The 51883-nt window shown below is 73.9% G+C and carries 47 protein-coding genes and 3 pseudogenes; 19 read left to right on the forward strand and 31 right to left on the reverse strand.

Annotated features, from left to right (window positions below; translation table 11 throughout):
* Positions 1 to 263 precede the first annotated feature (263 nt).
* The 3 genes from CNO22_RS03820 to CNO22_RS03830 all read right to left on the reverse strand — a co-directional run bounded on the left by CNO22_RS03820 (position 264) and on the right by CNO22_RS03830 (position 2263).
* Positions 264 to 1061, reverse strand: coding sequence for a CHRD domain-containing protein (locus CNO22_RS03820; RefSeq protein WP_100498031.1), 798 nt, complete (start codon positions 1059 to 1061; stop codon positions 264 to 266).
* Positions 1062 to 1364: 303 nt separating this feature from the next.
* Complete coding sequence (locus tag CNO22_RS03825) at positions 1365 to 1775, reverse strand: hypothetical protein (protein WP_100498032.1); 411 nt, start codon at positions 1773 to 1775, stop codon at positions 1365 to 1367.
* Positions 1775 to 2263 carry a cupredoxin domain-containing protein gene (locus CNO22_RS03830; RefSeq protein WP_157936786.1) on the reverse strand — a complete coding sequence of 163 codons (489 nt, stop codon included), beginning with the start codon at positions 2261 to 2263 and terminating at the stop codon, positions 1775 to 1777. The genes CNO22_RS03825 and CNO22_RS03830 overlap by 1 nt, the downstream gene beginning before the upstream one ends.
* Before the next feature lie 279 nt (positions 2264 to 2542).
* Here CNO22_RS03830 and CNO22_RS30035 point away from each other — a divergent pair.
* From CNO22_RS30035 to CNO22_RS03845, 3 genes and pseudogenes are all read left to right on the forward strand, one after another.
* Positions 2543 to 2608 (forward strand): annotated as a pseudogene (locus tag CNO22_RS30035) (hypothetical protein); the annotation flags it as partial.
* A 272-nt stretch (positions 2609 to 2880) separates the two neighbouring features.
* Positions 2881 to 3075 (forward strand): annotated as a pseudogene (locus CNO22_RS03840) (helix-turn-helix domain-containing protein); the annotation flags it as partial.
* Positions 3076 to 3232: 157 nt separating this feature from the next.
* On the forward strand, positions 3233 to 3538 hold the full coding sequence (locus tag CNO22_RS03845) for a CDGSH iron-sulfur domain-containing protein (RefSeq protein WP_100498067.1): 306 nt from the start codon (positions 3233 to 3235) through the stop codon (positions 3536 to 3538).
* Between the two features lie 106 nt (positions 3539 to 3644).
* On the opposite strand, the gene CNO22_RS03850 is transcribed toward CNO22_RS03845, so the two are convergent.
* Positions 3645 to 4655 (reverse strand): iron-containing redox enzyme family protein, encoded by a 1011-nt coding sequence (locus tag CNO22_RS03850; protein ID WP_100498068.1) that lies wholly within the window; start codon positions 4653 to 4655, stop codon positions 3645 to 3647.
* A gap of 77 nt (positions 4656 to 4732) precedes the next feature.
* Here CNO22_RS03850 and CNO22_RS03855 point away from each other — a divergent pair, with 77 nt between their 5' ends.
* Complete coding sequence (locus tag CNO22_RS03855; protein ID WP_100498035.1) at positions 4733 to 5581, forward strand: SDR family oxidoreductase; 849 nt, start codon at positions 4733 to 4735, stop codon at positions 5579 to 5581.
* Between the two features lie 144 nt (positions 5582 to 5725).
* Positions 5726 to 7471, forward strand: a complete 1746-nt coding sequence (locus CNO22_RS03860; protein ID WP_100498036.1) for a bifunctional metallophosphatase/5'-nucleotidase — start codon at positions 5726 to 5728, stop codon at positions 7469 to 7471.
* A 243-nt stretch (positions 7472 to 7714) separates the two neighbouring features.
* Here CNO22_RS03860 and CNO22_RS03865 read toward each other — a convergent pair whose 3' ends face one another.
* From CNO22_RS03865 to bioB, 9 genes are all read right to left on the reverse strand, one after another.
* Positions 7715 to 8530: an SDR family oxidoreductase gene (locus CNO22_RS03865; RefSeq protein WP_100498069.1), complete on the reverse strand. Its 816-nt coding sequence runs from the start codon at positions 8528 to 8530 to the stop codon at positions 7715 to 7717.
* Complete coding sequence (locus tag CNO22_RS03870) at positions 8527 to 10059, reverse strand: acyl-CoA reductase (protein ID WP_100498037.1); 1533 nt, start codon at positions 10057 to 10059, stop codon at positions 8527 to 8529. Before CNO22_RS03870 ends, CNO22_RS03865 begins: the two co-directional genes overlap by 4 nt.
* Positions 10056 to 11270 carry a LuxE/PaaK family acyltransferase gene (locus tag CNO22_RS03875; RefSeq protein WP_100498038.1) on the reverse strand — a complete coding sequence of 405 codons (1215 nt, stop codon included), beginning with the start codon at positions 11268 to 11270 and terminating at the stop codon, positions 10056 to 10058. Before CNO22_RS03875 ends, CNO22_RS03870 begins: the two co-directional genes overlap by 4 nt.
* Entirely contained in the window at positions 11267 to 12706 is a 1440-nt protein-coding gene (locus CNO22_RS03880; RefSeq protein WP_198588082.1) for a sodium:solute symporter family transporter, read from the reverse strand. Before CNO22_RS03880 ends, CNO22_RS03875 begins: the two co-directional genes overlap by 4 nt.
* A 311-nt stretch (positions 12707 to 13017) precedes the next feature.
* On the reverse strand, positions 13018 to 13713 hold the full coding sequence (bioD, locus tag CNO22_RS03885) for a dethiobiotin synthase (RefSeq protein ID WP_198588083.1): 696 nt from the start codon (positions 13711 to 13713) through the stop codon (positions 13018 to 13020).
* Positions 13714 to 13715: 2 nt separating this feature from the next.
* Positions 13716 to 14861, reverse strand: a complete 1146-nt coding sequence (locus CNO22_RS03890) for an 8-amino-7-oxononanoate synthase (RefSeq protein ID WP_100498040.1) — start codon at positions 14859 to 14861, stop codon at positions 13716 to 13718.
* Positions 14858 to 16195: an adenosylmethionine--8-amino-7-oxononanoate transaminase gene (locus tag CNO22_RS03895; RefSeq protein ID WP_232806769.1), complete on the reverse strand. Its 1338-nt coding sequence runs from the start codon at positions 16193 to 16195 to the stop codon at positions 14858 to 14860. The genes CNO22_RS03890 and CNO22_RS03895 overlap by 4 nt, the downstream gene beginning before the upstream one ends.
* Positions 16192 to 16389 (reverse strand): biotin synthase auxiliary protein BsaP, encoded by a 198-nt coding sequence (gene bsaP, locus CNO22_RS30345; protein ID WP_456298002.1) that lies wholly within the window; start codon positions 16387 to 16389, stop codon positions 16192 to 16194. Before bsaP ends, CNO22_RS03895 begins: the two co-directional genes overlap by 4 nt.
* Positions 16390 to 16391: 2 nt before the next feature.
* A complete protein-coding gene (bioB, locus tag CNO22_RS03905; protein ID WP_100498042.1) occupies positions 16392 to 17390 on the reverse strand; it encodes a biotin synthase BioB in 999 nt (332 codons plus the stop codon).
* Between the two features lie 167 nt (positions 17391 to 17557).
* On the opposite strand from bioB, the gene CNO22_RS27445 reads away from it, so the two are divergent.
* From CNO22_RS27445 to pucD, 5 genes are all read left to right on the forward strand, one after another.
* Positions 17558 to 17734: a hypothetical protein gene (locus CNO22_RS27445; protein WP_157936787.1), complete on the forward strand. Its 177-nt coding sequence runs from the start codon at positions 17558 to 17560 to the stop codon at positions 17732 to 17734.
* Between the two features lie 175 nt (positions 17735 to 17909).
* Positions 17910 to 18488 (forward strand): hypothetical protein, encoded by a 579-nt coding sequence (locus CNO22_RS03910; RefSeq protein ID WP_100498043.1) that lies wholly within the window; start codon positions 17910 to 17912, stop codon positions 18486 to 18488.
* A 102-nt stretch (positions 18489 to 18590) separates the two neighbouring features.
* Positions 18591 to 19451, forward strand: coding sequence for an FAD binding domain-containing protein (locus tag CNO22_RS03915; protein WP_100498044.1), 861 nt, complete (start codon positions 18591 to 18593; stop codon positions 19449 to 19451).
* On the forward strand, positions 19451 to 19921 hold the full coding sequence (locus CNO22_RS03920) for a (2Fe-2S)-binding protein (protein ID WP_100498045.1): 471 nt from the start codon (positions 19451 to 19453) through the stop codon (positions 19919 to 19921). The genes CNO22_RS03915 and CNO22_RS03920 overlap by 1 nt, the downstream gene beginning before the upstream one ends.
* Positions 19918 to 22203, forward strand: coding sequence for a xanthine dehydrogenase subunit D (gene pucD, locus CNO22_RS03925; RefSeq protein WP_100498046.1), 2286 nt, complete (start codon positions 19918 to 19920; stop codon positions 22201 to 22203). Before CNO22_RS03920 ends, pucD begins: the two co-directional genes overlap by 4 nt.
* 126 nt (positions 22204 to 22329) lie before the next feature.
* Here pucD and CNO22_RS03930 read toward each other — a convergent pair.
* From CNO22_RS03930 to CNO22_RS03955, 6 genes and pseudogenes are all read right to left on the reverse strand, one after another.
* Positions 22330 to 22698: pseudogene (locus tag CNO22_RS03930) on the reverse strand (Hsp20/alpha crystallin family protein); the annotation flags it as partial.
* A 97-nt stretch (positions 22699 to 22795) separates the two neighbouring features.
* A complete protein-coding gene (locus CNO22_RS03935; RefSeq protein WP_198588084.1) occupies positions 22796 to 23806 on the reverse strand; it encodes a CobW family GTP-binding protein in 1011 nt (336 codons plus the stop codon).
* On the reverse strand, positions 23803 to 24081 hold the full coding sequence (locus tag CNO22_RS03940; protein ID WP_100498047.1) for a P-II family nitrogen regulator: 279 nt from the start codon (positions 24079 to 24081) through the stop codon (positions 23803 to 23805). The genes CNO22_RS03935 and CNO22_RS03940 overlap by 4 nt, the downstream gene beginning before the upstream one ends.
* Positions 24082 to 24164: 83 nt before the next feature.
* Positions 24165 to 25667, reverse strand: coding sequence for an NCS1 family transporter (locus CNO22_RS03945; protein WP_100498048.1), 1503 nt, complete (start codon positions 25665 to 25667; stop codon positions 24165 to 24167).
* A 36-nt stretch (positions 25668 to 25703) separates the two neighbouring features.
* On the reverse strand, positions 25704 to 26585 hold the full coding sequence (locus CNO22_RS03950) for a polysaccharide deacetylase family protein (RefSeq protein ID WP_100498049.1): 882 nt from the start codon (positions 26583 to 26585) through the stop codon (positions 25704 to 25706).
* Between the two features lie 40 nt (positions 26586 to 26625).
* A complete protein-coding gene (locus tag CNO22_RS03955; RefSeq protein ID WP_232806770.1) occupies positions 26626 to 27645 on the reverse strand; it encodes an asparaginase in 1020 nt (339 codons plus the stop codon).
* A gap of 71 nt (positions 27646 to 27716) precedes the next feature.
* On the opposite strand from CNO22_RS03955, the gene CNO22_RS03960 reads away from it, so the two are divergent.
* From CNO22_RS03960 to CNO22_RS03980, 5 genes are all read left to right on the forward strand, one after another.
* Positions 27717 to 28766 carry a LacI family DNA-binding transcriptional regulator gene (locus tag CNO22_RS03960; RefSeq protein ID WP_100498073.1) on the forward strand — a complete coding sequence of 350 codons (1050 nt, stop codon included), beginning with the start codon at positions 27717 to 27719 and terminating at the stop codon, positions 28764 to 28766.
* A gap of 72 nt (positions 28767 to 28838) precedes the next feature.
* A complete protein-coding gene (locus CNO22_RS03965) occupies positions 28839 to 29969 on the forward strand; it encodes a 5-methyltetrahydropteroyltriglutamate--homocysteine S-methyltransferase (RefSeq protein WP_100498074.1) in 1131 nt (376 codons plus the stop codon).
* A gap of 120 nt (positions 29970 to 30089) precedes the next feature.
* The gene (locus CNO22_RS03970) at positions 30090 to 32327 is read left to right on the forward strand and encodes a carbon starvation CstA family protein (protein WP_100498051.1); all 2238 of its coding nucleotides are present in this window, start codon (positions 30090 to 30092) and stop codon (positions 32325 to 32327) included.
* An 8-nt stretch (positions 32328 to 32335) separates the two neighbouring features.
* Positions 32336 to 32536, forward strand: coding sequence for a YbdD/YjiX family protein (locus CNO22_RS03975; RefSeq protein ID WP_100498052.1), 201 nt, complete (start codon positions 32336 to 32338; stop codon positions 32534 to 32536).
* Between the two features lie 193 nt (positions 32537 to 32729).
* Positions 32730 to 33071, forward strand: a complete 342-nt coding sequence (locus CNO22_RS03980) for a hypothetical protein (RefSeq protein WP_100498053.1) — start codon at positions 32730 to 32732, stop codon at positions 33069 to 33071.
* 102 nt (positions 33072 to 33173) lie between these two features.
* Here the strand turns inward: CNO22_RS03980 and CNO22_RS03985 are convergent, their stop codons facing one another.
* The 3 genes from CNO22_RS03985 to glnA form a co-directional block, all read right to left on the reverse strand.
* Positions 33174 to 34697: a phospholipid carrier-dependent glycosyltransferase gene (locus CNO22_RS03985; protein ID WP_100498054.1), complete on the reverse strand. Its 1524-nt coding sequence runs from the start codon at positions 34695 to 34697 to the stop codon at positions 33174 to 33176.
* Positions 34694 to 36232, reverse strand: coding sequence for an NAD(P)/FAD-dependent oxidoreductase (locus CNO22_RS03990; RefSeq protein ID WP_100498055.1), 1539 nt, complete (start codon positions 36230 to 36232; stop codon positions 34694 to 34696). The genes CNO22_RS03985 and CNO22_RS03990 overlap by 4 nt, the downstream gene beginning before the upstream one ends.
* 207 nt (positions 36233 to 36439) lie before the next feature.
* Positions 36440 to 37873, reverse strand: coding sequence for a type I glutamate--ammonia ligase (gene glnA / locus CNO22_RS03995; protein WP_100498056.1), 1434 nt, complete (start codon positions 37871 to 37873; stop codon positions 36440 to 36442).
* Between the two features lie 164 nt (positions 37874 to 38037).
* Here glnA and CNO22_RS04000 point away from each other — a divergent pair, with 164 nt between their 5' ends.
* Positions 38038 to 38460 carry an RDD family protein gene (locus CNO22_RS04000; protein ID WP_100498057.1) on the forward strand — a complete coding sequence of 141 codons (423 nt, stop codon included), beginning with the start codon at positions 38038 to 38040 and terminating at the stop codon, positions 38458 to 38460.
* Positions 38461 to 38565: 105 nt separating this feature from the next.
* Here the strand turns inward: CNO22_RS04000 and CNO22_RS04005 are convergent, their stop codons facing one another.
* The 4 genes from CNO22_RS04005 to CNO22_RS04025 form a co-directional block, all read right to left on the reverse strand.
* A complete protein-coding gene (locus CNO22_RS04005; RefSeq protein ID WP_100498058.1) occupies positions 38566 to 39375 on the reverse strand; it encodes a DUF4191 domain-containing protein in 810 nt (269 codons plus the stop codon).
* A 54-nt stretch (positions 39376 to 39429) separates the two neighbouring features.
* Positions 39430 to 40404: a lipoyl synthase gene (gene lipA, locus CNO22_RS04010; RefSeq protein WP_100498059.1), complete on the reverse strand. Its 975-nt coding sequence runs from the start codon at positions 40402 to 40404 to the stop codon at positions 39430 to 39432.
* Positions 40405 to 40482: 78 nt separating this feature from the next.
* Positions 40483 to 41661 carry a hypothetical protein gene (locus CNO22_RS27450; protein ID WP_157936788.1) on the reverse strand — a complete coding sequence of 393 codons (1179 nt, stop codon included), beginning with the start codon at positions 41659 to 41661 and terminating at the stop codon, positions 40483 to 40485.
* 294 nt (positions 41662 to 41955) lie between these two features.
* The gene (locus tag CNO22_RS04025) at positions 41956 to 42237 is read right to left on the reverse strand and encodes an EAL domain-containing protein (protein WP_100498061.1); all 282 of its coding nucleotides are present in this window, start codon (positions 42235 to 42237) and stop codon (positions 41956 to 41958) included.
* A 218-nt stretch (positions 42238 to 42455) separates the two neighbouring features.
* On the opposite strand from CNO22_RS04025, the gene leuS reads away from it, so the two are divergent.
* Entirely contained in the window at positions 42456 to 45344 is a 2889-nt protein-coding gene (gene leuS / locus CNO22_RS04030; protein ID WP_100498062.1) for a leucine--tRNA ligase, read from the forward strand.
* 64 nt (positions 45345 to 45408) lie between these two features.
* Here the strand turns inward: leuS and lipB are convergent, their stop codons facing one another.
* From lipB to CNO22_RS04045, 3 genes are all read right to left on the reverse strand, one after another.
* A complete protein-coding gene (gene lipB / locus CNO22_RS04035; protein ID WP_100498063.1) occupies positions 45409 to 46050 on the reverse strand; it encodes a lipoyl(octanoyl) transferase LipB in 642 nt (213 codons plus the stop codon).
* A gap of 94 nt (positions 46051 to 46144) precedes the next feature.
* Positions 46145 to 46879: a Type 1 glutamine amidotransferase-like domain-containing protein gene (locus CNO22_RS04040; protein WP_100498064.1), complete on the reverse strand. Its 735-nt coding sequence runs from the start codon at positions 46877 to 46879 to the stop codon at positions 46145 to 46147.
* Between the two features lie 14 nt (positions 46880 to 46893).
* Positions 46894 to 48126: an FAD-dependent oxidoreductase gene (locus tag CNO22_RS04045; RefSeq protein WP_100498065.1), complete on the reverse strand. Its 1233-nt coding sequence runs from the start codon at positions 48124 to 48126 to the stop codon at positions 46894 to 46896.
* A 119-nt stretch (positions 48127 to 48245) separates the two neighbouring features.
* Between CNO22_RS04045 and CNO22_RS04050 the strand changes: the two genes are divergently transcribed.
* The gene (locus tag CNO22_RS04050; protein WP_100498075.1) at positions 48246 to 49904 is read left to right on the forward strand and encodes a serine/threonine-protein kinase; all 1659 of its coding nucleotides are present in this window, start codon (positions 48246 to 48248) and stop codon (positions 49902 to 49904) included.
* Between the two features lie 6 nt (positions 49905 to 49910).
* Here the strand turns inward: CNO22_RS04050 and CNO22_RS04055 are convergent, their stop codons facing one another.
* Positions 49911 to 50819, reverse strand: coding sequence for a TIGR01777 family oxidoreductase (locus CNO22_RS04055; RefSeq protein ID WP_100498066.1), 909 nt, complete (start codon positions 50817 to 50819; stop codon positions 49911 to 49913).
* A 164-nt stretch (positions 50820 to 50983) separates the two neighbouring features.
* Positions 50984 to 51655, reverse strand: coding sequence for a 2-oxo acid dehydrogenase subunit E2 (locus CNO22_RS04060; protein WP_232806771.1), 672 nt, complete (start codon positions 51653 to 51655; stop codon positions 50984 to 50986).
* 10 nt (positions 51656 to 51665) lie between these two features.
* Here CNO22_RS04060 and CNO22_RS28810 point away from each other — a divergent pair.
* A partial coding sequence (locus tag CNO22_RS28810; RefSeq protein WP_232806772.1) for a leucyl aminopeptidase family protein occupies positions 51666 to 51883 on the forward strand: 218 nt, incomplete at its 3' end.

Here is a 51883-nt window from a genome sequence, read left to right on the forward strand (position 1 = left end):
CGTGCAGTGCAGATAGGCTAGTGAAAAGAGGATGACCAGAAAATGCGCCGACTAAAATGAAGATACGTCGAGCGACGCGGTAGTAGACACCAAAAATAGCAGTATTTTTCTTTCCGGCAGGAAGAGGAATACGAAGTCGAAGACAGTCTCGTAGGCTCGGGGATGTGTATAAGCGTAAGGCAGCAGCACCGCGATGACCAGCGAGACCACACGGCCAGGACGCCGGGCCCGGGAGTCCTCCCGGGGCCCGGCGTCCCCGCGCATCAGTTGTCGGTGGTGGACCGACGGCGGGCCAGCAGGACGCCGCCGCCGGCGACGGCGATCGCGCCGACGCCGATCAGGCCGGCGTTCTCGATGCCGCTGGTGGAACCGGCGCCGGTCTCGACGCCGCCCTGCGGCATGGCACCCATCTGCGAGGCGTTCAGGACGCCGCACAGGGCCGGGTCGGTGGCCTCACCGGGCAGCGACGGGTCCAGGTCGGACACGCCGCGCTCACCCGGGCTGTAGGTGCCGTCGCCGTCGTGGTCCACACCGTGGACGACGACGACCGCCTTGCCGTCGAGGATCGCCGAGGCGACGTCCTCGCTGACCTGCACGTCACCGCGCGAGTACTCGAACTCCGCGCCGACGGCGAAGCGGTCCACGGCCAGGGTCGAGTCGGGCGAGGTGTCCCCGGTCTTGGTCAGCGACACGACGACCGGGCCGTAGGCGGGAGCGCCCTCCACGGTGGTGAAGTGCTGGTCGGGGTTGGTCTCGCCCTGCAGCGCCTCGGCGTTGTTGTCCGACTCGCTCGGGCACTCGTTGCGGGCGTCCGCGCCGAAGTGGATGTGCGCCGCGTGCGGTGCGTCCTGGAGCAGGCCCTGGGCGGCGAGGGTGAACGACAGGGTCGTGCCCGAGATCTCCACCATCGCGTGGCCGCTGCCGTCGACGTTGTTGACCGGGCTGGGCGCGAGGTCGGCCTGCGTCGAACCCTCCGCGGCGGCCGCCGGGCCGGCCATGGCCACGAGGGCCGCGAGGCCGAGTGCGGGAGCGGCGACGGCCGCACGTGTGAAGGTTCGCATGGTGGTTCTCCTTTCGACGGACCTGCGGGCCCGGGTTGGGCCCCGTCAGGGTGGTGCGTGCCCACGGGAGGGGCGGGTTGTACTGGGTGTTCGGATCACGGCCGCCGATCGGATTGCCTCTCGGCTGGAGGGACGGTGGCCGTCCGCTCGGTGCAGCGGCGGATCGACCCTGACGGGGAATGACCTGATTGCGGGCAATAACACGTGGCAACGCCGGTCCTCACCCGGGCGGGTGACGTGGGCCACTCGGCAGGACGTCTGGCCGACGGCTGACGTCGGCCGGTCACCGTCCCGCGGGGGGAGTCACCGGCGGCCGGAGACGAGGGTCAGCGCGACCAGGACGACGGTCCCGGCCACGTCGACCCAGAACGACTCCCACCACAGGGACGCCGCGGTCGACTCGACGAAGCCGAACAGCCCGACGGTCGTCGACAGCAGCAGTCCCATCAGCGTGCCCGCGGACAGTGCCGCACCGGCCGCAGCCGCCCATGGCAGCCACGTGCCGGGCGCGACCAGGAGCAGCAGGGCACCGAGCAGGCCCAGGACCGTGTTGGCCAGGAAGGCCGGCCCGACGACGTCGATGCCGGCGTAGCCCTGCTGCCAGAGGTGGCCGTGGATGACCGCTGTCCCCAGCAGCAGCGCGGCGCCGCTCAGGCGCAGCGTCCGGACGAGCGCGCCGGAGCGCGCTCGTCCGGGCGCGGTCGGGCCGGCCATCAGACGACCGTGACGGCGAGCTCCATGCCCATGCCGCGGTGGTTGGCGATGGAGCAGTAGACGACGTACTCGCCGGGCTGGAGGTCGACCTCGACGGTGCCCGACCCGCCGGGCGGGATCACCTCGCTCGCGGCCACGTCCTCCCCGTCGGCGTTCTCGACGACCAGGTCGTGGGTCGCACCGCCCTCGTTGACCACCTCGATGGTGTGGGTGCCGGCTGCCAGCTCGGTCTTCGACAGCTCGATGGCGAAGTCGGTCTCGGTGGCCTGCAGGACCGAGGAGGACGGCGCCTCCGGTGAGGCTTCCGTGGAGCCCGGTGCACCGGCGGAGGCGGACGGTGACGGTGCGTCGGTGGAGGCCGACGTGCCGGGAGCCGACGACGGATCGGCGCCTCCCGAGCAGGCGACGAGCACCGCCGCCGACAGGGACAGGGTCAGCGCGGCTCCGGGCCGGGCGATCCGGCGGTGGGAGAGACGGGTCGTGGGCACGGGGACTCCTCGGGCGTCGGGCCTCGCTGCCGGGCGGCGAACGAGTGGACCGGGCGGTACTGCGCCGCAACGGCGCTCACCAGGTCTTCGTCCGAGGGAGGCGCAGTGGTTCACCGGCCGGCACAGGCGTGCGGGGGATCGCGGACCGGGCGGGTGGGGCAGGCAGGGGATGTGCCCCTACACATCCCCGCCGACCCGGGCCGACCTCCGGACGACGAACCGGGCTCTCTCGGGGACGGCGGTGCCACCATCACGCCCTACCGCGACGGCCCGCTGATCGTGCGCGGGGACCTCCGGCTCGTCGACCAGGACGGCGGGCAGACAGACCCCGGCCGCCGCGAGATGATCGCGCTGTGCCGGTGCGGGAAATCCGGTATCAAGCCGTTCTGCGACGGCTCGCACAGGCGCGCCGGCGGGACGCCGGCACGGTCAACGGCGGGCGGTTCCGCGGCGCAGCACCGCCCCCGCCACCAGCCCCAGGACCAGCCCGAAGAGGACGTGCCCGACCAGGCTCATGAGCGCCATGTCGTCGATCACGAACAGCGGCATCCGGGCTCGCCGCGGCGGCGGCACCGGAGCCGGGCCTCTTCGGCCAGCGTGCGCCGCAGGTCCGGCTCACCCACGAGCAGTTGGCGGAGCTGGTGGGCACCACCCGCGAGACCGTGACCAAGCTGTTGGGGGAACTCCGTGCCGACGGGCTCGTCGGGCTGCGCCGAGGTGGCATCGCCGTCCTGGACGAGGCGGGGCTGCGTGTCGTCGCCGAGCAGGGCGAATCGGGCCGTTCTCGGCATCCGGGCGCGGAGAGGAGGTGAACGACGTCTCCGTGACGACGTGTCGGTGCCGGCACGCCGCCTGCAGGCGACGCCGGCGGCTGCGGCCGGCAGGCGCGCGGCGTGGTCGGCAGGTCCTCTACGGACAGGACCCGGCGGGTGGTGTGTGCCCGCCGGCCGCACGGGGCAGGGGGACGGGGTGACGCGCCCGCAGCCCGGTCCCGACGACGATGCCCTGCCGGCGGGGGAGGGGGCCACCATCACGCCGTACCGCGACGGCCCGCTGATCGTGCGCGGGGCCTTCCGGCTGGTCGACCAGGACGGCAACGAGATCGATCCCGGCCGCGAGACCATCGCGCTGTGCCGGTGCGGGAAGTCCGGCATCAAGCCGTTCTGCGACGGCTCGCACAAGCGCGCCGGGTTCTCCGCCCCGAGCGCGCCCAGCCGCCCCCGGCCGGCCGCCCGCATCCTGAGCGACGCCCGGCGGGAGGACGACGACCGCTGACCCGGGGCCGCCGCAGCGAGATGTGCACGCACCACTGACCGACGACGGCCCCCCTGCAGGGCCCCGCCGCGAGCCTGCGAGCGGTGGGGGGCAGGGGGGTCCTTTCTCAGGCAGCCATGGCGGGCTCCCGGCGCAGGGCCGACCGGCCGGCCTCCCAGGCGCCGAGCAGGTGGCGGGCCGCCAGGCCGTCCATCGCCAGCGAGCACGCGGCACCGAACAGGACGTCGGCGGTGAGGGCGGGCTCCTCGGCGACCAGGGAGCCGCACATGTCCACCGAGGCGATCTGCTCGTGGACGGCGTCGGCCTCCACGTGCTCGTCGTAGAAGACCGTCGTCGACTCGTCGAAGCCCAGCCGGCGCAACCCGGCCGAGTAGCGGCGGGACGGCTCGGAGGAGGTCATCTCCACGCAGGCCAGGTGCCCCAGGGCCGCGCCACGCCAGCGGCGGTGCAGGCCGAACAGCGACATCGTGTTGACCGAGGCGAACGCGGCGGCCGGGGCGTCGTCCCACAGCGCGCCGTAGGTGTCGTCGAGGCCGAGGTCGCGCATCATCCCGGCGAACAGCTGGCTGTGCATGCGCGCCGCGGTGCCGCCGCCGTACTCGTCGGCCTGGATCTCCACCATCGCGGCCTTCGCCCGCCCCGACAGCCGGGGGACGGCGAAGGTGTGCGGGTCACCCTCCTTGAGGTGGTACACCGAGCGCAGCGTGAGGTACTCCCGCCACTGCTCCAGCGAGCCGCTGCGCGACATGTACGACGACAGCGAGGGGCCGTCGTCGGCCGCGATGAGGGCCGTGAGCTGCCGGTCGACCGGCTCGTCGGTGAGCTCGACCTCGCCGACCAGCGCGCGCAGCGCCGCGGTGTGCGCCCGCTCCAGGTGGCCGCGCAGCCGCAGCAGCTCGGGGTCCCACTCCCAGGACTCGGCGACGTCGTCGAAGCCGCGGTAGTGCAGCTCGTAGCAGATCGCGAGGGCCAGCTGGAGGTCGTCGTCGGTCAGCGGGTCGGTCGCGGTGGCCGCGGTCCGCTCGGCGAGCTCGACGGTCGCGGGGGCGAGCGTGCCGCTGGTCAGGTCGGTGCGGAGGGCGGAGGTCAGGGGGCCCCGTGGCTCGGGCAGGCGCATGACAGCGACCATGCCCACCCGCGGGGCCGTCGATGCACCTCAGGGGTGTGGTGTCCGTCCAGGGGTAGAGGGGGTCCATGGGCACCAGCTCCGCGGACCGCGTCGTCCTCGTCACCGGCGGCAGCGCCGGCATCGGCCGCAGCACCGTGACCCGGCTGGCCCGCGACGGCGCACGGGTGGTGACCTGCGCCCGCGGTGGCGACCGGCTCGAGCAGGCCGTCGGCGGGCTGCCCGGGGTGAGCACGGTCGTGGCCGACGTCGCCGACGCCACGGACCGCGAGCGCCTGCTCGACCGCGTCCTCGACGAGCACGGGCGGCTCGACGCCGTCGTCCTCAACGCCGGGCTGGGCTGGGCCGGGCTGGTGGAGGACATGCCCGGCGACGCCGTCGAGCGGCTGATCGCGCTCAACCTGACCGGCGTCGTGGAACTCACCCGGATCGCCCTGCCGCACCTGTTCAGCGCGGCGGCGCAGCGGGGGAGGGCCGACGTCGTCACGGTCGCCTCGGCGGCGGCGTGGTCGCAGGTGCCGCCGCTGACCGTCTACTCGGCGACCAAGGCCGGGGTGCACGGCTTCGTGAAGGGGCTGCGGCGGGAGGTGACCGCCCGGGGCGTGCGGGTGCACACGGTCAACCCCGGGCCGGTGCGGACCGAGTGGCTGGCCCGCGGGCACGGCTCCCCGCCGGTGTCGGACGACGACGCCCGCGGCCGGCTCTCCCGCGGGATCCGCCCCGACCGGGTGGCCGGCCAGATCGCCGGCTGCCTGACCTCGCCGTGGTCGCGCACGGTCGCCGTCCCGCGGTGGATGGGGCTGGCCCGGCTGGGCGAGGTGCCGCCGGTGGACCGGGTGCTGGACCTGGTGCTCTCGCGGCAGGCCGACCGGATCCGCCGGGTCGCCGCGCGGATGGTCGAGGAGCGCACCGGCTGACCCCGGGCGGACCTTGACGGGGCGGTTCCGTCCGGCGACGGTGAGTTGCTCGTCCGGCCTCGGGCTCGACACGCGGTGTTCACCTCTGACTACCTAGAGTCGGCTCGTGCCGGAACGGTCCGGCCCGCCTCCCTGGGAGAACCGATGCGACCCACCGTCCGCCGCGCCACCGTCGCGGCCGCCGTGACGACCACGATCGCCGGCCTCGCCGTGGCCGCGGCCGTCCCCGCCGCCGCCGGGCCGGACCCCGCGCCGACGCCGTCCGGCCCGAAGCCGGTCGAGCTGCAGCTGCTCGCCATCAACGACTTCCACGGCGCGCTGAAGCCGCCGACCGGGTCCGGCGGGCGGGTGCAGACCGGCCCCGACCCCGACGGTGCCGGGGCCGCGCCCGCGCCCACGGTGGACGCCGGCGGCGTGGAGTACCTGAGCACCCAGCTCGCCGCCCTCGCCGAGGAGCAGCGCAAGAAGAACACCATCACCGTCGCCGCCGGCGACCTGATCGGCGCCTCGCCGCTGCTGTCGGCCGCCTTCCACGACGAGCCGACCATCGAGGCGCTCGGCCTGGCCGGGCTGGACTACGCCAGCGTCGGCAACCACGAGTTCGACGAGGGCGCCGACGAGCTGCTGCGCATCCAGAACGGCGGCTGCCACCCCGTCGACGGCTGCGCCGACGGCACGCCGTACGAGGGGGCCGACTTCCAGTACCTGTCGGCCAACGCCTTCGTCACCGAGACCGGCGAGCCGCTGCTCGCGCCCTACGCCGTCGAGAAGGTGCAGGGCATCGAGGTCGGCTTCATCGGCATGACCCTGGAGGGCACCGGCGACATCGTCAGCCAGGCCGGCGTGGCCGGCCTGGAGTTCGCCGACGAGGTCGAGACCGCCAACCGGTACGCCACCGAGCTGCAGGACCAGGGCGTGGAGGCCATCGTCGTCCTGCTGCACCAGGGCGGCACGCAGACCGGTGAGGACGCCTGGGACGTCGACGGGTGCAGCCAGCTGACCGGGCCGATCGTCGACATCGCGACCGGCATGTCCGACGCCATCGACGTCGTCGTCAGCGGGCACACCCACCAGGCCTACAACTGCCTGCTCGACGACAAGGTCGTCACCAGCGCCGGCAACAACGGGCGCCTGGTCACCGACATCGACCTGCAGCTCGACCGCCGCACCGGCGACGTGATCCACGAGACGGCGACGGCCGACAACGTGATCGTCGAGCGCACCGTGGCGCCCGACCCCCGGCAGACCGAGCTGATCGCACGGTACGACGAGGTCGTCGCACCGATCGCCTCCCGGGTGGTCGGGTCCGCGTCGGCCGACATCACCCGCCGGGCCGACGACACCGGCGAGACGCCGCTCGGCAACCTCATCGCCGACGCCCAGCTCGCGGACACGCGGGACGAGGGTGCGGTCGCCGCGTTCATGAACCCCGGCGGTGTCCGGGCCGACCTCCTGGCCGGTGACGTCACCTACGGCGAGGCATTCGAGGTCCAGCCCTTCGCCAACAACCTGGTGACCCTCACCCTGACCGGTGCCCAGCTGGACTGCGTGCTCGAGCAGCAGTACGCGCTGGCCCGCCCCGTGGTGCTGCAGCCGTCCGCGACGGTGGGGTACACGGTCGCGCCGAGCGCGGCGGCCGGCACCGCCGAGGACCCGTGCTCCGGGCAGCGGGTCAACGGCCTGACCATCGACGACGCGCCCGTCGACCCGGTCGCGAGCTACCGCATCACGGTGAACAGCTTCCTCGCCGACGGCGGGGACGGCCTCACCCAGCTGCGGCAGGGGACGAACCGGGTGACCACCTCCATCGACCTGGACGCCTTCGTGGCCTACCTCCAGGCGAACCCGGGGATCGCGCCGCCGGCCACCGACCGGATCACGGCCGGCTGACCCCGGCTCCACCCCGCACACCGGCGGCGGCTCCTCACGGGGAGCCGCCGCCGTCGGCGCGCGCCCGGAGCGGTCACCGTCCTGATCGTGACGCGAGCCAGCAGCGGCTCGATGCACATGGACGTCCCGAGCACGCCGCCGAGGACGAGCACGATCACGAGCAGCGGGAGCAGGCCCTGGGAGTTGGTCGAGGCCCGGCCCTGCCGCGCAGCGAGCGTCCGCGGCCCGTGGAGTCCACGGTCCTCATCGCATGACGAGGCCGCCGTCGACGAACAAGCACGCGCCGGTGACGAAGCGGGACCAGCCGCTGGCGAAGTACAACACTGCCCCGGCGACGTCGTCCGGGGTGGCCAGGCGCCGCAGGGGAGCGGCCTGCTCGAGGGCATCGCGCTGCTCGTCGGTCGCCGTCCGGCTGGAGTCGGTGGGGTGCACCAGGCCCGGTGCGACGCAGTTCACGGTGATCCCCAAGGGCCCGAGCTCGGTGGCCATGGTGCGCGAGTAGCCCAGGAGTGCGGCCTTGGCGGTCGTGTAGTCGTGGTAGGGCACGCTGGGGCGCTCGACGAGGTCGGTGACCACGTTGATGATCCGGCCACCGCCGCGGGCCTGCAGGCCGGGCAGCGTCGCTCGGCAGACGTTGACCGCGCCGCCGAGGCTGCCTTCCAGCTGGCGCTGGTGGTCCTGCCACGACGTCTCCCACGCCGTCCGCCGGGCGAGGGGGTCGAAGGTGTAGCTGCGCAGGGCGTTGTTCACGACGACGTCCGCGGGGCCGAAACGGTCCTCGACCTCCTCGACCGCGGCCTGGACGGCGTCAGGATCGGTGACGTCGGCCTGGACGGCGTGCGCCCGCCCCCCAGCAGCCTGGACGTCGGCCACCACGGCTGCGGCCGACACCGCGTCGTGCAGGTAGTTGACCGCGACGGCGGCACCGTGCGCCCCGAGCGCTCGGGCGATCGCGGCGCCGATGCCGCGGCTGGCCCCGGTCACCAGCGCCACGCGGTCGCGGAGCAGGTCGCTGCGGCCCAGCCCGCCGTGGTCGCCGGGGGAGGGGAGCGGGCTCATCGCCGTCCGCCGGCGTCCGCGGGCCGCGACGGCCGGGTCCACTCGGGGTCGTACCGTTCCACGTCCACTTCGGCTGCGCCTTCGACGTCGGTCCACCGCACGAGGGCCGCGAGGCTGCCTCGGCCGTCGTGGTGCCAACCCGCGGCCGGTCGGGGCATCTGCCCGACGGCGCAGACGCGGTCCACTCCGCACCGGCCCAGCAGCGAGGCCCAGGTGTCCAGGCGATCCGGCGCGCACGCGACGCCGGCGGTCTGCAGGTAGCGGCGCAGCGGCAGCAGCAGCGGGACGACGTCCTGGAGGCCGTCGACCGGGTGCACACGCACGACCCGGTTCAGCGGTGAGGGCTCGAACCGCTCAGGGTGCTCCTCGAGCACGACCGTCCACGCGGTGCTCCTGCTGCTGGTGACGACCTGCACACCCGGGTCGTCATAGGAGCGGAGCTCGTACCGGGAGCGGACCGCGGCGACGGCCGCGCTCTCCTCCAGGCCCAGTCGGGCCCGCGGTCGAGCGCGCTCGTAGTGGTCCATCTCCGCGGCCAGCGCCGCCGTGAAGGTGCGTGGATCGACGGCTCCCCCGCGCTCGACGAAGACCGCGTGCGGGGACAGGCAGCCCTGCTGGTCGTACTGGGACACGTCCCGGGCGACGCGGCGGGCCGTCTCGGCGTACCGGGTCAGCGCCAGCGCCTCGTGCCCGATGACGGCGAAGCTGACCTTGTGCCCGTAGGGCACGAACGGCACGCCCACCGGCACCCGCCGGGCCAGGTCCTCGGTGGCGCGCAGGCCCGCGGTGGCCATCACCGCGTCCGCGTGGGCGAAGGCCACCTGCTCGACGTCCTCGGCCCCACCGGGCCAGTGGACGATGGCCAGGCACCGTCCCAGCCCCGGGTCCTCCTCGGCGATCGTCTGGGCGAACAGCGCCGGGAACAGCGGCTCGGCACCGGCGGACTTGCCGAGCGTCGCGGACTTGACGAGGAAGGCGCACACGAGGTTCCAGGCGGGTAGGCCGGGGACGTTGCCGGCGAAGAACTGGGTCGTCAGCCGGGGGCCGTAGGCCCGGGAGCGCCCCCCGGCCCGGTCGGGCTGAAAGCCGTCGAGCACCAGCGGGTTGTCGAAGTCCTGGGCGAGGAAGCGCAGCAGCCGGTCGCGGCGGAAGGTCCTCAGGTGCTCCTTCAGCCCGCGGCGGACCATGTCGGAGGCGTACCCGGTGATCTGCGGCAGCAGCTGCTCGGCCGCGCGGCGCTGTGGCAGGTCCGGGTCGGACCAACGGGCCACGGCCCGGCCCAGTGCCTCCAGCACGTCCATCACCGGGCGGTCGGCCAGCTCCTCGGCCTGGGCCCGCAGCAGCCGCTCGCACAGCACCTCGACGAGCGCCGGCGTCACCACCGGCCCGCGCAGCGGGACGTCGCCCACGCGGCGCGTCGTCCACTCCAGAGCGGCCAGCTCGGTGTCATCCAGCTGCGGCAGGAAGAAGGCGTCCAGCGCCTCGAGACCCCTCGCACCCTCCGCCTCCCGCGGGTGCAGCAGGGTCACCGTCGATGCCCCCTGTTCGCCGCGAGCAGCTCGTCCAGGGCGATGGAGCACCCGCGGGCCTCGCTGCCCTGCGCCCGGCCCAGAAGCACGAACTCACGCCCACCGGGCGCGGCGGTGTGATCCGTGGGACCGGCGTCCAGGCCGCCGCTCGCCGTGAGGTGACCGACGTCCTCGGCGAGGACGGCCAGGCACGAGCCGCGGTTGGCCAGGTCGTAGTGCACCAGCAGCCCGCGCTCGCCCGGCGCCACCGGCCGGCCGGTGCCGGCGTCGACCACCTGCAGGCGGGCCCACGGCGGCACGGCCTTGATCCGCGGCGACGGGTCGTCCCCGAGCCACGCCCGCCGCAGCGTCGTGTCGTAGTACTGGGTGCTGATCTCCGTCATCCCGTAGTAGTTGACGCACCACGCGTCCGGGAGGCCCAGCCGCTGGTCGAACGCCGCACGCAGTGCCTCACCCGAGACCTCCCGGGACCGGCCCTTGAAGCCGCCGGTGTCCAGCAGCCGGCTGCCGGGCGGCAGCCGGAACGCGGTGCCCGTGGCCTCCAGCGCATCGAGGAGGTGCACGTACGCGAACGAGGTCCCCAGCAGCCCCACCGGCACCCCGTCGCGCTCGGCCTCCGTCAGGGCGGCGACGAGCCCGTCGAGGTCCAGGCCGTCGGCGCTGACGAAGGTGCCGCTCCCCGAAGCGCCGAAGGAGTCGACCAGGCGCCCGAGGAAGTAGGCGAGGGAGGAGTGTGGCTGCTGTGCCGGCGGCGGGTTGAGCACCAGCAGCCGCAGCTCGTCCCTGTCCGGCAGGAACCAGTGCCGGAAGCTGGCGCGCAGCGAGGCGTCGTACAGGTGCAGGTGCGGGTGGTGGTTGCGCCCGCGCCGGCTCGGGTCAGTGCTGCCGCTGGTCGTGAAGACCGCCGCTGCCTCCCCCGGCGGGTCGCATGACAGCGTCAGCTCCTTGAAGGCGCTCAGCGGCACGGGCGGGACCTGCCGCCAGCTCTGCACGCGCCCGGGTTCGGCCCCCCGCGCCCGGCAGTAGCGCCGGTAGGGGCGGTTGCGCTCGTACTGGTCGGCGAACAGGTCCAGCGCCAGCCGGTCGAACTCCGCCTCCTGCGCCTGTGTCGGGCCGGCGTCGTCCCAGTCCTGGACAGAACGCTCGATCCAGGTGACCAGCCGCCGGTCCAGCTCACCGAGCTGGGAGACCGCCGGACCCGAGCCGCTCACCGCGCCACCTGCTCGTCTACGGGCCGGTCCAGCGGCCGGACCCGGCGCGAGAGCTCCTGCAGGTCCGTGCTGCGCCGGCCGAGGAGGGAGACGAGCACCGTCACCGCGGTGGACGCCGTCAGGGCCGCCGCGAAGGGCGGCAACGACAGGCCGCCGGCGAACGTGGCGATGTCCACGGCCGCGGCGAGGGACCCTCCGGCGACCAGACCGTGGACCAGGGCGCCGACGAGACCGGCCACGGCTCCGGCGACCGCGGCAGCCGGCGTGGCCCGGCGCCACAGCCCGAGGAAGGCGGGCGCGATGGTCGCCGCGCAGAGCAGGTCGGCGACCAGGAACAGCCGCAGCACCGACAGCCCCTGGAAGGCCACCACCGCCGGCACCACGGTGAGCAGCACCACGAGCACCCGGGCGCCACGCAGCCCCAGCCGCGGCGCCTCGGTCACCACGGCCGCGGCGAGACCGCCCTGCAGCGTGTCGACGGTGGAGGTCACCAGGGCCACGGTGAAGACCAGGACGATGAGCAGCACCCACTGCTCGGCCCCTGCCAGCAGCGCGAAGAACGGCACCGGCGGGCTGCCGAGGTCCACCGCCGAGGCCGCGGCCAGGAGACCCACCAGGCCCGCGGGCAGCACCACGAGGACGCGCGCCGCAGCCCCGAGCAGCGCCCCGCGGGTCAGGGCCCGCTCGTCGCGCGCCGACCACACCCGCTGCCAGTAGCCGTTGTGGAACAGGCTGGTGGCCAGGACGGCCACGACCAGGGTGGCCGCCCCCTCCAGCCCCGCGCCGTCGACGTCGAGCAGCCGCCCGGCACCCTGGGGCTCCGAGCCCGGCAGTGCACGGACGGCGACGAGGCCGACCACGCCGAGCAGCAGCAGGAGCAACCAGCCCTGCCACACGTCGGTGCGGATGGAGGCCCGGAGCCCCCCATGGGCGGTGTACAGCGTGGTGACCGCGGCGACGGCGACCACGCCCGCCCGCGGGTCCAGGCCGGACAGGCGCCCCAGCACCGCCCCGGTCGCGGTCAGCTCCGCGGCCAGCGCCACGAGCATGTACACCAGCGAGATCCCCAGCACGTACGCGTGCATCCCGCGTCCGAAGCGCAGCCGCACGAACTCCACCAGGTTGTGCCCCCGGGGGACCAGCGCCCGCAGGCGGCGGCCGAGCACCACCAGTGCGAGCAGGGGCAGGGTGATGGCCACGGCGTAGCCCACCACCCCCGCCAGGCCCACCGAGGCGCCCACCTCCGGTGGCGCGAACAGCACCCAGGCGCCGACCCCGGAGGCGAAAAAGGACAGGCCCAGCGCGCTGGCGCCCTGAGTGCCCCGCGCGACAGCGAACTCCTCCAGGTCCCGATCGCGGCCGACCGCGAGGCCCACGCCGGCGAACAACAGCAGCACGGCAGCCACGGCCACCACGGTCACGGGGATGCCCACCACGTCGAGTCCCTCCGCCGGCATTACCCGGACAGGTTCCTGCGGTCGGCGACGCGTCCAGCCGCCCTCTCAGCCCGGTCTGCCCGAGCTCCCGCTCTCCAGCACGGACAGTACCCAAGCACCGCGCGCCTGCGCCGGGCGGAGGGCGTCTGGCGACCCCGCGGCCATGGAGCCTCCTGAAGGCGGGACGCCAGCCACGAGGTGGCTGCCCTGCGCTGTCCTCAAGGGCGCGGTCGTTCCACGTCATGAGCTCCTGCCCCACCGTGCACGGCCGATCGGTGCGCTGTTCGCCGCCGCTCGCCGCGGCAGGTGGGTCACCGCCGCTGGGGGGAGGCCAACCACCTGGGGGCGGCCGCGCGGAACACCTCCGTTGCCAGGTGGCCCGCTCCGGCCGGTATGCGGCCGAGCAGTGGAACGCGGATCCGGGACAGGTCCTCGAGGTTGCAGTGCTCGGCCAGGCCGGGCTCGGCCGGCCAGGAACCGATGACGAGACCGGCGGGTTCCAGGTCGCGGGCACGCAGTGCCTCGACGGTCAGCTCGGTGTGGTTCAGCGTGCCGAGCCCGGCGGCCACCACGACCAGGACGGCTGGCTCCACCCCGGCGGCGCGGACGGCCAGGGTGAGGTCGGCGACCGTACCGCCGTCGGCGTCCAGACGGACGAGGAGTCCACCGGCTCCCTCGACCAGGACGACGTCGTGCGTGTCTGCGAGCTCGACGACCCTCGCGGCGGTGTCCTGCACGGCCGGCAGCGCCAGTCCTGCGCGCCTCGCCGCAGTGTCGGGGGCCAGTGGCTCGGGCAGTCGGACCGGCTCCACGACCGTGTGCGCTCCGCCGAGCCGCTGCACCACCGCGAGGTCACCGGGCTCGTCGGCCTGGACGCCGGTCTGCGCCGGCTTGACCGCGGCGACCCGCAGCCCGTCGGCGGTGGCACGGGCGGCGAGCGCCGCGGTGACGATCGTCTTGCCGACATCGGTGCCGGTCCCGGTGACGACGACGATGCGTCCGTCCACGGTCATCGTCGGTCGGCGAGGACGGACCGAACCGTGTCGGTGGCGCGGTCCAGCGCCGTGCCGGCCAGGGTGGCACGGGCGGTGAAGCGCATGCGGCTGATGCCGTCGGGCACCGACGGCGGACGGAAGCAGCCCACCCGCACACCCCGCTCCGCGAAGGCCTCCGCGGCGGCGACCGCGGCGTCGGGTGAGGGCATCGGCACCGACAGGACGGCGCCGTCGGCCGGCGGCATGCCAGCGGCGTCGGCCAGTGCCCGAGCGGCGGTGCGCACGGCGGCGATCCGTTCCGGCTCCTGCTGCAGCACGTCCAGCGCGGCGACCGCGGCCGCAGCCGCAGCGGGGTTGAGGCCGGTGTCGAAGATGAACGGCCGGGCCGTGTTGACCAGGTGTTCGACGATCTCGGGGGCGCCCAGGACGGCGCCACCCTGGCTGCCCAGGGCCTTGGACAGGGTGACCGTGACGACGACGTCGGGACGGCCGGCCAGCCCGAGTGCGGCCAGCAGGCCCTGGCCTCGGTCACCGCAGACGCCGATGCCGTGGGCTTCGTCGACGACCAGCACGCCGCCGTGGCGGTGGGTGACCTCGGCCAGCTCGGCCAGCGGCGCGGCGTCGCCCAGCACCGAGAACACCGATTCGGTGAGCACCAGGGCGTGGGGCTCCGACCGGGCGGCCAGCGCGGCCTCGACCGCGGCGACATCGCCGTGCGGGACCACCTGCACGCGGGCGCGGGCGAGGCGGCAGGCGTCGACCAGCGAGGCGTGGACGTGTGCGTCGGAGACGACCACCGCATCCTGGCCGGCCAGGGCCGTGACGACGCCGAGGTTGGCCAGGTATCCGGAGGAGAAGACCAGCGCCGCCGGCTGCGCGCAGTGCCGCGCCAGCGCGGCCTCGAGTTCCACGTGCAGGTCGAGGGTGCCCGTCACCAGCCGAGAGGCCCCCGAACCAGCTCCCCAGCGGTGGGTCGCGGCGGCGGCGGCCCCGGTGACGCGCGGATCAGTGGCCAGGCCCAGGTAGTCGTTGCCGGCCAGGTCGAGCGTGGGGGTACCGGCGGCGCGAGGGCGGAGTACCCGGGTCAGGCCGGCCTCGTCGCGCTTGGCGGCCTCGGCGCGCAGCCGCTCGAGGAAGGCCGACTCGGACGTCTCGGTCACGAGGCCACCGCCCTCACCGCCGCCACGACCCCCCGGCTGATCGTCGCCACGTCGTCCTCGCTGCTGATGTAGGGCGGCATCGTGTACACGAGGTCGCGGAAGGGACGCAGCCACACGCCCGCAGCAAGCGCGGCCTCGGTGGCCCGGGCCACGTCGACCGGGGTGCGGGTCTGCACCACGCCGACGGCGCCGAGCACGCGGACGTCGGCCACGCCGGGAAGGTCCGCCGCGGACGCGAGCCCCTCCGTCAGTCCCCGCTCGATGCGGTCGATGCCGGCGGCCCAGTCCTGGCCGGTGAGCAGGTCCAGGCTGGCCGAGGCCACCGCGCAGGCCAGCGGGTTGGCCATGAAGGTCGGACCGTGCATCAGCGCACCGGCCGGTTGCGCACACACCTCCTCGGCCACGGCGGTGGTGCACAGGACTGCGGCCAGCGAGAGATAGCCGCCGGTCAGCGCTTTGCCGACGCACAGGATGTCGGGGACCACCCCGGCGTGTTCGGCGGCGAACATCGTGCCCGTGCGGCCGAAGCCGGTGGCGATCTCGTCGAGGATGAGGGGCACTTCGTGATCGTCACAGAGCCGGCGCAGGACCCGCAGGCACTCGGGGCTGTAGACGTGCATGCCGCCGGCGCCCTGCAGGACCGGCTCCACGATCACCGCCGCCAGATCAGCGGCATGCTGCTCGAACAGCCGCGTCGTCTCCGCGGTCCACGCGTCGAGTTCTGCATCCCCCGGCGCACGGTCGAACCCACCGGGCGGCCGCGGCGCGAACACCTGCTCCGGCAGGACCCCGGCGAACAGTGAGTGCATCCCCCCGACCGGGTCGCACACGCTCATCGCGTCGAACGTGTCGCCGTGGTAGCCACCGCGCACGGTGAACTGCCGCCGGCGCCGCGGCTGCCCGCGGCCCACCGCCCGCTGCAGGGCCATCTTGAGGGCGACCTCCACGGCCACCGAGCCGGAGTCGCAGAGGAAGACGTGCCGGAGCGGGTCCGGCGCGAGGGCGAGCAGGCGCTCCACCAGGCCGACGGCTGGAGCGTGCGTGAGGCCGCCGAACATCACATGCGACATCGACGCGAGCTGGTCGCGGGCGGCGGCGTCGAGGACGGGGTGGCGGTAGCCGTGGATCGCACACCACCACGAGGACATGCCGTCGATGACGTCGCCGTACCCGGCCAGACGCAGCCGCGCTCCTTCGGCGGACTCCACCACCCGCACCGGTGAGGGGGCGGTCATCGAGGCGTAGGGATGCCAGAGGTGTGCGCGGTCGACGGCCAGCAGCCGGCCGAGGTCGGCGTCCGGGCCGGCGGCCAGCTCGCCGCGGGCCGTGGTCACGTACCGCGCCCGTCGATGCTGCCGTGCTGTACGCAGACCGCCGTCCACGTCAGGGGGGTGATCTGGACCTTCATGCGCCGTCCGCAGCCGGCACAGAAACGCGGCGGCTCCAGGCCTCGCGCGGTGGAACAGGCAGCGTGGTCGCCATCGGCACGTGACCGACCGCAGCGGTCACAGAAGACCGGAGCGGACACGGTCAGATCGCCGAGGACAGTGCCTTGACCGGCATCTGCAGGTCCTGGAGGAGGGCGAGATCCTCCTCGGGCGGGCGGCCCAGGGTGGTGAGGTAGTTGCCGACGATGATCGCGTTCACCCCGCCGAGCAGACCGTCACGGCTGCCGAGGTCGCCCAGGGTGATCTCCCGCCCGCCGGCGAAGCGCAGGATCGTGCGGGGCAGCGCCAGCCGGAAGGCGGCCACCGTCCGCAGCGCCTCCTTGCCGTCGAGCACCGGCAGGTCGGCGAACGGGGTCCCCGGGCGGGGGTTGAGGAAGTTCATCGGCACCTCGTCCGGGGAGAGCTCGGCCAGCTGGGCGGCGAACTCGGCGCGCTGGGCACGACTCTCGCCCATGCCGATGATGCCTCCGCAGCAGACCTCCATCCCGGAGGCCGCCACCATGCGCAGGGTCTGGAAGCGCTCTTCCCAGGTGTGCGTGGTGACCACCGATGGGAAGTGGGAGCGGGCCGTCTCCAGGTTGTGGTTGTACCGGTGCACGCCCATGTCGACCAGATCGTCGACCTGCTCTTGGGTGAGGATGCCCAGCGACGCCGCGACCTGGATGTCCACCGCCTCGTGGATCGCAGTGACCGCCTCGCGCAGCTGTGTCATCAGCCGTTGGTCAGGGCCGCGGACGGCGGCGACGATGCAGAACTCCGTGGCCCCCGTGGCCGCCGTCTGCCGTGCCGCCTCCACCAGGGACGGAACGTCGAGCCACACCGCGCGGACCGGGGACTGGAACTGGCCGGACTGCGAGCAGAAGTGGCAGTCCTCGGGGCAGCCGCCGGTCTTCAGCGACACGATCCCCTCGACCTCGACCTCCGGGCCGCACCAGCGCATCCGGACCTCGTGGGCCAACTCCAGCAGCGCTGGGATCCGCTCGTCCGGCAGCTCGAGGACCTCCAGGACCTGCTCCTCGGACAGCCCGTGGCCGTCCTCGAGAACCACCTGCCTGGCCGCCGCCAACACCGCTGCTGCCATCGCCGTCCTCTCGCCTCGGCCAACGCCGCGCTCCGCGGGTCCGTGTGTCCCGGGCCGGCCATGGCACCGTCCAGCAAACTACACAGCCGCCCCGGCCCCGACCCGTCGGCGACCTCGTGCGCAGCAGGAGCCGGTGGTCGGGGAGGACCGGAGCCGGACGGTCCCCCGTGGCTCAGCGCCCGACCGGGCGTCAGGGCCCCTCGTCCAGCACCACCGGCCCCGAGGTGCTGGTCTCCTCCCTCAGCGTGTTGCCGCAGTTCCACGGAGCGGGCGCGGGCGTACCGGCACTGGTGCTGCGTGCCCTCGTCCACGTGGTGCTGTCGTCGGCCCACACCTGCTCGTGACCGGAGTGCACCGCGCCCGCGGGGTCCGCACCCGCTGCTGGGTCCGGCGCGCGCTCGATGCAGATGGGCGGGCGCGTCGCGATCCGGCATCGATGCCGTTCGGCGTGTTCGGACTCTCGGTCCGCTGGGCAGGAGGAGGGAGCCCGCCGACCCCGACAGGGAGGACGCCGAGACAGTGCGCCACCTCCGCGCCGCCGCTGCCGCCGCCCCATTGATCGCCCTCGCCGCCTGCGCGTCCCCGGCCACCGGCCCGGCGCCCCAGGCGGTCGGCGTCTCGCCTGCCGCGCAGGCCGTCGCCGCGTCCCAGCCGCAGGGCGGCGGGGACTCCTGCACCAGCCCCGCCGGCTACCGGGTCGCCTTCCCGGCCGACTGGTCGACCAACGCCGACGGCGTGCTGCCGGCCTGCAGCTGGTTCGGGCCCGGCGGCGAGATCGTCGTCCCCGAGGCCTCCGACGTCCGAACCGCGCCGGTCACCCTGCAGGTCGTCGACGCCCCCTTGGCCGAGGTCGCCGTACCGATGCCGGACGAGGTGGCGCGGACCGAGCTCGAGGCAGGCGGCCGGCCGGCGGTGCGCACCGAGCAGGTGACGACCCTCGGCCTCTACCTGGAGGGCACCCGCATCACCACCTGGGCGCTCGACCTGGGCGGTCGCACCCTGGTCGCCGACGCCGTCGAGCTGCCCGGCGGGGACCACGAGCGCGCGGTCGCCGTCCTCGACGAGATGGTGGAGACCGTGGAGGTCGGCGCCGCCTGACTCGCGCGGGCGCCTTGCCAGCGCCCGCGACGCGCTGTTCCCTCTTCGCAACAGACCTCGTGCACAGTGCTCGGCACACCGTGCGGGGGACGAGGAGGGGCGATGGACTTCCTGCAGCCGTCGTCGTGGGACGAGGCGCTCGCATCGCGGGCCGAGCGGCCCGACGCGCTGCCGATCGCCGGCGGCACCGACGTGATGGTCGAGCTCAACTTCGACCGTCGCCGTCCCGGGGCCCTGCTGGACCTGAGCCGCGTCGACGAGCTGCGCGCGTGGTCGGTCGAGGACGGCGCGGTCCGGCTGGGCGCCGGCGTCCCGTACGCCCGGGTGATCACCGAGCTGGCGGACCGGCTGCCCGGCCTGGCGATGGCCGCGCGCACCGTGGGCTCCCCGCAGATCCGGGTGCGCGGCACGGTGGGCGGCAACCTCGGGTCGGCGTCCCCGGCCGGTGACGCGCACCCGCCGCTGCTCGCGGCCGGCGCCGAGGTCGAGGTGGCCTCCGCCGCCCGCGGCACCCGGCGGATCCCCGTCGCGGAGTTCTTCACCGGCGTCAAGCGCAACGCCCTCGAGCCCGACGAGCTGATCGCCGCCGTCCACGTGCGCACCGCGCGAGGGCCGCAGCAGTTCTGCAAGGTCGGCACCCGCAACGCCATGGTCATCTCGGTGTCGGCGTTCGCCCTCGCGCTGCACCCCGACCGGCAGGCCGTGGGCACCGGCATCGGGTCGGCCGCACCCACCCCGCGGCGGGCGCCCGAGGCCGAGGAGTTCCTTGCCGGGGAGCTGGACTGGGCCGGGCGCGCGGCCCTGCCGGAGAGCCTGGCGCGGGCCTTCGGCGAGCGGGTGGCCGCGGCGGCCTCGCCGATCGACGACGTCCGGGGGACGGCGGCCTACCGGCGGCACTCGCTCGCGGTGCTGGCCCGCCGCGCCGCGACGTGGGCCTGGGACGACCTGAGGAGGGCCGCCTGATGCGCGTCACCACCACCGTGAACGGCACCGAGCGCACCGCGGACGACGTCTGGCCGGGGGAGAGCCTGCTGTACCTGCTGCGCGAGCGGCTGGGCCTGCCCGGCGCGAAGAACGCCTGCGAGCAGGGCGAGTGCGGTTCCTGCACCGTCTACCTGGACGGCGAGCCGGTGTGCGCCTGCCTGGTCGCCGCCGGGCAGGCGATCGGCCGCGAGGTCACCACCGTGGAGGGGCTGGCCGAGGGGGAGGCGCTGCACCCGGTGCAGGAGGCCTTCGTCGAGGCCGGCGCCGTCCAGTGCGGCTTCTGCACCCCGGGGCTCGTCGTCGCAGCAGCCGACCTGCTGGCGCGGGTGCCCGAGCCGTCGGACCCGGAGATCCGCGAGGCGCTGGCCGGCAACCTGTGCCGCTGCACCGGCTACGAGAAGATCCTCGACGCGGTCCGGCTGGCCGCCCGGCGGCAGGCGACCCGATGACGACCACGCAGACCGGTGTCCGCACGACCGGCCGGATCGGCGACAGCGCGCAGCGCCCCGACGGCACGCTCAAGGTCACCGGCGAGTTCGCCTACGCCAGCGACCTGTGGCACGACGACATGGTCTGGGGGGTGACGCTGCGCAGCCCGCACCCGCACGCCCGCATCCGGCGGATCGACGTCACCGAGGCGCTCACGGTGCCCGGCGTCAGCGCCGTCCTCACCGCCGACGACGTCCCCGGCGAGAACGCCTACGGCCTCGAGCACGCCGACCAGCCGGTGCTGGCCGCGGAGTTCGTCCGCTACGAGGGCGAGCCGGTGGCGCTGGTCGCCGCCGACCACCCGGAGACCGCGCGCCGGGCGGCGGCGCGCATCCGTGTCCATTACGAGGTGCTGCCGGCCCTCACCGACCCCCGCCGCGCGCTGGACGACGACGCGCCGCAGGTGCACCCCGGCGGCAACCTGGTCCGCCACCTGCGGCTGCGCCGCGGCGACCCCGAGCCCACCGCGCCGGTCGTGGTGAGCATCGACTTCGAGGTCGGCATGCAGGACCAGGCGTTCCTCGGCCCGGAGTCCGGGCTCGCCGTCCCGGCCGAGGACGGCGGCGTCGACCTCTACGTCGCCACCCAGTGGCTGCACGTCGACCAGCGGCAGATCTGCCTGGCCCTCGGCATGCCGCCCGAGAAGGTGCGGCTGACGCTGGCCGGCGTCGGGGGCGCGTTCGGTGGCCGCGAGGACCTCTCGGTGCACGTGCACGCCTGCCTGCTGGCGCTGCGCACGGGCAGGCCGGTGAAGATGAGCTACGGCCGGGAGGAGTCCTTCTACGGGCACGTGCACCGGCACCCGGCGACGATGACCTACGAGTTCGGCGCCGAGCGCGACGGCACCCTCGTCTACGCGAAGGCCCGCACCCTGCTGGACGGCGGCGCCTACGCCTCGTCGACGGCGGCGGTGGTGGGCAACGCCGGGCTGCTCGGCCTGGGCCCGTACCGCATCCCGTCGGTGGCGGTCGACGCCTACGGGGTGTTCACCCACAACCCGCCGTGCGGGGCGATGCGCGGCTTCGGCTGCGTTCAGGCCGCCTTCGCGCACGAGGCGCTGATGGACGAGCTCGCCGCCGCCGTCGGCGTCTCACCGGTGGAGATCCGGCAGCGCAACGGCTTCGTCGAGGGCGACCGCACCGTCACCGGCCAGGTCATCGACTCCGCCGCGCCCGTCGCCGAGCTGCTGCAGCGGGTGGCCGACCTGCCGTTGCCGTCCGCGCTGCCCGAGCGGCCCGACCTGCTCGACCTGCCCGGGGCGGTGGGCAACACCACCCACGGCGAGGGCGTGCACCGCGGCGTCGGCTACGCGGTCACCTACAAGAACATCGGGTTCTCCGAGGGCTTCGACGACTACTCGACCGCGCGGGTGCGCCTGCAGGTGGTCGCCGGTGAGGCGGTGGCCACCGTGCACACCGCGGCCGCCGAGGTCGGCCAGGGGCTGGTCACCGTGCAGCAGCAGATCGCCCGCACCGAGCTCGGCGTGGAGCGGGTGGTCGTCGTCCCGGCCGACACCGCGGTCGGCTCGGCCGGGTCGACGTCGGCGTCCCGGCAGACCTACGTCACCGGCGGCGCGGTCAAGGCCGCCTGCGAGGCGGTGCGGACGGCGGTGCTGCAGCGGGCCGCCGTCGCGCTCGGCCGGCCGGTCGCCGGCCTGGCCCTGGACGGCGACAAGGTCGTGGGTCCCTCGGGCGAGGTGCTCGCCGGGCTGGGCGAGGTGCTCGGGGACGACGCGGTGGAGGAGACCGTCGAGTGGCGGCACCGGCCCACCCACGCCGTCGACCCGGAGACCGGCCAGGGCGACGCGCACGTGCAGTTCGCGTTCTCGGCGCACCGCGCGGTGGTCGACGTCGACACCGAGCTCGGCCTGGTCAAGGTGGTCGCCCTCGACACCGCCCAGGACGTCGGGAGGGCGATCAACCCCGATGCCGTCGTCGGCCAGATCCACGGCGGGTCGGCGCAGGGCATGGGACTGGCGCTCATGGAGGAGGTGGTGGTGACCGACGGCCACGTGCGCAACCCGTCGTTCACCGACTACCTGCTGCCGACGATCCTGGACATGCCGCCGATGCGGGTGGAGGTGCTCGAGTACGCCGACCCGCACGCGCCCTACGGCGTCCGCGGGGTAGGGGAGCCGCCGACCATCTCGTCGGGCCCGGCGGTCGCCGCCGCGGTGCGCGCCGCCTGCGCGAAGCCGCTGCGCCGGGTGCCGATCCGCCCGGAGCACATCACCGGCACCTGACCGTCGCGCGTCGGTGGCCCGAGCGGGTCGACCGGCGCGCACGCGGGGCGGGTCAGCTGGTGATGGGATCCGCCGCGGCTTGGCCTGCGCGGACTTCGGCACGTGCACCGTCAGCACGCCGTCGTGCAGCTGGGCGCTGACGTTGCCGGCGTCGACGTCGCCCGGCAGGGTCACCGAGAAGTGGAAGCGGCCGACCCGGCGGGTGCGCCGGTGCAGGATGCCCTTGCGCTCCTTCTCCTCGACGTCGCCGGAGACCGTCAGCCGGCGGTCGTCGAGCTGGATGTCGACGTCCTCGCGCGCCACGCCGGGCAGGTCGAGCTCGACGGTGTAGGCGTCGTCGGTCTCCTCGACGTCGGCCAGGGGTGACCACTGCTCCAGGGCGCCGCTCAGTCCGGACTGCCACAGCGTGTTCACCCGCTCGTAGAGCTCGTCCAGCTCGCGGAGGGGGTCCCACCGCACGGCGGAGCGCGACGCGGAACGGGCGGGAAGGCTCATGCTGCGTCCTCCTCTCGAGGTGTCGTCGTCGTGTCCGACACCTCTGAGAACCTGTAGTGGTCGCTGCAGATTCCCTGGGAGGGCGGCCGATACCGACTCAGCCGCGCGGCGTCGGGGGCGGGGTGACCCCGCCCGCGGGGGTGGCAGCGGGTCGCCGCCGAGCGAGGAAGTCCCGCAGCGCCGCCACGACCTGCGCGGGCGGCAGGTCGCGGGTGATCAGCACGAGGGACGACGTCCGCGGTCCGTCCCAGCGCGGCAGGTGCCGCGGCGGGTGGACGACGTGCTGGACGGCGTCGAGCACGACCGGCCCGTCGCCGCCGGTGTCGAGGAGCGCCTTCATCCGCAGGATGCGGTCGCCGTGGGCGTGCAGCAGCGCCGAGACCCACACGGCGAAGCCGGCCCAGTCGACCGGACCGTCGAGGGTGACCGACGTGGAGGCGACGCCGGCGAGGTGACGCTCCGCCGGGAGCGGGGCGACGGCGGCGGCGGCCGCTGCGGCCGAGGCGACAGGGGTGGTGGCGAGGTCCACCTCAGCGGGGGACACGACCGGGGCCGCGGGGTTGAGCCGACGCAGGTGCGCGGCGACGTCCTCGGCGGCCGCACTGGGCACCAGGTCCGTCTTCGTCAGCACCAGCAGGTCGGCGCACACGACCTGCTGCAGCCACTCCGGACCCTGGTCGGCGCCCCGCGCGACGGCCTGGGCGTCGACGGTGACGACCACCCGGTCGACGGCGAAGTGGTGCCGCAGCGTCGGGGAGGCCTGCAGGGTCGCGACCACCGGGGCGGGGTCGGCCAGGCCGGTCGTCTCCAGCACGACCCGGCGGACCGGATCGACGTGGTCGGCGTCCTCCGTCGCGAGGAGCTCGTGCAGTGCGGACTCGACGTCCGACCGGGTGGCGCAGCAGACGCAGCCACCGGGCAGCACCACGGTCCGCTCGTCGACCTGGCGCAGCTGGTGGTGGTCGAGCCCCATCTCGCCCAGCTCGTTGACCAGGACCGCGGTCGAGCGCAGGTCCGGGCGCGAGAGCAGGTCACGCAGCAGCGTGGTCTTGCCGCTGCCGAGGGCGCCGGAGACGATCGTCAGCGGACGCACGCCCGGCACGCTCACGGCGTGCTCCCGGCCTCGAGCGGGTCGACCGGCCGGCCGCGCATCCGCTCGGCCTCGGCCCAGAGCGTCCCCAGGTCGCGGACCAGCACCGTGCGCCCCCGGCCGTTGGCCAGCTGGTAGCCGCGGCCGCGCCACTCGCTCACGGTCAGGCCGGTGCCCTCGAGCAGCGTCCGCACCGCCTGCAGCCGCTCGTGGCGGTGGCGTGCCGTGCCCGCCCCCGGGTCCCGGTCGCTCCAGTGGTCCTGCGGGGACAGGTCCCCGCACAGTCCGCACATCGGGTACCTCGTCCTCGGTCGCGTGGGGGGAGCCGCCGGCCCGGCCTGCTCTGCTCGCAGGCCGGGCCGGCGGGGTCGTGCGCTCAGAGATCCTCGCGGGTCACCGCGATCTCCGAGCCGGCCGGGACCCGGCGCAGCCCCGTGGCCTCGTCGTAGGCCCACTCCTGACCGGCGCTGGTGCCGAGGAACTCGTCGGAGAAGCCGGACGTGACCTCGGCCTGCGGGTGGCGCGGGACGATCCAGAACCTCATCAGCAGCAGGTAGACCAGGAAGCCGACCGGGAGGCCGACCAGGTAGGCGTACTGCAGCTGCCACAGCGCCAGGCCGCCGGCCACCACCCAGGCGATGAGCCCCGCCGGGTTGACGCCGCCGCTGAACCGGAACTGTCCGTTCGCGTCGTACAGCGCCGGGACGTTCAGCCGCCGACGCCGCACCACGTAGTAGTCGGCGATCATGATGCCGCCGACCGCCGAGAGCAGGGCCCCGTAGTAGCCGAGGAACGTGAACAGGTTGTCCAGGATCAGCCAGGGGAAGGCCAGGGTGCCCACGACGGCGGCGAGCGCGACGCCCCACTTGTACGGCAGGCGGGGCGCCCCGGCGTTGACGAAGGTCAGCGCCGCCGGGATCAGGTTGGCCGCGTTGTTCGTCGACCACTGGGCCAGGATCACCAGCGCCAGCAGCACCACGAGGGTGACGCCGGAGCTCGTGCCCTGGATGACCGTGACCGGGTTCCAGTCACCGGCCGCGATGAACGACACCGCGCCGATGAGCGCGACGAAGGTCTGGGTCACCGGCAGGGCGATGAACTGGGCGATGAAGACGTTGCGGTTGCGGCGGGCGAAGCTGCGCGCCCCGCTCTCGGTCTTCACGAACCGGGTCAGGTTCGGGATGTCGACCGCCAGGGCGGACCAGAACGCCATGTTGGCCACGAAGAGCGTGAACGCGGAGATGGGGGTGTCACCGGCGAAGGTCCAGATGTTCTGCCCGTTGGTGCGGGCGAGGTCCTCGAGGTTGAAGTACATCCACACCGACACCGCGATGATCGCGGGGGCGGCCACGGCGGCGAGCCGCTCGACGGCCTTGATCCCCATGGCGGTGTTGATGACCTGCACCACGGCGAAGACGACGTACCAGAGGAACCAGGCGCTGAAGCCGGTGAAGTACTCGACGATCCCGTTGATGGCCAGCGCACCCAGGTAGGTCTGGATGCCGAACCAGATCGCCGCGACGATGCCGCGGGACACGGCCGGCAGGTGCGTGCCCACGGTGCCGAACGGCGCGCGCAGGTAGACGGCGAACGACAGGCCGTGCTCGGTCCCGATGTCGGCGGTCAGGGTCATGACCACCGCCAGGGCCGCATTGGCGAGGAAGATGGTCAGCAGCACCACCGGGAGCGGCAGGCCCGCGACGCCGTTGGCGCCCAGCTGGAAGGTGGCGATGATGACCGCCATCCCGATCCAGATCCAGACGAAGCCCAGGGCGCCGATGGTGCGGTGGCGCAGCCGGACCGGGAGGATCGCCTCCTCCAGCAGGTGGTTCCTCGGGCGCCGGCCGGCACCCGCCCGGGGGTCGGACGCAGTGGTCATGGAGTTCTCCTCGTCGAGAGCTGCGGGGGAGCCGGTTCAGCCGTTGCGCGGCGAACGGCGGATGAAGTCGTCGGCGATCTCGTCGAAGGTCGCCCAGCGGACGCCCTCGTGGCCGTTGATGTGCTCGATGAGCCGCTCGAGCATCAGGAGGACCTGCGGCCGCCCCGAGACGTCCGGGTGGATCGTCATCGTGAAGACGGCGTAGTCGTGCTCGCGGTAGACCCAGTCGAACTGGTCGCGCCACATCTCCTCGAGGTGGCGGGGGTTGACGAACCCGTGGCTGTTCGGGCTGGCCTTGACGAACATCATCGGCGGCAGGTCGTCGAGGTACCAGTTCGCCGGGATCTCCACCAGCTCGGTCTCCCGGCCCCGCACCAGCGGCTGCATCCAGGTGTCGGCCGGCTGCGAGTAGTCGATCTTGGTCCAGCTGTCGCCGACGCGGACGTAGTAGGGCTCGAAGTCCCGGTGCATCAGCGAGTGGTCGTACTTGATGCCGTTCTCGAGCAGCAGCTCGTTCGTCACGGGGGAGAACTCCCACCACGGCGCCACGTACCCGGTCGGGCGCCTGCCGCTGAACTTCTCGGCCAGGTCGATGGTGCGCAGCAGGACGGTCTCCTCCTGCTGGCGGGTCATCGCGATCGGGTTCTCGTGCGAGTAGCCGTGGATCCCGAGCTCGTGACCGCCGTCGATGACCATGCGGGTCTGGTCGGGGAAGGTCTCCATCGAGTGGCCGGGGATGAACCACGTCGTCCGCAGGTCGTTGCGGCGGAAGAGCTCCAGCAGCCGGGGGGTGCCGACCTCGCCGGCGAAGATCCCGCGCGAGATGTCGTCGGGGGAGTCCTCCCCGCCGTACGAGCCGAGCCAGCCGGCCACGGCGTCGACGTCCACGCCGAACGCCACGAAGATCTCCTTGGGCATGTCCTGTCCTCTCGTGTGGGGGTGTGGGGGGTGCTGCCGATCAGGGGCGCACGTGGGGGTGCAGCAGCTCCGTGGCGCGGCCGGCGTCGCCGCCGGCGGCCAGCGCGAGGGTGAGCAGGACCCGTGCCTTGGCGGCGCGCAGGTCGCCGGCGAGGACGGCGCCCGCCGCCGCGAGGTCGGCACCTCCGCCGGCGCCGTAGACGGGGCTGACCGGCCCGGCGTGGCACCGGGACGTCACGAGGACGAGCAGCCCTGCGGCCAGGACCTGCTCGGTCGCCCGCAGCACGTCCGGGGTGACGTTGCCGGCGCCGAAGGCGTCCAGGACGAGGCCGCGGGCACCGGCCTGGCGCGCGGCGCGGACGAACGTCCCGTCGGCCCCGAGGTGCAGCGGGACGACGTCGACGCGGGGCAGCGCTCCGTCGATTGTGTCCAGGTCGAAGGCGGGTCGGCGGCGCGGCGTGGCGAGGAGCCGCACGGTCTCCGGGTCGATGCGACCGAGTTGGCCGCCGTCCGGCGCGGCGAAGGCGTCGAGCGCCAGTGTGTTGACCTTGGTGACCTGTCGGGCGGACAGCACGCGCCCGGCCATGGCGACGACGACGCCAATGTCCCGGGCGGCCGGCTCGCTGGCGAGGCGGACGGCGTCGCGCAGGTTGTGGGGTCCGTCGGCGTCGGCCGACTCGGCGTTGCGCTGCGCTCCCGTGACGACGACCGGCACCGACCCGTCGTGGACCAGATCCAGGAAGTAGGCCGTCTCCTCCATGGTGTCGGTCCCGTGGGTGACGACGACGCCGTCGGCCTCCTTGCTCGCCCACCGGACCCGGTTGGCGAGTTCCCGCACGTCGGGGAGGGTCAACCGGTAGCTGCCGACCCGGAAGACCTCCTCCGCGGCGATCGACACACCCTCGACGGGGACGACCGCCCGCAGCACCTCGTCAGCGCTGTCGGCGGCGACCACTCGCCCGTCGGCGGCGCGGCGGGACGCGATGGTCCCGCCCGTGGTCAGGACGCGCACCAGCGGCATGAGGTCGTTCCTCCGGGTGGGGTAGGTGACTGCGCTCACCGTGCAATCGATTGCAGGAAAGGTAGGAGAACGATTGCAGCGAGTCAAGGGGGTCGTGTAGGAAAGTGGTCGTGGACCTCACGCACCCCGAAGGCGGCGAGCGGGTGACCCTGCGCGACGTGGCGGTGCGGGCTGGCGTCCACGTCTCCACCGCGTCACGCGTGCTGCGCCGCCGGGACCGGGGTACCGAGTCGCGGGGACGGCTGTCGGACACCGCTGAGCGGGTCCGGCGCATCGCCGACGAGCTGGGCTACCGGCCCGACCCGTACGCCGCGAGCCTGAGGACACAGCGCACCGACACCTTCGGGGTGCTGGTCCCGGCGCTGACCGACCTCGTGCTCGCCACCATCTACGACGCCATCGAGGAGACGGCCAAGGAACGCGGCTACGACACGTTCGTGGCCAACACCCGGGACGACCTGGAGGAGCAGCGCAGGCGGGTCGACCTGCTGCTGGACCGCAGGGTCGACGGGTTGATCCTGGGCGACGCGCGCCTGGACAGCACTTTCGTCGACGAGCTGGCCGCCCGCGACGTCCCGTTCGTCCTGACCAGCCGTCGACACGGAGCCCACCCCTCGGTGACCTGCGATGACGAGCTGGGGGGACGCCTCGCCGCACAGCACCTGCTCGCCCTCGGGCACCGGCGGGTGGCGGTCGTGGCGGGCGAGCCCTACGCCAGCACCGGCCAGGACCGGACCCGCGGGTTCCTCGATGTGTGCCGCGAGAGCGGGGTGCGGGTGCCGGCCTCGCGGGTCCTGCACAGCCGCTTCGACGTCGCGGGCGGTCGCGCCGCCGCCGAGCGCCTGCTCGCCGTGCGCACGCCACCGACGGCCGTCTTCGCGGTCAACGACTTCGCCGCCATCGGCGTCATGGGCGCGCTGCGCGACTACGGCATGCGCGTGGGGGAGGACGTGGCGGTGGTCGGCTACAACGACGTGCCGATCGCGCGCGAACTCCCCGTGCCACTGAGCACCGTGCGCAGCCCGCTGCGGGAGATGGGGGAGCAGGCCGTCGCTGCGCTCTGCGCCCGCCTGGACGGGCAGGACATCGGTGTGGTCCGGCTGGCACCCGAGATGATCCGGCGGGCCTCCAGCGTCCCGGTTCGACGGGACCAGGGGTAGGTCGACCAACGGGACGGTGACCGACCGCCCGTGGACCTGCGTGAGAGCCGGGCCTCGACCAAGCTCGGGAGCATGACCGACACCTCCGGACCGCCGTTCCGCGCCGACCACGTCGGCAGCCTCCTGCGACCGCAGGACCTGCTCGAGGCCCGGGCCCGCTTCGCCGCCGGGGAGATCGACGACGCCGAGCTGCGCGGCGTCGAGGACGCGGCGATCGCCGACGTCGTCCGGCTGCAGGGGGACGTCGGCCTGCGCACCGCCACCGACGGCGAGTTCCGCCGCGCCTCGTGGCACATGGACTTCATCTACGCCATCGACGGCATCAGCAAGGTCACCGGCGAGGACATCGTCGTCCACTTCAGGAACGCCAACGGCACCATCGACTTCACGCCGGCCGGGCTGCACGTCGACGGGCCGCTGTCGATCGACGAGCCGATCTTCGGCGCCGACTTCGCGTACTTGCAGGGGCAGGTCTCCGAGCGGCAGACGGCCAAGCTCACGATCCCCTCGCCGTCGATGGTCCACTACCGCGGCGGCGCCGCGGCGATCGACCCGGCCGTCTACCCCGACGAGGACGCCTTCTGGGACGCGCTGTCGGCGGCCTACGCCCGGCAGGTGCGGGGCATCGCCGCGCAGGGCTGCACCTACCTGCAGCTGGACGACACCAGCCTGGCCTACCTCAACGACCCCGCGCAGCGCGCCGAGCTGGCCGCGCAGGGCCGCGACGCCGAGCACCAGCACGAGCGCTACATCCGGCAGATCAACGCCGCGCTGGCCGGCCGGCCGGAGGGGCTGACGGTCACCACGCACATGTGCCGCGGCAACTTCCGCTCCTCGTGGGTGGCCGAGGGCGGCTACGACTTCGTCGCCGAGGCGCTGTTCGGCGGGCTGGAGGTCGACGGCTTCTTCCTCGAGTACGACGACGCCCGCTCCGGCGGGTTCGAGCCGCTGCGCTTCGTGCCGCCGGGCAAGCGCGTCGTCCTGGGGCTGGTCACCACCAAGCGCCCGGAGCTGGAGCGCAAGGACGATCTCAAGCGGCGCATCGACGAGGCCGCGCGGTACGTGCCGCTCGAGCAGCTGGCGCTCTCCCCGCAGTGCGGGTTCTCCTCGACCGTGGAGGGCAACGCCCTGACCCGGGACGAGCAGATCGCCAAGCTCGCGCTCGTCGTCGAGACCGCCCAGGAGGTCTGGGGGGACGCCTGAGCCGGTCACGACCCGGCCGCGGGGCTCCTCTTGGTGGGCCGAGCCCCGACCTTGGGATGCTCCCTGCGTCCAGACGGCAGCGTCGTCCGGGCGCTGTCTGCGCACGCAGGGAGGGATGACGTGTCCACCACCGTCAGCAGGCCCGACACCGACGGCGGAGCCCCGGGAGGGGGCGGCCGCCGTCGTCCGTCACCGAAGAGCGTCCTCGTCTGGACGGCGGTGGCAGCCGTCGGCGCCGTCGCCTGGACGGTGCTCGCCCTGTCCCGCGGTGAGTCGGTCTCGGCGCTGTGGATCCTCTTCGCCGCGCTGGCCTCCTACGCCATCGCCTACCGCTTCTACGCCCGGTTCATCGCCTACCGGGCCCTGGGCGTCGACGACCGGCGGGCCACCCCGGCGGAGCGGCTGCAGAACGGCCGCGACTTCGACGTCACCGACCGGCGCGTGCTCTTCGGGCACCACTTCGCCGCGATCGCCGGCGCCGGTCCGCTGGTCGGGCCGGTGCTCGCCGCGCAGATGGGCTACCTGCCCGGCACCATCTGGATCATCGTCGGCGTGATCTTCGCCGGTGCGGTGCAGGACATGACCGTCATGTTCTTCTCGATGCGGCGCAACGGGAAGAGCCTCGGCCAGATGGTCCGCGAGGAGATCGGGATCGTCGGCGGCATCGCGGCGCTCATCGCCGTCTTCGCCATCATGATCATCATCCTGGCCGTGCTCGCGCTGATCGTGGTGAACGCGCTCGCCGAGTCCCCGTGGGGCGTGTTCTCCATCGCCCTCACCATCCCGATCGCCCTGTTCATGGGCGTCTACCTGCGGACGCTCCGCCCCGGCCGCGTGCTGGAGGCCACCGCGATCGGCGTCGTCCTGCTGCTGGCGGCGGTCATCGGCGGCGGCCTGATCGACGACACCGGGCTCGGCGACGCGCTGACGCTGTCGAAGGAGTGGCTGGTCCTCGCCCTGGTCGTCTACGGGTTCGTCGCCTCGGTGCTGCCGGTGTGGCTGCTGCTCACGCCGCGCGACTACCTGTCGACGTTCATGAAGATCGGCGTCATCGTCCTGCTCGCCATCGGCCTGCTCCTCGCCCGGCCGGTGCTGCAGGCCGACGCGGTCACCGATTTCGCCCGGGAGGGCACCGGCCCGGTCTTCGCCGGCTCGCTGTTCCCGTTCGTCTTCATCACCATCGCCTGCGGCGCGCTGTCGGGCTTCCACGCCCTGATCTCCTCCGGGACGACACCGAAGATGGTGGCCAAGGAGAGCCAGGTCCGCCTCATCGGCTACGGCGGCATGCTGATGGAGTCCTTCGTCGCCATCAGCGCGCTCATCGCCGCCGTGGTCATCGACCAGGGGCTCTACTACGCGATGAACAGCCCGGCCGGGGCCACCGGCGGCACCGTGGAGAGCGCGGCCGCCTACGTGAACGGACTGGGATTCGACACCACGGCGCAGGACCTGGCGGCAGCCTCCGCGCCGGTCCAGGAACCCAGCCTGGTCTCGCGCACCGGCGGCGCGCCGACCCTGGCCGTCGGCATCGCCAACATCCTGTCCCAGGCGTTCGGCGCCGGGATGGCGGCCTTCTGGTACCACTTCGCGATCATGTTCGAGGCGCTGTTCATCCTCACCGCCGTCGACGCCGGCACCCGCGTGGGCCGGTTCATGCTGCAGGACACGATCGGCAACGTCTGGAAGCGCTTCGGTGACCTGTTGTGGCGGCCGGGCAACATCATGGCCAGCGCCGCGGTGGTCGGGCTGTGGGGCTACATCCTCTACGTCGGGGTCACCGACCCCCTGGGCGGCGTGAACCAGCTCTTCCCGCTGTTCGGCATCGCCAACCAGCTGCTGGCCGCCATCGCCCTGACCCTGGTCACGGTGCTGCTGATCAAGCACGGCAAGGCCAAGTACGCCTGGGTGACGGGGATCCCGCTGGCCTGGGACCTGATCGTCACGATGACGGCGAGCTGGCAGAAGGTGTTCTCGGCCGACCCGAGAGTCGGCTACTTCGCGCAGCGGCAGCGGTACGCCGACGCCGAGGCGGCAGGGGAACTCCTGGCGCCGGCGCAGAACGCCGACCAGATGGACCGGATCATCGACAACTCGACGCTGAACGGCGTGCTCCAGGCCGTCTTCGCGGTGCTCGTGCTCGTCGTGCTCGTCAACGCGGTGGTCGTGATCGCCCGCGCGCTGCGGGCCGGCGGGCCGGTGCCGACCACCGAGGAGCCGGCGGTGCCGTCGTCGATCGTCGAGCCGTCCGGGCTGTTCGCCACCGCCGAGGAGAAGCGGGCCATGGCCGAGCAGGAGCGGCTGGTCGGCGCGGGCGCGCGGGGCCACGGCACCTTCACGGAGGAGGGTCCGTCACGGTGAGCGGGGGGATGGCTCCCGCCGTCAGGTCGGCCGCCGGCCGCGCCTGGCGCGGGGTGCGCTGGTACCTGCGCGAGTGCAGCGGCGAGGCCCGCTGGGACGACTACCTGCGGCACTGTGCCGAGCACGGGCACGAGCCGATGAGCCGGCGGGAGTTCGAGCGGCGCCGCGCCGACGAGGCGGAGCGCAACCCGGTCAGCCGCTGCTGCTAGGCCGACCGACGACCGCGGCCCCGGTCCCCGCACGGGGACCGGGGCCGCGGCGTGTGCGGGTCGCCCGGCTCGCCCGTCACGGGAGACCCGCGGCGTCACACCCGTGTGCGGGGACGTCCACCCGGCGCCCACGGCTGCCGAGATCGAGGGCACGTTGCCATGGCCCCGCAGGCCCGTCCGAGAGGTGGCACCCGTGTCCGTGCCGTCGTCGTCCCCCTGGCGCAGCCGCCGCACCGAGCTGTGCACCGGCATGTCCCTGCTCGCCAGCGCGGCGGCCGACCTGGGGGTCGGCGCCCGACCCGAGGTCCGCGTGCTGTGGGACGGCCGGCTCTGGCTCGACGAGCTCGGGACGGCGGTGACCGCGGTCGAGGTCTACCAGGCCGCCCGCGGTCTGGTCGCCGCCCAGCTCGACGCCATCGCCGACGTCTCGCGCCGGCCGGTGGAGGACCACGCGCTCGCCTGGCTGGTGACCCTGCAGACCAACGAGGTCATGGTCGGCCTCGAGGACCTCGACCTGGAGGGCGACGCGGCCTGAGAAAGGACCCCGTCCTCCCCACCCTTCGCAGGCTCAGGGCGGGCCCCGGGACGGGGCCGGCGGCGGGATCCTGCAGGGGGCCGGGGACGCGGCCGACGTGGCTCAGCGGGCCGCCGGCGCGGCCTCGGGCCGGGGCTCCTCCGCGGGGTCCTGCCCGCCCCGCCGGCGTCGCAGCGAGACCCCGCGCAGCGCCAGCGCGGCGGCCGGGGGCAGCACGGCCAGCGTCGGCAGCACGTAGCGGAAGTCGAACGAGGCGGTCGCCGCGGGACCGGCCATCAGGGTGAGCCCGACCAGCGCCAGGAGCGCCGGGTCCAGCCGGTCCCGCCAGTCCCGCCGGCGCAGGAACAGCGCGCCCAGGCCCACGACCATGCACACGCCCAGCAGCGGGCCAGGGGTGTAGAAGTAGCGCTGGTACGAGCGCAGGTTCCCGACCATCTCCTCGTCGTAACCGTACGGCCCGGGAGCGAGCACCGGCGTGCACTCGTACTGCTCCACCCGATCCGGGTAGGGGAACGCCCACCACGTCGGGCAGGTGTCCTGGGGGCCGGAGACCCGGCCGGGCTCGACGTAGTGCACGGTCTCCGAGAGCAGCTGGCGCAGGTAGTCCCACGGCTGCCCCTTGATGGCGATGGTGGCGAACTCGGCGAGGTCCTCCTCCGACCACACCGGTTCGCCGTCCACCACGGCGTTGGCCGGGCTGTCGGCGAACCAGACGAACTGGTCGCCGGGGCGGCGCTCCTCCGGCGGCAGCGTCGGGCACAGGGGCTGGAGCCGTTCGGGCATGTCCACCTCCTCGCACTGCACGAAGGTGGCGACCCGGCCGTAGAGGAAGTGCCCGGTGTAGTCGGTGATCGCGACCGAGCCGTGCACGCTGCCGAACCAGGCGGCGTAGGGCACCAGCACCGCGGCGACGCCACCGAGGAACGCGAGGACCGCCGGCCAGCGCAGCGTGCGGACCAGCAGTCGGACGACGAGGTAGACGAAGACGACGCCGATGAGGAAGAGCCCCACGGTGCGGGTGAGGGTCAGCAGGCCCAGGACGACGCCGGCCCCCGCCACCAGCAGCGGTCCCGGGCGCTCGCGGACGAGCAGGAGCACCAGCGCGAGCGCCATGAGGAACACGAAGAGCGTCTCGGCCAGGATGAAGTGCTCGATGTTCAGCAGGTAGGCGTCGAACCCCAGCGGCAGGACGGCGAGCACGCTCAGCCAGCGGGCCACGCCGCGGCGCTGCAGCAGCACGTACAGCAGCACCATGACGGTCAGGCCGAGCACGTGCTGGACGATCGCCACCTCGCGGAAGGTGGTGACCGGGTTGAGCAGGGCCAGGAACGCCGAATAGCCCCAGGGCCGGTCGACGGCGGGCTCGACCCACGCGGCCCGGTCGACGTAGGTGCCCGAGTCGGGGAACCACAGCGCCGTCGAGTACGCCGCGGTCACGTAGCCGCGCGCGACCGCGGCGAGGACCAGCGCGACGAGGAAGACGGCGTGCCGGCGGGCCAGCCGCAGCGTGCCGGCGGCCAGGCCCGGGCGGGCCGCGTCGGAGGCCCCGGACGCGGACGCGCCCGCCGCCGGCGCGGGGTCCTCGGGGAACTCCGGCCGGCGACGGGCGCCTGGTACCTGCGTCACGCCGCGGTGGGGCGGGGACTCCCGTGGTCGTCCGCCGTGGCGTCCGGACGCTGCGAGGAGACCTCCTCGTGGTAGTCCTCCTCCACGTTGACGTCCCAGATGTCGTGCGAGGTGCCGTCGGCGATGTTCTGCACGGTCAGCATGGCCGTGAGCATCGAGTGGTCCTGGTTGTTGTAGCGGAACATGCCGTTGCGCCCGACCGGGTGCAGGTTCGGCGTGTGCTCCTCCATCCAGCGCCGGATGACCTCGACGTTGTCCTTGTACCCGGCGTCGTAGAACGGGTAGGCCTTGGGCATCCGGACGACGAAGCCGCGCTCGACGTCGGCGGCCTTGGCCAGCCCCAGGTGCTCGAGCTCCCGGGCGCCCTGGGCGATGAGGTCCTCGTCGGACCGGTTCCAGGTGTCGTCGCCGACGTTGACGAAGAACTCCAGGCCCAGGCAGGTGCGCCCGTCCTTGACCAGGTACGGCGACCAGGAGCCGAAGTTCTGGATCCGGCCGACCTGGACGTCGGGGGAGTGGATGTAGATCCAGTTGTCGGGGAAGCCGGCCTCGACCGGGAGCACGAGCGCCACGGTGAGGAAGTCGCGGTACTTCAGGCCGTCGGCCGCCGCCAGGACCTCCGCCGGCGGCTTCGGGTCGAGGGCGTGCACCAGCGAGGAGAACGGCATCGAGCTGATGACGTGGTCGGCCTCGTAGCGCTTCTCGGCGCCGACGTCGGTCCGGGTGGCCGCGGGCGCGCCCGCCTCGGCGCCGTAGCCGCCGGTGACCACCGTGGTCAGGCTGGTGACCCCGCGACCGGGCTCCCAGTGCACGGTGCGGACCTTCTCCTCCATGACCACCGTGCCGCCGCGCTCCTGCACCTTGCGCGCCGCGGTCTCCCACATCATCCCGGGCCCGTACTTCGGGTACTGGAACTCCTCGATGAGGGAGGTGATCTCCTTCTGGTTGCGCTTGGGGGTCAGCGCGTTGATCACCGCACCGGTCAGCGACAGGTTCTTGATCCGCTGCGCGGCGAAGTCGGCCGGCAGCTGGTCGACCGGGACGCCCCAGAGCTTCTCGTTGTAGGTCTTGAAGAAGTGCTGGTAGAGGCGCTTGCCGAAGCGGGCGACGATCCAGCCCTCGAGGGTGTCCTGGTTCTTCGGCGGGCGGATCCGCGCCCACAGGTAGGACGCCACGCAGCGCGCGGCCTCGACCGGGCCGAGGTTGCCCAGGGCGTTGCTCGCCTTGAGCGGGTAGTCGTAGAGCTTGCCGTCGTAGAAGATCCGGCTCATCCGCGGCCGGAGCAGGAAGTCCTCGTCGGGGAGGATCTCGTGCCAGAGCGCCTCGACCTCGGGGACCTTGGTGAAGAAGCGGTGGCCGCCGATGTCGAAGCGCCAGCCTTCCCGCTCGGCGGTGCGGCTGATGCCGCCCACCATCGAGTCACCCTCGAGCACGGTGACCGGTACCTGGCGACGGACCAACTCGTAGGCGGCGGTCAGCCCGGCGGGGCCGGCGCCGATCACGGCCACGCTGGTGCGGTTGCCGTCGGTGGTCATGGACTCTCGCCTTCTCGCTGTTGGACCCACGACGACGCGGTCGGGACGGCCCCGGCCGTTCCGGACGACCCCGTCCCATGGGATTGACACATCGGATTGCACGGTACCGGGGGCCGCTCTCGGGCGGCCAAGTCGACTCCGTGCCGTGGACGCAGCGCGGCCCCCGTCCTCGGGTCGAGGATGGGGGCCGCGGAGCGTCCGACGGGGTCAGATGTCGTAGTACATCGCGAACTCGTGCGGGTGCGGGCGCAGCCGGATCGGGTCGATCTCGTGCTCCCGCTTGTACTCGATCCACGTCTCGATCAGGTCGGGGGTGAACACCCCGCCGTCGATGAGGTACTCGTGGTCGACCTCGAGCCGGTCGAGGACGGCGTCCAGCGAGGCCGGCACCTTCTCGATGCCGAGGGCTTCCTCGGGCGGCAGCTCGTAGAGGTCCTTGTCGACCGGCGCCGGCGGCTCGATCTTGTTCTTGATGCCGTCGAGGCCGGCCATCAGCATCGCTGAGAAGGCGAGGTAGGGGTTGGCCGACGGGTCGGGCACGCGGAACTCGATGCGCTTGGCCTTGGGGCTGTCGCCGGAGATCGGGATGCGGCAGCAGGCCGAGCGGTTGCGGGCCGAGTAGACCAGGTTGATCGGGGCCTCGTAGCCGGGCACCAGGCGGTGGTAGCTGTTCACCGTCGGGTTGGTGAAGGCCAGCAGCGACGGGGCGTGGGCCAGCAGGCCGCCGATGTAGTGGCGGGCGGTGTCGGACAGGCCCGCGTACCCGGTCTCGGCGTGGAAGAGCGGCTCGCCGTCCTTCCAGAGCGACTGGTGGCAGTGCATGCCCGAGCCGTTGTCGCCGAACAGCGGCTTGGGCATGAAGGTGGCGGTCTTGCCGGCGGCCCAGGCGGTGTTCTTGATGATGTACTTGAACAGCATCAGGCTGTCGGCCGACCGCAGCAGCGTGTCGAACTTGTAGTTGATCTCGGCCTGACCGCCGGTGCCCACCTCGTGGTGGCCGCGCTCGAGCTCCAGCCCCGCGCGGGCCAGGTTGAGCATCATGTCGGCGCGCAGATCGCTCTGGTGGTCGTACGGCTCGACCGGGAAGTATCCGCCCTTGGGGCGGGTCTTGTAGCCCAGGTTGGGGCCGCCGTTCTCGCCGGTCAGCGAGCCGGAGTTCCAGGAGCCCTCGACCGCGTCGATGTGGTAGTAGCCCTCGTTGATGCCGGTCGAGTGCCGGACGGAGTCGAAGACGTAGAACTCGGCCTCGGGGCCGAAGTACGCGGTGTCGGCGATCCCGCTGCTGGCCAGGTACGCCTCGGCCTTCTTCGCCACGTTCCGCGGGTCGCGGCTGTAGGCCTCGCGGGTGATCGGGTCGTGGATGAAGAAGTTGATGTTCAGCGTCTTGTGCTTGCGGAACGGGTCCACGAAGGCGCTGTTGGCGTCGGGCAGCAGCAGCATGTCCGACTCGTTGATCGCCTGGAAGCCGCGGATCGACGACCCGTCGAAGCCCAGGCCCTCGGAGAAGGTGTCCTCGCCGAACGTCGACGCAGGGATGGTGAAGTGCTGCATGACGCCGGGCAGGTCGCAGAAGCGGACGTCGACGAACTGGACGTCGTTGTCGCGGATGTAGGCGGCGACCTCGTCGGGACTGGTGAACATGGATCCTCCGGGTTGGGGCGGACAGCCGTGGCGAACGTACGAGCGGGCGGTTGCCCCGCGGTGTCTCGGGTGTTTCGTGCCGGTAACAACGGCGTCCGGCGTGTCGCCGGACCGTTGCCGCCGGTCAGCCGGTCGGTCTGCGGTCGCGTCCTACGCTGAGGGCCATGGTCCGGGACGCGCAGCCACCCTCTCAAGAGCGCCCGCGGGGTGCCGCACTGGGGCTGCCCGCCGAGGGGCCCGGTGCACTGGCCACCTTCGGCAGCCGGGTCGGCGCCTTCCTGGTCGACGCGGTCGCCGCCGCGCTCGTCGCGGGCCTGTTCACCGCGCCGTCGCTGCCCGGCAACTGGAGCCTGCTGCCGTTCGGCCTCATCACCGTGGTCACCCTGGTCGCCTTCGGCCAGACGCCGGGCATGCGGCTGTTCGGGCTGCGGCTGGCCCACCCGCGGCCGGAGGAGCGGCTGGCCCTGTGGCGGGCCGTCGTCCGGACGGCGCTGCTGATGCTGCTGGTGCCCGCCCTCGTGGTGGACGCCGACGGTCGCGGGCTGCACGACCGGCTGACCGACACCGCCGTGGTCCGCGACTGTTGAAGGACCTCCCTGCCCCCACCGCTCGGCCCCCTCCCGGGTACCGCCGCGAGCATGCGAGCGGTGGGGAGGAGGGGGTCCTTCCGCCTGCAGGGAGGCCATCCGGGGTCAGCGCCGGCGGACCTGCCGCTGACTGACGCTCATCTGCCGGCCGCCGGGGAGCGGGCCGCCGGGCACCGGCATCCGGCTGCCGCCCAGGGCGGCGAGCCGCTTGCGCAGGGCGTTGAGCTCACCGCCGGAGAGGTTGCGCGGCAGCTTCATCACGTGGGCGCTGAGCTTGCGCAGCGGCACCTGGCCCTCCTCGTCACCGACGAGGACGTCGTAGATCGGGGCCTCCCCGGCGATCCGGGCGATGCGCTTCTTCTCCTGGGCCAGCAGCGGACGGACCCGCGACGGTGCGCCCTCGCCGACCAGGATCACGCCGGGGCGGCCGAGCACCCGGTGGACGGCATCGAGCTGCGTGGTGCCGGCGACGCCCGCGGAGACCTGCCAGTCGCCGCGCATGCCCTCGAGGACCCACGCCGCGGCGCCGGGCTGCCCCTCCACCTGGCGGTAGGCCGAGCCCTGCGCGCGGCGGCCGAAGACGATCAGCGCGGCGAGCGCGCCGAACAGGATCGCGATCGGCAAGAAGAGGAACGGCGAGCTGAGCAGGACGCCGATGAGCTCGACCACCGCGGCGGCCGCCACGAAGGCGATCAGCATGACCCAGGGCAACTTGGGGTCGTTCTTGCGGGTCAGCGAGTAGGCCTGCTTGATCATGCGGAACTGGTTGCCGACCTTCTTCAGCCGGCCGACCTTGGGCTGGCCGTCCTTGCCGACCTTCGTGGCGCCCCGGCCGCGGGCCTTGGAGCCGGGCCCGGTGGCGGCCTTGCCGGTGCCGGGCGGCGCGGGGGAGTCGGTGGGCCTGCTGCGTGCCATGTCCCCAGGATAGGGGCGGGCGCGGCCGGTCCTGCCGGACTGGCCGCGACGTCCTCAGATCGAGCGGGTCAGCCCGCGCGCCTCGACGGCCTGCTGGTACAGCCGCCCGGCCCGGTAGGAGCTGCGCACCAGCGGCCCGGCCAGCACGCCGGGGAAGCCGATCTCCTCGGCCTGTCGCTGGAACTCCACGAACTCGTCGGGCTTGACCCAGCGGACGACGGGGTGGTGCCGGGGCGAGGGACGCAGGTACTGGGTGATGGTCAGCAGGTCGCAGCCGGCCTCGTGCAGGGCCCGCATCGTCTCGACGACCTCGTGCGGCTCCTCGCCCATGCCGAGGATGAGGTTGGACTTGGTGACCAGCCCGGCCTCGCGGGCGGCGGTGATGACCGCCAGTGAGCGCTCGAACCGGAAGCCGGGGCGGATCCGCTTGAAGATGCGCGGCACGGTCTCGACGTTGTGGGCGAGCACCTCGGGCTGCGAGGAGAAGACCTCGGCGAGCTGCGCCGGGTCGGCGTTGAAGTCCGGGATGAGCAGCTCGACGCCGCACCCGGGGACGGCGGCGTGGATCTGGCGCACCGTCTCGGCGTACAGCCAGGCGCCGCCGTCGGGGAGGTCGTCCCGGGCGACGCCGGTGACCGTGGCGTAGCGCAGCTGCATCGTGGCGACGCTCTCGGCCACGCGGCGCGGCTCGTCGGCGTCGAACTCGGCGGGCTTGCCGGTGTCGATCTGGCAGAAGTCGCAGCGCCGGGTGCACTGGTCGCCACCGATGAGGAAGGTCGCCTCCCGGTCCTCCCAGCACTCGTAGATGTTGGGACAGCCGGCCTCTTCGCAGACGGTGTGCAACCCCTCGCGGCGGACCAGCGACTTCAGCTCGGTGTACTCCGGGCCGGTCTTGAGCCGGGTCTTGATCCACTCCGGCTTGCGCTCGATCGGGACCTGGCTGTTGCGGACCTCGAGGCGCAGCAGCTTGCGGCCGGCGGGCGCCAGGGGGGCGTCGGTGGAGGGGGTCGGGGCCACCGTCTCGCTCATGATCGACCACGGTACCCCCGGAGACGGCAACGCCCGCCTCGGCAGAGGCGGGCGTTGCTGCTCAGGGACGGGGTCGGGTCAGGTCGCCGGGTTGCGCGGGTCCTCGGAGTCCGAACCGATGCCGCCGGAGGCCGTCTGCGGCTGGTCGTTCGGCGAGGCCGTGGCGGTGTCCAGCGCCGGGTCGTTCGAGCTGGTCGTCGCGGTGCCCGGAGTGGCGGAGCCAGGGGTCTCCGTGGGCTTGGACTGCTGGGCCCACGAGCCCGCATCGGTGTCGGGCGGGGTGGCGTCCCCTGCGGTGGTCTGGGCGGTCGAGACGGTCTTGTCGGAGTTGCTCGGGGAGCTGGGCACGGGGTCCTCTCGGTAGCTCGGCACGGGCCCGTCGCCGGTGGAGGCGGGGGTCCACAGGTCGTCGGAGCCGCTGCGGCGGCGCAGCACCACCGCCACGGCGGCGGCGATGCCGAGGACGGCGAGCAGCCACGGCCAGCGCCGCGGCGTGGGCTCGATCCCGACCTTCCGCTTGGCTCCCTTACCCGCCTTCGCGACCTTCTTCTCCAATTCACGGCGCTTCTTCGCCGCGGCCTTCTCGAGCTCCGCGCGCTTCTTCGCGGCCTTGGCGGTCGCGGCGGCGAGCTCCAGGCGGCGCAGCTCGAGCTCGTCACGAGCGCTGCCCAGCCCGGAGCTGAGCGACTCGCGGGTGGTCTCCAGCACCGGGGTGACCGCCTCGCGGGCGGCCAGCACCCGGGGGGCGGCGTAGGCCAGCGTGGCGGCCTGGGCGGCGGTCAGTCGGGGGACGACGTCCTCCGCCATGGTCCGCTGTGCCGCGTCGCGGGCGGCCTCGACGCGGGGGGTGAGGTCGGCGGCGGCCTTGGTGGCGGCGGCCTGGGCGGCGGTCACCGCCGCGGTCAGGTGGGGGACGGCGGCGTCGCGGGCGGCCTCCATCCGGGGACCGAGCGCCTCACGGGTCGCGAGGACGCGGGGGCCGAGGGCGTCGCGGGCGGCCTCGACGTGCGGGCCGAGGGCGTCGCGGGCGGCCTCGACGGCGGGCGCGGCGACGGCGACCGCGGCGGCGACCTTGGGCGCGACCGCCGCCTTGGCGGCGTCCAGCGCCGGACCGCTCGCCTCGCGGGCGGCCTCCACGCGCGGTGTCAGCTGCTCCGTCGCTGCCCGCCGGGCCTCCGCCACCGCCGTGCCGATGTGGGCGAGGCCCTCCTGCAGCTCCTCGCCGATGATCTGGCCGTGCGTCTTCTTGCGGAACACGGGATGCACCTCCGGTTGATCGTGTCGGCGGCCATCCTGCCCGGTCCCCGCGGACGGCACACCCCGATGCAATCTCCGGGGCGGCGGGTGCGACGAGGGCTCGACGGCGTCGCGGGGTGCGGCTGCATTCCTCCGCGGGATCGCGGCAGGGCGCTCCCCGACGGCCTGCCGGGGCCGGCTGACCCTGCGCCGCCTGCAGGTGCACGTCGCCGGCCCCGCCCGAGGTGTCCGATCCCGACCGCCTGGGCGTGGGGGCTGCCGAGGTGGCGCCCCACCTGCATCGACGCGCTATCGTTACAGCGGCTGTAGCGGGCTCGCGGGACGGGTCAACCGCGTCAGCAGGTCCTCGACCGGCATCGGCCGGGCGATCGCGTACCCCCGCGTGGTGTCGCACCCCAGCGCGGCGAGCGCCGTGGCGGTCCCCGGGTCCTCCACGCACGCGGCGACCAGCGTGCGGCCGAGGTCGCGGGCGAGCGCGACGGGGCGCCGGACGATCGCCGTCGCACGGGGGTCCCGCCCGACGTGGAGTGTGAGGCTCCGGTCGAGCTCCAGCTCGTGGGCCGGGAGGTGGCGCAGGTAGGCCGGTGAGCGGTCCTGGCCACGGTTCCTCCCCTGCGCGGGTGAGAGCGGGGAGGGGCGCCGACCGGGGTAGGCTCGGGGGCGTGACCAGGCGGCTCCTCCTTGTGCGGCCGTGCTGACCTGAGATCCCCCGTCAGCACGGCGACCCCTCCTGCGTGAGGGGTCTTTTGCTGTCCGCCGCCGGTACGAGCACCCCGAGGACCAGGAGCACGACGATGAGCCAGACGGCCGACCAGCCGAGTGTCGAGCAGGTGGGGGACGTCCCGCCGCACCGCTACACGCCCGCCCTGGCGCAGCGGATCGAGCTCGCCTGGCAGGACCGCTGGGAGGCCGAGGGGACGTTCCACACCCCGAACCCGACAGGCCGGCTGTCCGAGGGCTTCGAGCGGGTCGCCGACCGGCCCAAGTACTTCGTGATGGACATGTTCCCGTACCCCTCGGGGGCCGGCCTGCACGTCGGCCACCCGCTGGGCTACCTGGGCACCGACGCCACGAGCCGGTTCCGCCGCATGGACGGCGCCAACGTGCTGCACCCGATGGGCTACGACGCGTTCGGCCTGCCCGCCGAGCAGTACGCCGTCCAGACCGGCCAGCACCCGCGGGTCACCACCGAGGCCAACATCGCCGCCATCAAGGTGCAGCTGCGCCGGCTGGGCATCGACCACGACGAGCGCCGCACCTTCGCGACGATCGACCCGGGCTACTACAAGTGGACCCAGTGGATCTTCCTGCAGGTCTTCGGGTCCTGGTTCGACGAGGACGCCGGCAAGGCGCGGCGGATCGCCGAGCTGGTAGCCGAGCTGGACGCCGGCACGCGCGAGCCGGCGCCCGGCACCAACGACACCGGCCGGCCGTGGGCCGAGCTGGACGACGTCGAGCGGCGCCGGGTCGTCGACGCGCACCGGCTGGCCTACCTGCACCAGGCCCCGGTCAACTGGTGCCCGGGCCTGGGCACGGTGCTGTCGAACGAGGAGGTCACGCCCGACGGGCGCTCCGAGCGCGGCAACTTCCCGGTGTTCCGGCGCCCGCTGACCCAGTGGATGATGCGGATCACCGCCTACGCCGACCGGCTGCTGGAGGACCTGGACCGGCTGGACTGGTCGGACTCCCTGAAGCTGATGCAGCGCAACTGGATCGGCCGCTCCACCGGCGCGCGGATCGGGTTCTCCTGCGCGGATCAGACGATCGAGGTCTTCACCACCCGGCCCGACACGCTGTTCGGCGCCACGTACATGGTGCTGGCGCCCGAGCACCCGCTGGTCGGGACGCTGACCGCCGCGGAGTGGCCGGACGGCACCGACCCCCGCTGGACCGGCGGCGCGGCGACCCCCAGCGAGGCGGTGCGCGAGTACCAGCGGCAGGCCTCCCGCCGGTCGGAGCTGGACCGGCAGGACGCCGGCCGCGAGAAGACCGGCGTGTGGCTGGGGGTCAGCGCCGTCAACCCGGTGAACGACCGGGAGCTGCCGGTGTTCATCGCCGACTACGTGCTGACCGGCTACGGCACCGGCGCGATCATGGCCGTGCCCGGTGAGGACACCCGGGACTGGGAGTTCGCCGAGGCCTTCGGTCTGCCGGTGATCCGCACCGTCCAGCCTCCGGCCGACTGGGACGGCGGCGCCTGGACCGGCGGCGGCCCGATGATCAACTCGGCCAACGACGAGATCTCGCTGGACGGCCTCGACAAGGCGGAGGCCATCGCCCGGATCACCGAGTGGCTGGTCGCCAGGGGCTACGGCGAGGCGACGACCACCTACAAGCTGCGCGACTGGCTGTTCAGCCGGCAGCGCTACTGGGGCGAGCCCTTCCCGGTCGTCTACGACGAGAACGACCTGCCGGTCGCCGTCCCGGACTCGATGCTGCCGGTGCTGCTGCCCGAGGTCGACGACTACTCGCCGAAGACCTTCGCCGACGACGACGCCGACTCCGCCCCGGAGCCGCCGCTGTCGCGGGCGACGGAGTGGACGACGGTCGAGCTGGACCTGGGCGACGGCCCGAAGAAGTACCGCCGCGAGACCAACACCATGCCCAACTGGGCCGGGTCCTGCTGGTACTACCTGCGCTACCTGGACCCGGGTGACGACACCCAGATGGTCGACCCGGAGCTGGAGCGCTACTGGCTGGGCCCGCGCGAGCGCGGGGACGTCGGCGGCGTCGACCTGTACGTCGGCGGCGTCGAGCACGCCGTCCTGCACCTGCTGTACGCCCGGTTCTGGCACAAGGTGCTGTTCGACCTGGGGTACGTCTCCAGCGAGGAGCCGTTCCGCCGGCTGGTCAACCAGGGCTACATCTCGGCCTACGCCTACACCGACGAGCGGGGCTTCTACGTGCCCGCCGCCGAGGTGGTCGAGGAGGACGGCCGCTTCACGTTCGAGGGCAAGCCGGTCAACCGTGAGTACGGGAAGATGGGCAAGAGCCTGAAGAACATGGTGACGCCGGACGAGATGATCGCCGCGTACGGCGCCGACACGCTGCGGGTCTACGAGATGTCGACCGGCCCGCTGGAGCAGTCGCGGCCGTGGGAGACCAAGGCCGTCGTCGGCTCGCAGCGGCTGCTGCAGCGGATCTGGCGGGTGATCGTCGACGAGGAGACCGGCGCGGTCCGGACGGCGGACGACGCGCAGCCGGCCGAGGAGACGCTGCGGGCGCTGCACCGGGCGATCGCCGGCGTGCGGGACGGCATGGCGACGCTGCGGTTCAACATCGCGATCGCCCGGATCACCGAGCTGACCAACCACCTGACCCAGGTCCACGGCGCCGACTCCGCGGTGCCGCGGTCGGTGGCCGAGCCGCTGGTGCTGCTGGTGGCGCCGCTGGCCCCGCACATCGCCGAGGAGCTGTGGGCGCGGCTGGGCCACGAGCAGTCGCTGGCGTGGCACCCGTTCCCGGAGGCCGACGAGCGCTGGCTGGTCGAGGACACGGTGCAGGTCGCCGTCCAGGTCAACGGCAAGGTGCGCGCCCAGGTGACCGTCCCGGCGGACGCCGACGCCGCCGCCCTGGAGGCCGCCGCCCGCGCCGACGAGAGGGTGGCCGCGCACCTGGACGGGAAGACGGTGCGCCGCGTCGTCGCCGTCCCCGGCCGGCTGGTCAACTTCGTCGTCGGCTGAAAGAGGACCTCCCTGCCCCCCACCACTCGCACGCTCGCGGCGGGACCCTGCAGGGAGGCCGTCGTCAGACGGGGACGGCGGCGGTGAGCACCTCGCGCATCGCCGCCTCCACCGGGTCGATGACCTCGGCGACGGTCACGTCGCGGCCCAGCTCGGTCGTGAGCGAGGTGGCGCCGGCGTCCACGATCCCGCAGGGGATCATGTTGCTGAAGGCCGACATGTCGGGGTCGCAGTTGAGCGCGAACCCGTGCATGGTCACGCCCCTGGCCACCCGGACCCCGATGGCGGCGACCTTGCGGTCCGGGCCGCGATCGTCGGCGCGCACCCACACGCCGCTGCGGCCCTCGACCCGCTCGGCGGCCAGGCCGAGACCGTCGCAGACCTCGATGAGCGCCGCCTCGAGGCGCCGCACGTGGGCGACGACGTCGACCGGGTCGGCCAACCGGACGATCGGGTAGCCGACGAGCTGGCCGGGGCCGTGCCAGGTGATCTTGCCGCCGCGGTCCACGTCGATGACCGGAGTGCCGTCGAAGGGGCGCTCGTGCGGCTCGGTGCGCTTGCCCGCGGTGTAGACCGGCGGGTGCTCGAGCAGCAGCAGCGTGTCGGGGCCCTCGCCGGCCACCCGGGCCGCGTGCAGCTCGCGCTGCATCGCCCATGCCTCCTCGTAGGGAACCGTGCCCGCCCGGACGACCTGCAGCTCGCTCACGGGACCCAGCCTAGAGAAAGGACCCCCTGCCCCCACCACTCGCCAGCTCGCGGCGGGACCCTGCAGGGAGCCGGAGGGCCTGGAACGGGGTCGATCAGCGCAGCCGGCGCGGCTCGATGCGGGTCTCGACGGCCGTGCCGTCGGGCCCCCGCTCCACCCGGTAGGCGGCCTTGTCCGGCCGGTCGGCGACCGCCTCCACCAGCTCGGTGCCGCGGTAGACCAGCCCCACGCCGTCGTCGGTGGCGTGCCCACCGGGCAGCGTGCCGTCGGCCACGAGCCGGTGGTACAGCGGACGGCGCTGCTCCTCGGAGTCGTAGTGCACACCGTTGGACGTCGGGATCAGCCCCAGCCCGTTGGTCACCGGGCGCAGGTCGGGGCCGTAGGAGTCGGTGGTGCCGCCGACGTGCCAGCACAGCGACCCGGCCGACACCCCGCCCAGCACGACCCCGGCCTCCCACACCTCGCGGAACACCTCGTCGACCCCGTGCACGCGCCACACCGCGAGCAGGTTGGCCACGCTGCCGCCACCGACCCAGACGACGTCCTGGGCCAGCAGGTGCGCGCGGACGTCGGGCACGGTCGGCATCGGGAACAGGCTCAGGTGGCTGACCTGCACCCCGCTGCTGGCGAAGGCGCCGTACACGCCGGCCACCCGCACCGGGTCGTCGCCGGCGGCGGTGCCGAGATAGCACAGGCGCGGCCGCTCGGGCGCACCCGCCAGCTCGAAGGCGAGGTCGAAGACCGGGCCCGGCGCCCAGTCGTAGGGGCCGCGGCGCCGGGAGTCGAAGCCGATGCTGGTCGCCAGGATGATCGGGGCGGTGGCGGGCACGGTCAGGCGGCTCCTCACTGGTCGGCGCCCAGGGCCCGCAGGACGGCGCGGGCGGCCCGCGCCCCGCTGGCCATCGCGCCCTGGATGGACGGGGTGTCGCGGTGGTCGCCGGCCACGAACAACCCGTCGCCCAGCTCGACCGGCTGCCGCAGGCACAGCGGCGGGACGGCGGCCGGCTGGGCCCGCGGCACGGTGACCGAGGTGAGGTGCTCCAGGTCGCCCGGGCCCACGCCGTGCAGCGCGGCGACCTCGGCGCGCACGTCGACCTCGCGGGTGGCGGCGAGGCTGGAGCTGGCGACCAGGGCCCGGCCGTCGGGGCTGTAGGCGGGCTGGGCGTCAGTGAGCACGACGCCGTTGACCAGCCGCCCGCCCGGCGTCCCGAGGACCAGCAGCGGCTCCCCGGTCGGGGAGGCGGGCAGCACGTGGAAGTGGGTGGTGACCTGCCGCGGCGCGGACGCCGTCAGCCCGGGGACCAGCGCGGCGGCGGTGCCGGGGTCGGTGGCGACGACGACCGCGTCGGCACGGGTGTGCCTGTCGTCGGTGGTGACCGCGTCGCCGCGCACGGCCGTGACCGGGACACCGAGGTGCAGGCGGTCGGGACCGACCCGGTCGGCCAGCTGCTCGCCGATCGACTGCATGCCGCGGGCCGGCGGGCCGATGGCGCCGCGCGCGAAGCTCCGCCACAGCAGGTCGAGGTAGTGGCTCGAGGTCTCCAGCCGGTCCTCCAGGAGCACCCCGGCGAGGAAGGGCCGGAACAAGCGCTCCAGCGCCGTGTCGCCCACACCGGCCCGCCGCAGCCGGTCCTCGGCGCTGGTCTCCCGCTCCCGCAGCAGGCGCTCGACCGGGGTGTAGCCGGCCCGGGCGGAGTAGGCGGCGATGGCGGCCCTGCGCAGCGGTGACCCGAGCGGCGCGCGCAGCGTGTCCAGCGCGGCCGTGGGCCGCCGCCGCGGGTCGACGACGCGGGACCGGCGGCCGTCGACCCGGACGACCGCACCCGGCCAGAACCAGCCGAGGTCGAGCGCCGCCAGGTCGAGGTCGGCAGCCCGCGGGTAGCCGGTGTTGAGCACCTGGAAGCCGCGGTCGACGACGAAGCCGTCGACCCGCTCGGTGGACAGCCGCCCGCCGGCGTGTGCGGCCGCCTCGGCGACGTGCACGTCGACGCCCGCGGCGTGCAGCCGGACGGCCGCCGACAACCCGGCCAGCCCGGCCCCCACGACGACGACCTGGGCGCGGGCGGGCAACGGCATGGACCCGAACCTAGGACCCCCGGCGCCGGCCCACCCGTCCGGGCCCGGCGTTGTGGAGGCGGCCGGCGCCTGTGGACAGCGTCGGCAGGGGAGCCGCCGGTCCGCCTACGGTGCCCGGCATGCCGTCGTCCCCTCCCGCACCCGTCGTCCCCGGCTACCGGCTCGAGGAGCTGCTCGGCCGCGGCGGCTCCGGTGAGGTGTGGCGCGCGGTGCCCCGATCGGGCGGCCCGGCGGTCGCGGTCAAGCTGCTGGTGGCCGGGGACGCCGAACGGCAAGCGCGCGAGGCGGCGTTGCTCGGGGAGCTGGACCACCCGCACCTGGTCCGGCTGCACGAGGTGGTGCACGAGCCTCGCCGTGGTGGGCAGCCGCGGGTGGCCCTGGTGCTCGACCTGCTGGCCGGCGGCAGCCTGGCCGCACTGCTGGCCCGCCGCGGCCGGCTGCGGCCGGGGGAGGTGGTCACCGCCCTCGCTCCCGTGGCTGCCGCGCTGGCGCACGCGCACGAGCACGGGGTGGTGCACGGCGACCTTTCCCCGGGCAACGTCGTGTTCACCGCCGAGGGGCGCCCGGTGCTCACCGACCTGGGCGTGGCACGGGTGCTGGGGGAGACGGCGGCCGGTGAGGTCACACCGGCCTACGTCGACCCCACCGTGGCCCGCGGTGGGGCGCCCGGCCCGGCCTCGGACGTCTTCGGTGTCGCCGCGGCTGCGTTCCACGCGCTGACCGGGGTGGCGCCGTGGAACGCCGCGACGCCGGCCGACACACTGGGGGTGGCCGCGGAGGGTGCGCTGCCGGACCTCGCCGAGCTCGCCCCCGACGCCCCGGCGGACCTGCTGGCTGTCGTCACCCGCGGGCTCTCGGCCGACCCGCACGACCGCGGGTCGGCCGCCGCATTCGCGTTGGACCTGCGGCACGCCTGCCGCCCCGAGCCCGTTCGGCTACCGAGGGCCGGAGTGCCCGACGAGGAGCTGGCCCGCACCGGCCGCGGCCCGCGCACCGAGCTCACCCACCAGGTGCCCGGGCGGCACCGGCGGGTCGTCGAGGAGGCCGCGCCCGGACGCCCGGGCCTGCGCGCCCGGCTCGCGGCGTCCGGCCCGCTGCTGCGGCGAGCGGCCGTGCTGGCCGGCGTGGCCGCCGCCGTGGTCCTCGTGGTCCAGCTCGGTGGCTGGTGGGGCGGGGCACCGGCACCGGCGCCGGAGCCGGCCGCCCCGGCCGACCGAGCCGCCAGCACACCACGCACGCCGGAGCCGGCACCCAGCCCATCGGCGGCCGCGCCGACGTCAGCTGCCGCGCAGACGCCGGCGTCCCCACCGCCGGTCCCCGCCCCGGGGGTCACCGCGGCTCCGACGACGGCCGCCTCGTCGGAGCCCGCTCCCCGGCCCGAGGAGGACTGGCGAGCCCGGCTCACCCGGCTGTACGAGCGCCGGTCGGAGGCGCTGACCTCCGGGTCCGTGCGGCTGCTCGACGACGTGTACGTCCCCGGCAGCACGCTCCTCGCGGCCGACCGGGACACCGTGGCCGCCCTGACCGCGGCCGGGGAGGCGCTGCGCGGCTTCGCGCCCGAGGTGGTCAGTGCGAGCCTGCTCGACGGGACGCCCGGCGCGGGCCCGGTGACCCTGCGGGTGGTGGACCGCTGGCCGGCGTACGAGGTGGTGCGAGCGGCCGACCCCGGCGGCCCGGCGCTGCGCCCGGTCCGCGAGCGCGGCGCGGCGGAGGTGCGGATGACGCTGGAGGCGACCGCCCAGGGCTGGCGGATCTCGTCGGCCGAGCGGGTCGGGTGAGGCGGGTCAGCCGCGCTGCAGGGCCGCCCGGAAGGCGTCGTCGAGGTCGGGATGCGTCCACCGGTAGCCGGCCCGCTCCAGGGCGGCGGGGACGGCACGCTGCCCGGCCAGCACGCTGGAGCGGCCGAACTCACCGAGGGCGAGCGAGAGCAGCAGGCCCGGGACCGGCAGGACAGCAGGCCGGTGCACCGCCGCGGCCAGGCGCCGGACGAACTCGGCGTTGGTGACCGGGCGGGGGCCGGTGAGGTTCACGGGCCCGGAGACGTCGGCGGTCAGCAGGAAGCGGATCGCGTCGACCTCGTCGTCCAGGCTGATCCACGGCCAGTACTGCCGTCCGGACCCCATGCGCCCGCCGAGGCCGGCCCGGAAGACCAGGCCCAGGATGCGCATCAGCATGGCGTCGCGCCCGACGACCAGGCCGGTGCGCAGGTGTACCACCCGCACGCCGGCGTCCTCGGCAGGTCGGGTCGCGGCCTCCCAGTCGGCGCACAGCCGGGCCAGGAAGTCACTACCGGGCGGCGCGTCCTCCTGCACCGCCCGGTCGCCGGTGTCGCCGTAGTAGCCCACGGCCGAGGCCGAGAGCAGCACCCGACGGCGGCCCGGGTCGGCACCGGCCGCCGCCGCCAGCGCCTCGCTGACCGTGGTGGTGCTGTCCAGCCGGCTGGAGCGCAGCTGCTCCTTGTAGCCGGCGGTGAAGGGGCGCGGCCGGATGGGGGTGCCGGCCAGGTTGACCACGGCGTCGACGTCGGACAGCAGGTCCGGGTCGATCCGCCGGTGATGGGGGTCCCAACGGTGCTCGTCGGCCGTCCGCGGCGTCCGGCGCACCAGCCGCAGCACCTCGTGCCCGTCGGTCCGCAGGGCGGCCACCAGGCGCGTCCCGATCAGCCCGGAGGAGCCGGTGACCGCGACCTTCATCTGTCTCCTCCAGGGGGCGGACGCGATCGGGGCCCCGGCTGCTGCCGGGGCCCCGATGGCCCCCTGCAGGGTCCCGTCGCTGGCCCCGTCCAGAGGCTCATCCCGAGCTCGCGAGGGATGGGGAGGATGGGGTCCTTCGACGATGGGGGGCAGGGGGTCCTTGTTCAGGCGAGGCCGAGCTCGCCGTGGAACTGGCCGGCCTCCAGCCGCTCCTTCACCGAGCCGAGGAAGCGGGCCGCGTCGGCGCCGTCGACGATCCGGTGGTCGTAGGTCAGCGCCAGGTAGACCATCGACCGGACCGCGATGACCTCGCCGAGGTCGCGGTCCTGGACGACGACCGGGCGCTTGACCACGGTGCCGACGCCGAGGATCGCCACCTGCGGCTGGTTGATGATCGGCGTGTCGAACAGCGCCCCGCGGCTGCCGGTGTTGGTCAGCGTGAAGGTGCCGCCGCCGAGCTCGTCCGGGGTGACCTTGTTGGTGCGGGTCCGCTCGGCCAGGTCGGCGATCTTGCGGGCCAGTCCGCCGATGCTCAGGTCGCCGGCGTCCTTGATGACCGGCACCAGCAGGCCGCGCTCGGTGTCGACCGCGACGCCCAGGTTCTCGGCGTCGTGGTAGGTCACCGTGCCGGCCTCGAGGTCGATCGAGGAGTTCACGGCCGGGTGGGCCTTGAGCGCTTCGACCGCAGCCTTGGCGAAGAACGGCAGGAAGGAGAGCTTGACGCCCTCGCGCGCCTCGAAGTCCTTCTTGGCGCGGTCCCGCAGCCGGGCGATGGCGGTGACGTCGGCCTCCACGACCGTCGTCAGCTGCGCGCTGACCTGCAGCGACTCGACCATCCGCCGGGCGATGACGGTGCGCAGGCGGGAGAGCTTCTCGGTGCGCCCGCGCAGCGAGGTGTCGGGCTGGGCGGCCGGCGAGGGGCTCGGGGTCGGCCGGCCGGAGGTGGCGGCCGGGGCCTGCTCCGGGGCCGGTGCGGCCGCCGTGATCGCCACCGTCTGCCTGGTCGCCGAGCTGGGCCTGCCGGTCGAGGTCACCGCGACCGTGCCGATGGCCGAGAACCTGCC

Origin of the sequence: Geodermatophilus chilensis, from assembly GCF_002802985.1 — a bacterium.
GTDB classification, from domain to species: domain Bacteria; phylum Actinomycetota; class Actinomycetes; order Mycobacteriales; family Geodermatophilaceae; genus Geodermatophilus; species Geodermatophilus chilensis.

What these genes read in the sequence shown, in the direction of transcription:
- CNO22_RS03820 (WP_100498031.1), bottom strand. Translation starts at nt 1,061, where the DNA reads ATGCGAACCTTCACACGTGCGGCCGTCGCCGCTCCCGCACTCGGCCTC.
- CNO22_RS03825 (WP_100498032.1), bottom strand. Translation starts at nt 1,775, where the DNA reads ATGGCCGGCCCGACCGCGCCCGGACGAGCGCGCTCCGGCGCGCTCGTC.
- CNO22_RS03850 (WP_100498068.1), bottom strand. Translation starts at nt 4,655, where the DNA reads ATGCGCCTGCCCGAGCCACGGGGCCCCCTGACCTCCGCCCTCCGCACC.
- CNO22_RS03855 (WP_100498035.1), top strand. Translation starts at nt 4,733, where the DNA reads ATGGGCACCAGCTCCGCGGACCGCGTCGTCCTCGTCACCGGCGGCAGC.
- CNO22_RS03860 (WP_100498036.1), top strand. Translation starts at nt 5,726, where the DNA reads ATGCGACCCACCGTCCGCCGCGCCACCGTCGCGGCCGCCGTGACGACC.
- CNO22_RS03865 (WP_100498069.1), bottom strand. Translation starts at nt 8,530, where the DNA reads ATGAGCCCGCTCCCCTCCCCCGGCGACCACGGCGGGCTGGGCCGCAGC.
- bioB (WP_100498042.1), bottom strand. Translation starts at nt 17,390, where the DNA reads ATGGCAGCAGCGGTGTTGGCGGCGGCCAGGCAGGTGGTTCTCGAGGAC.
- CNO22_RS03915 (WP_100498044.1), top strand. Translation starts at nt 18,591, where the DNA reads ATGGACTTCCTGCAGCCGTCGTCGTGGGACGAGGCGCTCGCATCGCGG.
- CNO22_RS03920 (WP_100498045.1), top strand. Translation starts at nt 19,451, where the DNA reads ATGCGCGTCACCACCACCGTGAACGGCACCGAGCGCACCGCGGACGAC.
- pucD (WP_100498046.1), top strand. Translation starts at nt 19,918, where the DNA reads ATGACGACCACGCAGACCGGTGTCCGCACGACCGGCCGGATCGGCGAC.
- CNO22_RS03940 (WP_100498047.1), bottom strand. Translation starts at nt 24,081, where the DNA reads ATGTGCGGACTGTGCGGGGACCTGTCCCCGCAGGACCACTGGAGCGAC.
- CNO22_RS03945 (WP_100498048.1), bottom strand. Translation starts at nt 25,667, where the DNA reads ATGACCACTGCGTCCGACCCCCGGGCGGGTGCCGGCCGGCGCCCGAGG.
- CNO22_RS03950 (WP_100498049.1), bottom strand. Translation starts at nt 26,585, where the DNA reads ATGCCCAAGGAGATCTTCGTGGCGTTCGGCGTGGACGTCGACGCCGTG.
- CNO22_RS03965 (WP_100498074.1), top strand. Translation starts at nt 28,839, where the DNA reads ATGACCGACACCTCCGGACCGCCGTTCCGCGCCGACCACGTCGGCAGC.
- CNO22_RS03975 (WP_100498052.1), top strand. Translation starts at nt 32,336, where the DNA reads ATGGCTCCCGCCGTCAGGTCGGCCGCCGGCCGCGCCTGGCGCGGGGTG.
- CNO22_RS03990 (WP_100498055.1), bottom strand. Translation starts at nt 36,232, where the DNA reads ATGACCACCGACGGCAACCGCACCAGCGTGGCCGTGATCGGCGCCGGC.
- glnA (WP_100498056.1), bottom strand. Translation starts at nt 37,873, where the DNA reads ATGTTCACCAGTCCCGACGAGGTCGCCGCCTACATCCGCGACAACGAC.
- CNO22_RS04000 (WP_100498057.1), top strand. Translation starts at nt 38,038, where the DNA reads ATGGTCCGGGACGCGCAGCCACCCTCTCAAGAGCGCCCGCGGGGTGCC.
- CNO22_RS04005 (WP_100498058.1), bottom strand. Translation starts at nt 39,375, where the DNA reads ATGGCACGCAGCAGGCCCACCGACTCCCCCGCGCCGCCCGGCACCGGC.
- lipA (WP_100498059.1), bottom strand. Translation starts at nt 40,404, where the DNA reads ATGAGCGAGACGGTGGCCCCGACCCCCTCCACCGACGCCCCCCTGGCG.
- leuS (WP_100498062.1), top strand. Translation starts at nt 42,456, where the DNA reads ATGAGCCAGACGGCCGACCAGCCGAGTGTCGAGCAGGTGGGGGACGTC.
- CNO22_RS04045 (WP_100498065.1), bottom strand. Translation starts at nt 48,126, where the DNA reads ATGCCGTTGCCCGCCCGCGCCCAGGTCGTCGTCGTGGGGGCCGGGCTG.
- CNO22_RS04050 (WP_100498075.1), top strand. Translation starts at nt 48,246, where the DNA reads ATGCCGTCGTCCCCTCCCGCACCCGTCGTCCCCGGCTACCGGCTCGAG.
- CNO22_RS04055 (WP_100498066.1), bottom strand. Translation starts at nt 50,819, where the DNA reads ATGAAGGTCGCGGTCACCGGCTCCTCCGGGCTGATCGGGACGCGCCTG.
- CNO22_RS04060 (WP_232806771.1), bottom strand. Translation starts at nt 51,655, where the DNA reads ATGGTCGAGTCGCTGCAGGTCAGCGCGCAGCTGACGACGGTCGTGGAG.